Below are 57,671 nucleotides of genomic sequence, written 5' to 3' on the forward strand. Positions count from 1 at the left end.
GCAATTTAATTAACAAGTCTCTATGTCTTGCTAATTCCATACACTTGGTGATTTGCATCACACTCCGTGTCGGTGGATGCGCATTATAGGGAGCTCTCGAGATTGCACAAGCCTTTTTTTGAATATTTTTTTCAACCGCGCAATTATTAAACAAACAGCATATTTATTGGGCAAAAACATCTATATAAAGCATAAAATTAGGCTTAGGCCGTGATATCAATTGCCTTTTCATCTGTTCAAATAGACCTCTCACAACAACTTATCTGATTTGATATTGCCTAATCAGGCTGATCATTAGACTCTTGCATCGACTCATGTACTTTACCTTTAAAACATTAAAATTGCACACAATATAATTGATTGCAATTTTATTTAAGCATTGTTAGAGTAAATACATATCCCATTATTAAAAGGTCAGCTAATGATTACTCTACACCACCTCAATAAATCACGTTCAAAACGCATTATATGGTTACTGGAAGAGCTACAGGTTCCTTATCAGGTTAAGGCTTATCAAAGAGTCCCGGAGACTAATCTGGCTCCACCAGAATTAAAGGAAATTCACCCATTAGGTAAATCTCCGGTTATAGAAGAAGGTGGGAATGTATTAGCAGAGTCAGGAGCTATCACAGAGTACCTTGCAGATAGATTTGCATCGGAATCTCTGGTTCCGGCGAAAGACTCAGATCAGTATCAGCTTTACTTGCAGTGGCTACACTTTGCTGAAAGCTCAGCAGCGCTTCCTCTTTTATTGCATTACTTCCTGAAAATAGACGGCAGTGAAACACGTTTTCTGGATGGTTACAGCAAGCAGGAATTGGCCCTGATTTTAGGTTACCTGAATAACCACTTAGCGGAAAACAAATGGCTTGTTGGCGAACAGTTTACTGCGGCGGATATTCTTCTTTCCTTCATTATTGAAATGTCAGCAGCACTTGGCTTGCTTGAAGAGTACCCGGCACTTCAGTCCTACTTGAAGGCACTAAACGAAAGGCCAGCAGCACAAAAAGCGGCTGAACTTGAAGCTGAGTATGACAAATCAACTAGCTAAGAAAGCTATTCAGTTAAAAATCAATGTGAATAGGGGCTCAATGTGGAAGTGCATTGCGCCCTGAGCACTAGAAGTTACCTTCAATCTCTATGACTTTTGCTTCAACAAGAGCAAATGGATAAGCTTCTAACTTACTGAATCCTTCCATTTTACTGGCTTTTAACTTTGTACTAAGTGGTGTTGCAATACCACATAGATAACGAGTAATTGCTTTTGACGATAGTTCTAAGTCACTTGCCTGCTTGTAAGGCCGAACCCATTGCACCAACAGTTCATTATTTATAGTTGGCAGCTCTATATCTGTGAGACTGGCAATCCTTCCCTTACAGACAGAGCAGTGACCACACTGCTGAGGCGCTTGGTTATCTGAAAAATAATTCGCAAGTGAATAACTAAGGCATTGCTTGCTCTGGAAGAAATCAACCATCGCATGAATTCGGTTTATCTCGTTTCGCTCCTTCTGTGAGAAAAGCTGATAAATAGAATCCACCAGTTGCTGCTTTTCTATAGTTCTGTTTACTACCTTATAGACATCCGTAATCTGCTTGCTTTCTAACTCAATCCAACCTTTTTCGTTAAAGTAGTCGATAGCTGCAACTACTCTTTTTCTATCTGCACCGTAAGTCATCCAAAGTGCATCGAAATCCAAACTGTACCAGGTTCTCGCCTTTTTGGAACACTGAAAGATGGCTTCAACAAAAGAACGTCTCTCATCAGAAAAACGACTTACGATTTCCTGCTCACTACTAATAAGCTTAAATCGATAGTCTGCGAAGTAGCTGTACTGGGATTGAATAATGTTATGCAGTTCGAGATACACCAGCAAAGTTTTTAACGGTAGCTGCCGTATGTTGCTATCACGGGAAAGCTTACTGAGCATCACCTCCCAGTCACTCTCGCATGCATAGATCTGTTCGATAACATAAGCTATTGCCGATTTGTCTGGAGTATCTCCATAAATAAAGTTTTCCAGCGTGTTTAATCCATTGGTATTCGCCAGAATCGTGCACTCAGAATGCAATCCATCACGACCTGCCCGTCCGATTTCCTGGGAATAGTTTTCTATCGATTTAGGTAAATCAAAATGGATAACTCGGCGAATATCAGACTTATCAATCCCCATTCCAAATGCGATGGTTGCTACAATGCACGGCGTGTTGCCCTGCATAAATTGTTGTTGTATTGATTCTCGAATATCACTGGAAAGCCCGGCATGATAAGCCGATGCGTTTATCCCTGACCTTTGTAGTGATTGAGCAACCTGTTCTGCCGTTTTTTGCAAAGTCACGTAGACAACCGTTGGAGCCAAAGGGTCATGCTGAATCAATTCAAGTAGTTTAGATGCTTTCTGTTCTTCACTGCTTGGAATCACTTTTAATTCCAGATTACTGCGATAAAAGCCTGTAACTGTCACCGCATCCCGATCGATATTAAACTTGCTCGACATATCAGATATGACTTCTGGCGTAGCAGTAGCAGTGAGTAAAAGCACCTGAGGAATGTTCAGACTTTGACGGTAAAAAGGCAGCTTAAGATAGTCTGGGCGAAAATTATGTCCCCACTCAGAAATACAGTGTGCTTCATCGACCACCAGCAGAGAGATAGGTACTTGTGAGATAAACTGCCGGAAACGCTCATTCTTGAGGCGCTCTACTGAGATCATCAATATCTTAAGCTCACCATTTCTGGCTTGTTGCATGATTCTTTGAGTTGTTTCCCTGTCCTGAGAGGAATCAATACTGGCGGCAGCAATTCCTTTGCTCTGCAGAAAGTCCACCTGATCTTTTATCAAAGCCAGAAGTGGAGATATAACCAGTGTCAGATGCGGCAATTGTAAGGCGGGTAGCTGATAGCATAAGGACTTCCCTGAACCTGTTGGAAAGATAGCCGCAGCAGAGCGTCCATTCAGAACATCAGTGATCACCTTTTCCTGTCCGGTTCTTAGCGTATCAAATCCAAAATACTGCTTTAATGTCTGCTCTATCATAACCTTATGTGCCTCAATACCTTAGTCAACGACCAGAAGCCTATATTAATACAGATCGCTCAGGAGCTTTAGCTTATTAGGCGTATTACTTTTTGGAGATGTGCAGCTTTACTAGCATTTGGATCATGATGATCCAAATGCTAGTAAAGCTGCACATCGTGAGAAAATATCTTTGACGCAGCCCAGTCAAAAAAGCCTGTGTGATAAGCACAGGCTTTGATTAGTTATCTGGGTTCTCCAACTTCGACCGGGTTAGCGTCATCCATACTCCATTCATACCAGCCACCATCGAATACGCTGACGCTTTTCCATCCCATTACATGGGCGTAGAAAAATGCTTCTGATGCACGCCATCCTGTTCCGCAGAAAAAGGCAACATTCTGGCTTTCGTGAATCCCCCATTCCGACCAGTTCTTGCTGATCAGATCAGCACTTAACATTGTACCGTCCGGATTATGGAAGTCTTCCATATGATAAGGATCCGAACCTGCGTGCCCCCAGCGTGAACCTTTAATACGGCCAGCTTTTTCGATATAGCTATAACCGCTGGTTGTTCCGGTAAACTCATCCCAGCTGCGAATGCTCACAAGTGAAGATTTTTCTGGGTCAACTAAAAGCTGCTTAGCTTCTGGAATATCAATCGCGTATTCCGGTTTAGCTGGTACATCGATACCAAAATCAACAGGCGAAGCCTCATCATTCATCAGGGGTTCTGTAGGATTACCATTTTGATTCCAGGCACTCCATCCACCATCAAGGACACGCACATCCTTAACGCCAGCATACATAAACAGATTTGCAGCACGAAAAGCCGCTATAGTATTTCTGTCGTAAAGAATAACCGTTGTGTCGTGGCGAATACCCATCTCTTCAAGAAGGCTCTTAAGCTTATCCGCTGATACCCTGTTCCAGTTATTCTCTTCGGTTTCAAGCAAGTTCGTATTCAGGTAAAGTGCTCCAGGAACATGGGAAACCAAATGCTTGGTAGGCGGTCCCCAGGCAACCGCCACCACTTTAAAACCACCAGCAGGTTGAGCGACGACATCTTTTCCACTAATGAGGTTAGCTAACCAGCTCGCAGAGACAAGTTGCTCATAGTTATCAAGTGCTACCAACTTTTTGGAGTATTCAGAGACAGGTTGTTCAATGGTCTGTACATTTTTAAAACCTAACTGAGCCAGCTTATTTTTGAGTTCATTCTGAGATTCCGGGCAACCATACAGATACGTCACTTTATCTGCTATCAGGCCACGCATATTCAGCTGATGAGAGATTGCTTCATCTGATAACATAGGTAACCAGCTTGCTGAAAAATTAGCAGCTCCGGGAATATGCCCACCTACTTTTTCACCCTGCTCTGGCCATCCGTTGTAAAATTCACTAGCACGGCAATCAATCACCTGAGGATTCGATTTGTCCATTGCAAGCTGTTCAAAACTCGCAGCCATGGTCGAAAAAGGGATATTTAAAACAGTAGCCATCAATAGTAATAAACGCTTATTCATAACTTATGGCTTAACGCCCCACTCTACTACATTCCATTTTTCATCCTCAGTTTTTTCAATTACAACTACGCCGCCGGTAGGCACTTTTAGTTCCAGTTCGGAATAGTCGCAATCAATTACAAATGGAAGAAAACGGAGTAGCCCGTTACTGGTTACCACCAGCACGTCTTCACCACTATGGTTTGCACTTACTTCCTGAAGAAATGTATGCCAGTCGTTTTTAATCTGCTCTACATCGACATCCCATGCAGTGGGTACTGTCGCATCTTTATCCCAGGCCGCTAACGCGTCTTTTCCGACAGCTTCAACAATGTCTGCTTCAGGCATTCCATCGTGCTCACCATAATCGAGCTCGTTAAATCGCCCATCGATGGTAATCCTGGTTTTATCGACATTCAGAACATTGTTGATTAAGTCTGTACTCTGAATGTGTCTTTTTAGTGGGCCACTGAATATGTGGGAAACCTGGTAGCCATGATCTTTGATGTACTGACCTGCTCTGGTGCCTTTTTCAGTCTCGACAAGGTCAAGATCTGTACGTTTACCTACGCGAAGTAACGTATCGCCTTTTTTAAAGGTGTTGCCATGTCTGACTGCTATCACTCGTGTTGAAGTTAAGCTCATGTTGTGAATAAACCTTAATAGTAAAATGCTGTTGATACTTGTTTAGCATGCTCTGCAGCAACTTATAGCGTTGCTCAATATACTCGGGTGGCGTGTATCTCTCTCCATCCCGTTTCATGTTTTCTGTTTGTGCTCTGTTTAATGCAGTCTCGAGAGAGCAATCAATAAAAATAAACTCTATCTGATAGCCATATGCTTTCTGTATTAAGAGATACAGGTCTAAGTGCTGTGAGGGAGTTGAACTATGCTCAAGAACTACGTTCACACCTTTATCTGCTGCGCGATTTAGCAACTCATATCCAATAACCCTAGCAAGCAACTCACACTTTTCGAAGGCTCGCCTGGGATCGCTTTGGGCTATACGATGATAAAAGCTCATTCGCTGCATGATGTTATCAAAGGCGATATCAAGACTGTCGACAAAGAGATGGCTATGCGCCTTAAAAAAGGTACTTTTTCCTGAGTATGGAATACCAGAAATAACAGTCAACTTTGGTGACTTAACTGGCTTAACCCCACTTAATTCCCGGTCGATAAGTTGATTGAATTCATGCTTGGCCTCCCTCAAAGACCAGTCCGAATCAGCGATATTAAGAGAATAAAACAGGCTATCCAATTCAGAAAAATGATAGCCTGCAACACTCTTAGTTATCTCTGAGAACTTATCCGGCAAGGAACTCAAACTCCCCGCACTGTTCAATGATTGCCTCAGCTCTTGCTATGTCTTCAGGACTATCGACACCACTCATGCCAACTCGCCCTTGATAGCCTACTTCTACCATTTTTATTGGTGTTTCATTTTCAATAAAGCGCATCTGCTCAAGACCTTCGCAAGCTTCATATACACCTTCGTCCCAGGTGAAGAAGTTTTCCAAAGCTTCATATGTGTAAGCATATAAACCTATATGTCTTTTAACCGGCGACAGAGTCATTTTATCGCGTAGAGATTCTTCTTTACGCAACACCGGAAGAATACTTTTACTGAAGGTAAGCGCATAACCACTGCGATCGATCTGAACCGTTGTACCGCTGTAAGGTGTAACCTTTTTCACTTCACGAAGCTTATCCAGCTCTTCCCAGTTTAGAGGAACATAAGCGGTATAAACGCCTGTAGTTTTACTCTCTAACCATTCATCAATCAGCGCTGTAATAAACCATGGAGGACAAAGTGGGTTATCGCCCTGAAGATTGATAACAAACTCTGGCTTTTGCTCTAGATGCTTAACCGCATCCCAGCTGCGATCAGTACCGCTTTTACAGCTTTCTGAAGTCATTACAGAAGCAATGCCATTTTCGTGACAGAAGCTTTCAATTCGAGCGTCATCTGTCGCTACTACATAACTACAGCTCTCATATTGGCTGCTGACATAATTCGCAATAGCTGCTACCCGCTTAATCATCTCAATACCGCCAATCTTCAGCAAAGGTTTGCCCGGTAATCTTGTACTACCGTATCTGGCTGGAATTACTATTAAAATCTGGCTCATTTCGGTGCCGCTCTGTCTATTTGAATGAGCGCTATATTATCACAGCTCATCACTCATGTAGCCGTTGAAAGGTATTTGCATAAAGAAGGACTAAATCCTGCTTAGTTACTCAGATATTGCGCACAACCAAAGTTTAATTATTTGACTATACTGACAATAGCATCTGCGAAAGTGGAAGCTACTGTCTTTTAATCAAATTGCTCTGGAAGACTCATCATGAAACAAGATCTAAACCATGAAAGACGCCAGTTTTACAGGTTACGTTATCCTAAGGCAGAGAGACCTTCTATAGAGCTATCAGGTCAAATATTCCAGGTGTGTGAGATTTCAGAGCTTGGAATGCGCTTACTATTCCGTAGTGAAGACCCTGTCCCATTGGGCGTGAAGATCAATGGAGTGATCCATTTTTCAGACAGTAAAGACGTAGAAATAGAAGGCATTGCCCTAAGGCAACATAGTGGTGAGGTTGCCGTAAAACTCTCCAAAGGTATCTCATTGAAAAGAATGACCGACGAGCAATTAAGGCTTCTCAGAGAAGATCCCGGTTATTACTCTGGTCTTCAGATGCACACTCATAAAATAAACTAGCCTGGTTGTCCTGGACCATCAACACACTTCCGTCATCTGATTTAGTTCATTGGTTTTCTCTATTGAATTAATAATTCAATTTTCTCTTTACTTAATGAGAATAATTATCAATACTATTTGCATCAAGTAAACGAAATAGAGAACACCGTTATGATCAAGACAATTACTTTTGCAGCTATCCACTTCACTATAGCAACTGCTGTCGCTTATATCTTAACTGGTGACATACTAATTGGCAGCTTGATAGCGATGATAGAGCCATCAATCAACACTGTTGCTTTCTACTTCCATGAAAAAGTTTGGCAAAAAGTTCCTTTCTTGAAACGCAATGAAAGAAACACTCAGGTAAAAACAGCAAGCTTTGCCGTAATCCATTTTAGCGTAGCTTTTACGGTGACTTATTTATTAACTGGTGATGCATTTATCGGTGGTGTAATGGCTACGATTGAACCTACTATCAACTCATTCGCTTACTACTTTCATGAGAAAGTCTGGATGCGCAGCAAAGCAGTACCAGCACATGGTGCCATTGCTTAGTACCGGCCGCTCTCTTGACTTCGGTGCCAGCCAGGACTAACTTGGTTGGCATCACCCAATGCAAGAGATAACAATGGATTCCATCTCCCCTTCCAATCTAACCATTCGCCCAATAGAACGCTCTGACAATGCTGCTGTTGCTTCTGTGATAAGAGAAGTTTCTGCAGAATATGGATTGACCGCAGACAAAGGATACAGCGTTTCTGATCCAACTCTGGATTCTCTTTATGAGGTCTACAATCAACCAGATTCTCGCTACTGGGTAATAGAGTTCTCAGGTAAGGTAGTTGGTGGGGCAGGTATCGCACCACTAGCAGGTGAAGATGGTGTATGTGAATTGCAGAAAATGTACTTTCTTCCAGAGGCCAGAGGAAAAGGCATAGCAAGTAAATTAGCTGAATTATGCTTTGAGTTTGCTCGCGGCTCCGGTTTCACACAGTGTTATCTTGAAACAACCAATGAGCTAACAGAGGCAATAATGCTCTATCGCAAGCTTGGCTTTCAACTAGTTTCAAAGCCCATGGGCAATACCGGTCATACAGACTGTGAAATACGCATGCTTAAACAACTCTAAAGGGATTAAACCGGATAGTGACTGACGCTCTTTTCTGGATTCAGTTCGACCTGAAGAGTTCGCTTCTCTCCATCTAACTCAACTTCAAGAAAATAGAAATTACTTTCCTCTTTATCACTTCCTGTTATTGGAGCTTCTACCTGAAAAAGTGCACTACATTGATTTGATCTGATATCCATCGGGATCTGTAACGTCATACCATTAAAAGTCACCGATGCAGAAACAAGCCCAGCGTTGTATACCTGATAAAACAGGTCGACTTTAAATTCACAGCCACCGCCGTGATGCCAGATCTGTTCAGTTGCAATATGATCCAGCCTTACATTACGAACAAACTGGAGGTAAGGCGCTTCCCATATTCCCATTCGACGATCTCGTTTATCTGGAATAGCCGCACCTAACGGACAGGCAAGATCTTCTTCTAACAGTAAATCGTCCTCTTGCTCCAGAAACAAGATTTCAAATCGATTTCTTCCCGGATTCAGATATCGCTTGATCTCTTTTTTGTAGATCAACTGAGTACCATCACAATCCAACACCGCCTCACCGTTTACTCTCACTTCACTGAAATAGTCAATCCCCCCCACTAAAAGATCAATGGCAGGAAAATTCAGCATGGCATCATCCACCTCAATATCGTGCATTAAATGCCATTCCTGCTGAGTAATTTGATCTTCATTCATTGATGCCGGTAAAACAGAGCTCAAAGGTGCTGGAACAAATATGTCATCTTGAGGAATAGAAAGGTCGGTAAGAGGTGAAAGTTGCCAGTAACCGGCAAGAGATAACTGCATATTAGATTGATCTGAATCAAATTTGTTTAATTATACGGGCAATTATACAAATTGATCCAGATCATTTTTGTTTTCTGGCTAAAGACTTTTAGCTTACAAGTCAGAGTTTAAATTGCGATACCAACTCCGATTGTTCCGTTGATAACTTATTCAGAGATTCACTGTTACGAGCAACTTCCTGCGAGTCTCTGGAAATATTTGTCGCCATATCAGATATACCAACAATATTCTGTGCAACGTCTTTCGCTACCGCGCTTTGCTCTTCTGATGCAGTTGCGATTGAACGGCTCATATCATTGATAACACTTAGTTTTGCGACCATATCCTGTAGCGTATCAAAAGTCTGGTTTGTCTGCTCTACAGACTGCTCAGCATGACTCATATTGGACTCAACAATGGTTACGGCTTGCTTCGACTTCTCTTGCAAGCTCACAATCATGGTGTTGATTTCATCAGCTGACTGCTGGGTACGAGTCGCCAGAGATCGTACTTCATCCGCAACAACAGCAAATCCTCGGCCATGCTCTCCTGCCCTCGCCGCTTCAATAGCCGCATTCAATGCCAGTAAGTTAGTTTGCTCAGAGATAGCCTGAATCACTGTCAGAATCTCACCTATCTGAACAGATTCACTAGATAAACCCTGAATAACTGTTGTCGCTTCAGACAGAGATGACTGAAGTTCGTTCACAAACTCCTGGTTTTTCTGCATGTTTTGCATATTCCCATTGGCAAGCTGAACAACATTGTCTACTTCGGAACTGGTCTCTACAGCATGTGAAGCAACTTCATGTACCACATGCTCCATTTCCGTCACCGCGGTAGCAATTGAATCAGTCTGTTTTTGTTGCTGATCCACATCGTTACTGGTTTGCTCACTCATTGTCTGACTTTCGCTAGCAACATCACTTAAGGTGTTAGCCGACTGTTGAATCTGGGCGATTAAAGTACTTAACTGGTCGGCAAGTTGATTAACATGCAAACCTATCTTGCCTAACTCAGATCGGAAATCGATATCAATTCGGTGGGTAAGATCGCCGTTTTCTAACTGTTTCAGGTTTTTAATAATTTCGATAAGAGGCTTGCGAACCGCAAGTACTACAGTATATGCAACACCAATTGCGATGAATGCCGATACCAAAACTAATACAGCATTAAGAGTCAAAGAATCAGAAGAGTCTTGTTTTGCCGAACTTACCGCGTTCTGCGCGATACTTCTTATCTCTGCAATCAAAGCTGTTGAGTCAGCAATCACTTCATCCAACTCAAGAGCGATATGAGAAAGTCGTTCATGGCTTTCATCATTCATAGCAATATATTTCAAATGCAGCTGTAACAACCCGTCAGGCTCAACGACAGCTTTTTCGAGTAGAGACTCGTAAAAGCCCACAGTTTCTTTACTAAATGGCAGCTCCTTTATAATTCGGGCTGACTTCTCTTTGAATCTCTCCAAATATGCGTTGAGTTCTTTTTGAATCGCGATTGCTTGCTCTTGGTTCGAAGCTGCTAGAACTTTCTGGATATAGCTTTCCGCCCCTTTACCCTGAGTCTGAATAAACTCAATATCCCAGCTAGCCTGCTGGTTACCTTCGGCATCGAATAGCAGATCTTTCATATCTTGTTGGAAAAATAGGAATTCTTCCTCAAACTTATAAAGCTCTTCAGTGGACAGTCGACGGGCTTCGATACGTTGGTCATGCAAAGAGAGGTGCGCTTCTGCATCATTTAAAATATTTACCGCGACATCCTGAATCTCCATCAGAACACCTTGCAATTCCTGATAGCCTGCAAGGCTCTCTGTCAGCTCCGTTATAACCTGATAATAAGAGAGAGATGCTTGTTCAAACGCATTACGTAACTCACTTCTTCTCTCTTCAGATTGGCTGTTAGCATGCACTAACATCGCACGATTGGCATTTTGGATGTGCTGAACCAGCACATTGGACTCATCAAGAATCTCAGTCAAAGTAGAGGCAGTTAAGTCAAGCTGTTTTGCCATCTTAGATTGGGAGTAATAGGAAGAAACACCTATGGTGATAACAAAGACAATAACAACTGAGAATCCTAAGATTATTCTCTGTATTAAAGATAGGTACATAGTTACCTCAACGCAGCGCGAAAAATAAGCTAATAATTTATAAGGTTATTTTATAACTCTTAGTGAACATATACAGTATAGCATCTATGTCTGACACTACTGTTTCGGCATCTGTTCACTTTACTTTAGCGCACTGACGTTAAGGTTAATTGATATTTAGATTTGTTATAATTTTAACGTTAACCGAAGATTACTCTTCTTCATCTTCGTCTTCTTCATTATAGATGGCATCCTCACCTTCGTAGTAAGTACCCCAACCATCATAAATAATGTCGTATTTTTCAGCCAGGTGAACCAGCTTTTCAACCTGAGCATCTATCACTTCTGCATCCAGAGCAGATTCCATTGTGGCATCACAACACAGAAGTTTATTGCCATCTTCATCTTCAGTTTCTTCTGCTTCAAGAACCTCGAAGCCCATCTTAAACGCTTCCACAACCGCTTTCTCGAGTTGTTCAAAGCTTTCAGCAAACAGATGATGCTCTATCTCATAAAGCGAATCCGGCTCACTACCATCTTCAAGAAGCGCCGCAATAATATCGCGAGTTTCTTCTTTCTGGATTTCAATTAATTCTTCAACCGTTAGGTACTCATCTTGCTGAGACATACTATGCTCCGGAGTTCTGCAAAATTGTTAGAGGAAAGTCGCGGTGAAATATCGCATGTATTGCACCAAATTTCCACCAGCAATGAGCTTATCGCTTATCTGATTTCTATGACTTCGAGGATTTACGTTGCTCGATTGAAACAACTAACGAGAGAGCAAGCTAACTTTAGAACAATATCGTTTTTGAGCCTTTGTATAAGTAGATAGCAAAAATGACAGAATATCCCTTGTTGATGAATAGAATTTGAGCTTTCAATTCGGTCTGTTAGCTTTTATTTACGGCAAATCATTTGGTTAGCCCTTAATAATCTCCATAAAACAAAAAAACTCTCAAAAGCATAAAAACTCAGTTCACCTATATTCACTCACGAACGTCACATCGAAGTAAAAACCAAATAAAGAAAATAAATTAGAACAATTAACGAAATAACACAATATATGCAGATAAAAATATCACCAGGTGCGCTTGATAAATAGTTTCATACTTGCCATAAAGTAGAAAAGGAAACGTTGTAAGGAAACATAATGAGTAAATTGTACGTAGGCTCAGAAGTCGGCCAGCTTAGGCGCGTTCTGCTTAATAGGCCAGAAAGAGCACTAACCCACCTGACCCCCTCTAACTGCCAGGAACTGCTATTTGATGATGTTCTCGCAGTTGAAGCGGCGGGAGAGGAGCACGATAAATTTGCTCAGACCCTCCGGGATCAGGATGTCGAAGTTTTTTTGCTTCATGACTTACTTGTTGAAACACTAGCAGTCCCTGATGCAAAAGAGTGGTTATTGATTAATCAGATATCTGACTTCAGATACGGCCCTACTTTCGCAAGAGACCTACGCAACTATCTTTCGGAAATGGATAACGAGCATCTCGCTACTGTGTTGTTAGGTGGCCTGGCATATTCCGAGTTAAAACTAGAGTCTTCCTCGATGCTGCCCAAAATGCATCGACCTCTGGATTTCGTTATCGAACCACTTCCAAATCACCTGTTTACCCGAGATACGTCATGCTGGGTTTATGGTGGCGTATCATTGAACCCTATGATGAAGCCAGCTCGTCAACGAGAAACCAATCATCTAAGAGCAATCTACCGTTGGCATCCGACATTTGCCGGAAGTGATTTTATTAAGTATTTCGGCGACGAAGACCTTCATTACGACAATGCAAATATCGAAGGTGGTGATGTATTGGTTATCGGTAAAGGTGCTGTACTCATTGGTATGTCAGAAAGAACAACACCACAAGGAGTAGAAAACCTCGCTGCTAGCTTATTCAAAGCAGGTCAGGCATCTCAGGTTATCGCACTAAACCTGCCTAAACATCGATCCTGTATGCACCTGGATACTGTGATGACACACATTGATATTGACACCTTCTCTGTATACCCCGAAATCATGACCAGTGAGCTGGACACATGGAGGCTCACTCCTGATAAAGAGGGTGGTATCAACGCAAAACAGCTACCAAACTACGTGAAAGCCATAGAGTCTGCTCTTGATGTCGACCAGCTAAAACTTATTACTACTGGTGGTGATAACTATGAAGCGGAACGCGAGCAATGGAATGATGCAAACAATGTTCTGACTGTTAAACCGGGCGTTGTTATTGGTTATGAGCGCAACGTATATACCAATGAAAAGTATGACAAAGCCGGTATTAAAGTGCTTCCTATCCCAGGGAATGAACTAGGAAGAGGACGAGGTGGAGCTCGTTGCATGAGCTGCCCCATCGAAAGAGATGGTATTTAACAATCTATTTGAAATTTAACAAGCTATTTGATAGTTAAAATACGAATACGCCGCTGGCTCATTGCCGGCGGTTTTCGATCTGGCTCAAAATTTTGATAATTACTACCCGTTTCCATACCAAAGAAAAAATATGCATAGTTTTTCCATTATCTGCATCCCCCCAAAAAGCTTGGTGGTTATTTTTCGCAAATCTCTGCATAACTAAAAATAATCTTTATTTGGATATAACCCAAATCCCTTATGGGGACTGAACTGTTACAACTCAATCCTGAATAACTTGTTAAAAATCATCGCATATAATAAAAAGCATATTCACCCATCTATAACAAAAACAAACCCAAACAAAACCACCATATGAACCAACTGTAAAATTAATATCTAATTTTTATGTGATAAACAGCAAAGTTAACTAATTAATATCTAATTATGATCTTCTCATAGCACCAAAACTTATTTCTTTTAATTCACATTTTTACGCTGATCTAACTGGTTGGCGCGGCGTTTTACACCCTGAATTTTTCCACCCTGAAGAATGTCAAGGTGCAAGGAGATAACGATGACCACACAAGCAATAGATAAACAGGAAAAAGGTGGCTTCCTCGCCAACTTTAAATTCCCTTCCGCTTATACCATTTTATTTTTCTTAATCGCAGTTGTAGCACTGTTAACCTGGATCGTTCCTGCTGGTCAGTACGACAGACAGTTAAACGAAGAGTTGGGAAGAGAAGTTCCAGTAGCTGGAACTTATCAGCCAGTAGAGAGCAACCCTCAGGGGATTGTTGATGTGTTACTCGCACCAATAGATGGCTTTTACGACCACAACTCATATGAAGCAGCGGCAATTGATGTATCGCTATTTATTCTTATCATTGGCGGCTTCCTAGGCCTAGTGACAAAAACCGGAGCGATAGACGCTGGTATAGAAAGAGTTACCCATAAGCTAGAAGGGCGGGAGGAATTAATGATCCCTATTCTTATGGCACTCTTTGCAGCGGGAGGTACTGTCTATGGTATGGCGGAAGAATCGCTACCTTTCTATACGTTACTTGTACCTGTAATGATGGCAGCCAGATTTGACCCGGTGGTCGCAGCTGCAACGGTGTTGTTAGGCGCAGGTATCGGTACGCTGGGCTCTACGATTAACCCATTTGCAACAGTAATAGCAGCAAACGCCGCTGGTATCCCGTTTACTGATGGCATGATTCTACGCGTAATTATCCTTGCTGTAGGCTGGGCTCTTTGTGTCGGTTATGTAATGCGTTATGCCAAAATGGTTCGCGCAGATAAAACTAAATCCATTGTTTACGATAAGTATGAAGAAAACAAAAAACACTTCCTTGGAGATAAGTCAGATGAGGCTCTTGAGTTCACAACAACAAGAAAAGTGATTCTATGCCTGTTTGCTGCTTCATTCGGAATCATGATCTACGGCGTAGCTATTGCTGGTTGGTGGATGGCTGAGATCTCGGCAATGTTCCTTGGTTCAACCATTGTAATTGGACTTGTTGCTCGCATGAGTGAAGAAGAGTTCACTACCAGCTTTATTGATGGCGCTCGCGACCTTCTTGGCGTTGCGTTAATCATTGGTATTGCTCGCGGTATCGTTGTAGTGATGGATAGAGGAATGATCACAGATACTATATTGCACTCCGCAGAGCATATTGTGTCTGGACTGTCTTCAATCATGTTTATCAACGTGATGTACTGGCTTGAAATTCTATTATCATTCCTGGTTCCATCTTCTTCTGGTTTGGCAGTTCTAACTATGCCAATCATGGCACCGCTTGCTGATTTTGCAGGTGTAGGACGTGAGCTTGTTGTTACCGCTTACCAGTCAGCATCCGGCATCGTTAATCTGATGACTCCAACTTCCGCAGTGGTTATGGGAGGGCTAGCTATAGCCCGAGTACCTTATGTTCGCTGGTTAAAATGGGTTGCTCCCCTGTTAGGAATGCTAACTGTATTAATTATGGCACTGCTGAGTGTTGGTGTAATGATGTAAGCAGTTGCAATCCTCCCTTCTGCACAATATTTAATTGCCACCTTCGGGTGGCTTTTTTGCGTCCAGACTCTTCTAATAAAGCCATCATAATTAATTTATTACTAGTGACCTCCGTAAATAACCAGTGAATACATTCGCATTAAATTCAATTAAAAATCTAATTAATTATAAACTTTAAGTTTTAAAAACAAGCACTAAAAAAAACGAAAAATATAAGATCCAGTTCAAACTTTAAAAAATAAACAAGATTGAAAAATCAAATAAAACTCGATATTCAACATAGGAAAACATTAATACTGCATACATTTATACAGATAGAATTCCGGTCGCAAAACCAACAATGAATAATATTCCAAGTATAGTTATTCACACATTAAAAATCAATAACTTAGGAAGCTTCAAATTCTAATAAAGCGCATATAGATGTGTGCAAGCACTATAATAGGAACTGCATAAAAAACCTCGCAACATATTAATAAACAAAGAAATTATAGTGTGACAAAGATCTATTTTACTAACGGATAGATAAGTAAAATTAGTTTTAAAGCTAAGTAGCTAATTATTTAAACCCTACTAGTCGGCAACTAAATATAATCAAACATGCCGATATAATATAGAGAGATAGAAAATGAGCAGATTTTATGTTGGTTCTGAAATAGGTCAGTTACGCCGCGTTTTATTACATCGTCCCGAAAGAGCACTAAATCATTTAACGCCCTCTAACTGCCATGAGCTATTGTTTGATGACGTCCTTGCTGTAGAGCAAGCCGGTAAAGAGCATGATGTATTTGCCAAAACTTTGAGAGATCAAGGCGTAGAAGTTCTGCTTCTGCAGGATCTTTTAGCTGAAACACTGGCTGTTCCAGAAGCAAAAGAATGGTTACTACATACTCAAGTATCGAACTATCGCTTTGGTGAAAGATTTGCCAATGATGTACGTTGCTTCCTTGGAGATCAGACAAATCATGAGCTGGCAGAAATCCTATTAGGCGGCCTTAGCTATGGTGATATGCCTCTGCCTTCTTCTTCGATGATGCGCGGCATGCATGATTCAAATGACTTCATTATCAAACCTCTGCCAAATCACTTATTCACTCGTGATACATCTTGCTGGGTATACGGTGGTGTATCAATTAATCCAATGGCAAAACGAGCTCGCCAACGTGAAACGAACCATCTAAGAGCTATCTATCGATGGCACCCGGAGTTCGCTGGTCAAGACTTTATCAAATACTTCGGCGATGAAGAACGTAACTACGACTATTCAACAATCGAAGGCGGTGATGTTCTGGTTATCGGTAAGGGCTCTGTCCTTATTGGTATGTCCGAACGTACAACGCCTCAGGGTGTAGAGCAGTTGGCTTCAGGCCTATTTAAACATGGTCAGGCAAAACAAGTTATTGCGATGGAGCTGCCTAAACATCGTTCATGTATGCACCTGGATACAGTAATGACACATATGCGTGAAGACACTTTCTCTATCTATCCGGAAGTGATTCGTAAAGATGTTAAATGTTGGAGTCTAACCGGTGATGAAAGTGGCCGGGTAGATGTGAAAGAAGAGGGCTACTTCGTAACGGCTATTGAAAAAGCATTGGGAGTTGGTCAGCTAAATCTGATTACAACTGGTGGTGATAGCTTCGAAGCAGAACGTGAACAATGGAATGACGCTAACAACGTACTAACCGTTAAACCAGGGGTTGTTGTTGGTTACGAACGCAATGTTTATACCAACGAAAAATATGACAAAGCAGGTATCACTGTATTGCCAATCCCAGGGGATGAGTTAGGTCGCGGTCGTGGCGGTGCTCGCTGCATGAGCTGCCCGATTGAACGAGACGGTATTTAAAAAATATGCAAGGTCGTCTATGTAACGGCCTTATATAAAGAGAGATAGAACAATGACAAAACAAACTGTTGTAGTTGCCCTTGGCGGAAACGCCCTACTACGCCGTGGCGAACCATTAGAAGCTGAAACACAGCGTCAGAATATAGCGGTTGCTGCTAAAACAATTGCCGACATAGCTCAGGAATACAATGTCGTACTGGTTCACGGAAATGGACCGCAAGTTGGCCTACTAGCACTTCAGGGGCTTGAATATAAAAAAGTAAATCCATATCCGTTAGACGTACTGGGCTCTGAAACTCAGGGGATGATTGGTTACATGCTGATGCAAGAGCTAAAGAATATTCTTCCTAAGCAAGATGTGACCTGCATGCTTACTCAGATGACGGTTGATCCGGAAGATCCTGCGTTTGCTGACCCAACAAAACCAATTGGTCCAATCTATGAAGAAGCCGAAGCGAAAGCAATGGCAGAAAAACACCACTGGACGGTGAAGCCCGATGGACAACATTACCGCAGAGTGGTGCCAAGCCCATTGCCAACAGGTATTGTCGAACACGATGCAATCACTTCACTGATTGCTCAAAACCACCTGGTGATCTGTACTGGCGGTGGCGGTATACCGGTAAAAATTGAAAATGGCAAACTTGTTGGTGTAGAAGCAGTTATCGACAAAGATATGTCTGCAGCCTTCCTGGCAAAGCAGCTTGGCGCTGACGCACTTCTTATTCTGACAGACGCAGACGCTGTATATCTTGACTGGGGTAAACCAACTCAGGAAGCTATCAGACAAACAACACCTGCAGCACTAAGTAAGATTGAATTTGATGCTGGCTCTATGGGGCCAAAGGTTGACGCATCCTGTGAGTTCATAAAATCAGGAGGAAAATTAGTCGGTATAGGCGCACTTTCCGACGGTCTCAACATCCTGAAAGGTGAGGCTGGCACAAATATTATTTCAAAATAAAAGAATACTTATTCACTTTTAACCAATAATAAGTTAAACATAGGTAATAGCGCTGATCACTTCATCTGATAAATTAAATGAGTGATCAGCCAGACAAGATTAAACAAGGGGATCTTAATATGGCTTTTAACCTTCGCAACCGTAACTTCCTGAAACTACTTGATTTTACTCCACGTGAAATTCAGCACCTCCTTGAGCTGTCTGCTGAGCTGAAAAAAGCGAAGTATAACGGTTACGAGCAACCACGCCTGACCGGCAAAAACATCGCGCTAATCTTTGAGAAAGCATCAACTCGTACGCGTTGTGCATTTGAAGTGGCAGCATTCGATCAGGGCGCTCAGGTATCTTACATCGGTCCTTCTGGCTCTCAGATTGGTCATAAAGAATCCATGAAAGATACGGCACGAGTTCTTGGTCGCATGTACGACGGTATTGAGTATCGTGGTTTTGGGCAGGATATCGTAGAAGAATTGGGTAAATATGCAGGCGTACCTGTATGGAATGGCCTGACTAATGAGTTCCACCCGACACAGATTCTGGCGGACTTCTTAACCATGCTGGAGCACGGCCGTGGAAAGCAACTGCACGAGATTACTTTTGCTTATCTGGGTGATGCTCGCAACAACATGGGTAACTCACTACTTGTAGGTGCAGCGAAGATGGGTATGGATATTCGTCTTGTTGCTCCAAAACAGTTCTGGCCAGAAGAAGAACTAGTAGCAAGCTGTAAAGAGATCGCAGAACAGACTGGTGCGAAGATCACTATGACTGAAGATGTTCAGGAAGGTGTTCAAGGTTGTGATTTCCTATACACCGACGTGTGGGTATCTATGGGTGAATCTCAGGAAGCATGGGACGAGCGCGTTAAGCTAATGACGCCATACCAGGTGAACATGGACACCATCAAAGCAACTGGCAACCCTCATGTGAAATTCATGCACTGTTTACCTGCATTCCACAATGATGAAACAACAGTAGGTGCGGAAGTTGCAGAGAAATACGGAATGTCTGGCCTTGAAGTAACAGAAGATGTATTCGAGTCAGAGCACTCTATCGTTTTCGACGAAGCCGAGAACCGTATGCACACAATCAAAGCGGTGATGGTAGCAACTCTGGGTCACTAATCTCTAGGATCTGTAAGACTTATATTTCACGTCGTATCGCCAGCCCTTAAGGGCTGGCATTTTTATTCATAAGCAGCACAAATACCACCAGTAACCAACTGTTTTACATAAAATTAATACAACCTTCTCCTCAAACAAAAAATGCATAAACTTCCATCTATAGAATAGTTGACGCAATCGCTTGCGTTCACAATAAATGGGCGTATAATCCTCCGCAATTTGTCTGAGAAGAGATAGGAAATGAACCATCAGGTGTTAGAAAAATCTGCACTATGCCGACTACTACTAGCGGCATCCGTTTTATTTTCTATTGTTATTATTTTTAAAAAGAGCCTCCTTAATTAGGGGGCTTTTTTTGGTCTTTTAGCATAAGAGGGAAGAGAGCCATGGCGCATTCGCTATATAATAAGCACATCATTTCTATTCCAGAACTAAGCAGAAGTGAACTAGAACTGATAGTGGAAACAGCAGGTACACTGAAGGCAACTCCAAATCCAGAACTACTAAAAAACAAAGTGGTTGCTAGTTGCTTCTTCGAACCTTCGACCCGTACACGACTGTCATTTGAAACGGCAATTCAACGCCTTGGCGGAACAGTTATCGGGTTTGACAACGGCGGTAACACTTCACTGGCTAAAAAAGGTGAAACACTGGCTGACTCAGTTCAGGTAATTTCATCTTATGTTGACGCATTTGTTATGCGCCATCCACAGGAAGGTGCTGCAAGGCTTGCTTCTGAATTTTCTAAAGGCGTGCCAGTAGTTAATGGTGGCGACGGTGCAAACCAGCATCCAACACAAACACTATTGGATCTATTCTCTATCTACGAGACTCAAGGACGTCTGGATAATCTGAATGTTGCTCTTGTAGGTGATTTAAAGTATGGCCGTACCGTTCACTCTCTGACACAAGCTCTTGCGAAGTTCGATAACAACCGTTTCTTCTTTATCGCCCCTGACGCACTAGCAATGCCAGACTACATCTGCGAAGAGCTGGATGACGCTGGTATTCCTTATAGCCTGCACAAAGACATTGAACAGGTTGTACCTGAGCTGGATATCCTTTACATGACTCGTGTACAGAAAGAGAGATTCGACGAGTCTGAGTACGCACACATCAAGTCAGCATTTATTCTGTCTGCGCCTCAGCTAAAAGAAGCTCGTGAAAATATGAAAGTTCTTCACCCTCTTCCACGAGTCGATGAAATCACAACAGATGTTGATAAAACTCAGCACGCATACTACTTCGAGCAGGCTGAAAACGGCGTGTATGCCCGTGAAGCACTGTTGGCACTTGTTTTGAACGAAGAACTATAAGCAGGAGAGAAAAATGGCTAAGACAAAACTACAAGTAGAAGCAATTCGCAATGGTACTGTTATCGACCATATCCCTGCTAACGTGGGCATTAAAGTACTGCGTTTGTTCAGCGAAGATCAGCGTAATCAGCGTATCACCATCGGTCTGAACCTTCCTTCTTCAGAATTAGGTGGCAAGGATCTGATTAAGATTGAGAACGTTTATATCACTGAAGAACAGGCAAACCAGCTAGCATTGTATGCACCAAAGGCGACTGTAAACCAGATCGAAGAGTATGATGTAACTAAGAAGATGAATCTATCTTTGCCGGAAACTATCGAAGCGGTATTCGCTTGTCCAAACTCAAACTGTATCTCTCATGGCGAACCGGTAGACAGCAGCTTCCACGTAATCAAAAAGAACGAAGATGTTCAATTGAAGTGTAAGTACTGCGAAAAAGTATTCTCAAGAGAAATCATGACTGAAACTCGCTGCTAATTCAGCAACATAAGTGTTTAAATAGAGAAACTGCCCGCATTTTTAACGCGGGCTTTTTTTGCTATAAGCTCCCTCTGAAGCATAACAATATCCGCCCTTTCTAACCTCTTCCATCTAACTCACTGTGTTAACTCGCTTTAATTTAGAATTAGAAAAGCATTACGGATAATTACTCCAGCTATACGCATAAATATCGTACTTTTATGCCAGAAATACTTAATTTATTGGTTTTTTATTTGGTGAGCGCCTTCAAACAAATGGTATAGCCAAGATGTTAATATTGCCACCCAGGTAAAAAATAAAAATATAACAATAAGTTACCGGATGAGTCCTAAATATTAATTTTTAAATCGATTGATTAACTAAGGAGCTGGCCGTGAATAATTTTTATGCTTCTGATTCACTGAACACGCATACTGATGAAAACATCACAGCAGCTTGCAAACGTCTGTTGCAACAACAAAGTTTCCACACACAAGATGATATCCGCACCAGCTTAATTGAGTTGGGCTATGAAGATGTCAGCCAGTCTACGGTATCGCGACTCCTTACCCGCCTGGGGGTTGCTAAAGTCCCCAACGCATACGGAAAAAAAGTATATTGCCTGACTATTGAAAATGAAGGTATCGAGGTCGACTCAGCGATTGCTTCTCAAATTGAATTTGTCACTCATAACCAGCTTGTGGTTGTAGTACGCACCCACCCTGGTAGGTGCTCAGCTGGTAGCAAGAATCATCGACATGCAGCCGCATTCTGAAATATTGGGTACAGTGGGAGGCAACGATACAGTTATGATTGCTCCACGAGATATAACAAAAATAGACGAATGCGAAAAAATTGTCAGAACCCGCCTCGGAGTTCATTGAGAGATTGACCTGATACCGAATGGATAGCAAACTGATAGCTGCTTCCGCCGTAATACAGGCAATAATAAAAAAGGTAATCTAATGACTAAAGTGCTTCACACAGAAAATGCTCCTGCTGCTATCGGTCCATACGTTCAAGGTGTCGACCTTGGCAATATGGTAATGACATCTGGTCAGATCCCTGTGATCCCGGCAACTGGTGAGATTGTTTCTGAAGATGTAGCTAAGCAGGCTCGTCAGTCTCTTGATAATGTAAAAGCCGTAGTTGAATCATCTGGTCTTAGCGTTTCTGACATCGTAAAAATGACAGTGTTTGTAAAAGACCTTAATGACTTTGGAACAGTGAACGAGGTTTATGGCAAGTTCTTTGACGAGCATAAAGTTGAAAACTACCCTGCTCGCTCATGTGTTGAGGTAGCTCGCTTACCGAAAGATGTGAAGATTGAAATCGAAGCTATCGCTGTAAGGAAATAGTACAGGTTACGGGTTACGGGTTACGGGTTACGGGTTACGGGTTACGGGTTACGCAAGCAGATAAGAAAAAGCGCGAAGGTTAAACCTATGCGCGCTTTTTATATTATCTGTAGAACGAAGTTCGTCCTGTAACCTTTTACCTACTTTGCTTCGTTCGCCGTTTTTGTTCCAGCATTAAGCGCATCCACTTCAGCGTCTAATTCGGCCAGCTTCTGCTCCATTTGGTCTCGACATACTTTCGCTAGCTCACGAACATTTTCCTTGCCATAACCTTCGGTACTGATCGGTGGAAGCATCTCAATGATAACATGGCCGTTATCCCACTTGTTTAGTTTCAGCTTGTCCTGAGTCGTACTGCAAACGATAGGGATGATTGGTACACCAGCACCAATAGCAGTGTGAAATGCGCCGGTTTTAAACGGCAGCAGACCACGTCCACGAGAGCGCGTGCCTTCAGGGAACATCCAGATTGAAGCATCTCCGGACTTCATTTTTTCAACGACTTGATCGATAGTACCTTTCGCCTTTGTTTTATTAAAGCGATCAATCAGGATGTTACCTGTAATCCAATAAAGCTGACCAAAAAGAGGAATCCATACCAGGCTTTTTTTACCTACGGTCACCGTTTTTGGCGTGATTGCAGCCGAAACAGTAAACAGATCCCAGGTATTCTGATGGTTTGCGATATAAACGTGCTGGCCACGAGTGTAGACATCTTCCGGCACCCTAAGCTCGACTTTATATCCGAATATCTTTGCCATTCGATGGAACGGGCGAGCAACCAGAAATACATTTTTAGGATTGCGTGGGCTCAACAAACTGTAGCCGACACCGAATACGAACATGAAAATAGCAAATACCGCAACGGCAATAATGCGCAGTAAGGCAATCATTGAAATTCCTCTGTAAAACTAAAAAAGCCGAAATCAAAGCTGATTCCGGCTCTCATTTGGGGTGCAATTCTAACTCGACTCTCTGAATCGCTCAATATTTGCACCGAGTGCTGTTAACTTGTCTTCGATTCTGTCATAACCACGGTCGATGTGGTAAATACGATCAACGATAGTTTCGCCATTTGCAATACAACCAGCAATAACAAGGCTGGCAGAAGCTCGAAGATCAGTTGCCATAACCTGAGCACCACTCAAACGCTCAACATCACCACAAATAACCGTGTTACCTTCAATCTCAGCTTTAGCCCCCATACGCTGCAGCTCTGGTACGTGCATAAAGCGGTTTTCGAAGATAGTCTCCGTGATATGACCACCACCTTCAGCAATCATATTAAGAAGGGTAAACTGTGCCTGCATATCCGTTGGGAAACCCGGATGAGGTGCAGTTCTGATGCCTACTGCTTTTAGCTCTCGACCAGTCATATCCAGACTAATCCAGTCGTCACCTGTCTCGATCTTAGCGCCAGCTTCTTCAAGCTTAGCTAATACGGCTTCAAGCAAAGACGACTTGGTATTTCTACAAACAATTTTGCCTTTTGATACTGCTGCTGCGACAAGGAAAGTACCGGTCTCTATACGGTCAGCAACTACACTGTGTTTGCCACCACCCAGACGCTCAACACCTTCAATAGTAATGGTATCTGAACCTGCTCCTGAGATTTTCGCGCCCAACTTATTCAGGAAGTCAGCCGTATCGACAATTTCTGGTTCGCGAGCAGCGTTATCTAGGGTTGTAGTGCCTTCAGCAAGAGCAGCCGCACACATAATTGTGATAGTGGCACCAACACTCACTTTGTCCATTACAATGTGAGCGCCTTGCAGGCGACCTTCAACTTCAGCTTTAACGTAACCTTCATCTAAGGTGATTGTTGCGCCTAATTGCTCTAGACCCGTAATATGCAGGTCTACTGGTCGGGCACCGATTGCACATCCACCAGGAAGAGAAACCTGCCCCTTACCAAAACGAGCAACAAGTGGGCCAAGCGCCCAGATAGATGCACGCATGGTTTTTACAAGGTCATACGGAGCGCAATACTCATTAATCGAGCTACCATCAACATGCACAGAACCATTACGCTCTACTTTTGCACCTAAACGTTTAAGCAGCTCCATCGTAGTATCGATATCACGTAGCTTAGGCACGTTTGCCACTTCTACTGGCTCTTCAGCAAGAATTGAGGCGAAAAGAATTGGCAGAGCCGCGTTTTTAGCACCAGAAATAAATACTTCACCGTTTAAAGGGCTGGTTGACCCTTTAACTCTAAATTTTTCCATTGTTAAACCTTTATAGCGACATTAGTTTTTTGTCGCGAGCCCACTCTTCGGGAGTAAATGTTTTTATAGATACCGCGTGTATATCATTTCTCTGAATGTATTCCATCAGAGGAGCGTAAATTGTTTGTTGTTTTTTTACGCGACCCATCCCTTCGAAGCAGCTATCAATAGCAATCACTTCAAACTGGCTACCTTCACCCTTCACATGAACTTCTTGAAGATCCAGCGCATCTTCTATGATTTTTTTAACGTCGCTACTTTCCACGATTTGTCCCGTTTTAACTTTTAATGTTCTTTGCCAGCATACCGTCAACATTACTGAGTTGAAAAAGTGTATGCAGTTCTTTTGGCACGAAGCTGAGCATTATATGACAGTTTAATTTTTTTGCATGCTCTATTAACTGAATTAATAGTGCCATTCCGGCGGAATCGATACGTCCAGCTTTCGCTAATGATAATTCTAATTCAGATTGTTCTGGTTTCCATTGCAGGATTGTTTTCCAAATATCTGGCACAGTATCACGAGTTAACTCACCTACAAGTTGGTATTGCCCTTCTTCGTGCAACCACTGTGGGTGACTCATTTCTGTTCACCTTCAAAACGAATTGGCTGGGATGCGAGCCTTTGAAGCTCTTCGCTGACCGCTGGAATACCGTCCTTTCTTATCTTGCCATTCCATTCAGACTGCTTGCTTGAAAGTAAACTGATTCCTTCTGCAACCATATCAAATGCCTTCCACTCACCCGATTTCTTGTCCTTTCTTAACTTGAACTCAAGTTTGATATTCGGTCGAGGAGCATCGATTACATCTAGCTTAATCGAAGCTATTCTTTTACCTGCTGGAATTGGCTTTTCAGGTGCAAATTCTATGGTTTGATCTGAGTAAAGTGTCAAAACCTGAGCGTAAGACGTCACTAGGTACTGGTGGAACGCTTCTATAAATGCAGGAATATCTTCTTTCTTAGCCTTCTTCAGGTTAGGCCCCAGAACCTTAAGCGCAGCATAGCGGTAGTTAACGTATGGCATTAACTCTTGTTCAACCACCTCTTTTAAAATATCGGGCTGTTGACGGATCTGCTCTTTCTCTGCTTTTAACCTGGCAAACGTGCTCTCCGAAACTGACTTCATCATCTCATACGGCTTGGTTTTATCAATTTCTTGTGCTAAGGAAACCGATGTAAACAGAGATAATGTCAGAAGTGCCTGAGCACTAACACGGACTAAACGTGAAATATCTTTAACAATGCTCATAACTTACTCCTCTGAGTCTTTAGAGCTATAGAGGAACTGACCTATCAAATCTTCCAGCACCAGTGCCGATTTTGTATCTTCGATAAAATCGCCGTCACCCAACATTTCTATATCATCAAATACAAATCCTGGAACCAGCCCAATATATTGTTCCCCGATAAGACCCGATGTTAGAATCTGAGCACTTGATGTCTCAGGAAAATGTCCGTAGCTCTCATCAATAGAGAGGGTCACTACCGGGATATATTGTTCCTTATCCAGATCAATGGCGCTAACGCGGCCAACAACCACACCACCAATCTTTACCGGTGAACGAACTTTAAGGCTACCTATATTGTCGAACGATGCTTTTAATTCGTAGGTACTACCAGAGCCAAGTCCGGTTACGTTCGCAATTTTAAATATCATGATTAAAATCGCGATAACTCCTGTAAGTATGAAAGCTCCTACCCATAATTCCAATTTACGTGTTTGCTGCATTTTTAGTTCCCGAACATCAAGGCAGTCAGAACAAAATCCAGTCCCAGTACTGCTAAAGAAGAATGAACAACGGTACGCGTCGTTGCTTTGCTGATACCCTCGGAAGTTGGTACCGCGTCGTAACCGTTAAACAACGCTATCCAGGTAACTGTGATAGCGAAAACCATACATTTGATAAAGCTGTTACCAATATCTTTACCAAGTTCTACTGACGACTGCATTGCAGACCAGAAACTGCCATGGTCAATGCCCTTCCAGTCTACACCTACAAGTTGTCCACCCCAGATCCCGACCGCCATAAATATCATCGCAAGCAGAGGCATAGAGATAAGCCCCGCCCACAGCCTTGGGGCAATGACTCGCTTGAGAGGATCTACAGCCATCATTTCCAGACTGGATAACTGCTCAGTCGCTTTCATCAGGCCAATTTCAGCTGTTAACGCCGATCCGGCACGACCAGCAAATAGCAAGGCAGTAACTACAGGCCCTAATTCCCTAAGAAGTGAAAGCGCGACCATCTGGCCAAGGCTTCCTTCTGCGCCGTAATCGACCAGAACCACAAAACCTTGCAGGCTCAGCACCATTCCTATAAACAGGCCAGAAACGACAATAATCGCCAGTGACTGCACACCGACGCTATACAACTGTTTGACAAGAAGCGGAAAGTTCTTAATTGGCTGTGGCTTATTAGCGACAGCTCCAAACAACATAAGACTTGCCCGACCCCATGCGCTAACAAGACGGAAAGTTCTCTGTCCAATACCAGCAACGAAATCTAATAACGTATCAAGCATTGTTGAATAGTCCTTTTGAAATATCTGATGCCGGGAATCGAAAAGGCACCGGACCGTCAGCCTGTCCCTGTAGGAATTGCTGGACCATAGGGTTAGGGTTTTCACGTAGTTCCTGTGGCGTACCGGATGCAATGATGCGTCCATCAGCTAATAGGTATACATGGTCAGCAATACTCATAACCTCCGGTACATCGTGTGAAACAACGATAGATGTTAACCCCAGAGCTTGGTTCAGATTTCGGATTAACTCCACCAACACACCCATGGTTATTGGATCTTGTCCTACGAACGGCTCATCGTACATGATCATTTCAGGGTCAAGTGCAATTGCCCTTGCCAATGCCGCCCTTCTTGCCATACCACCAGAAAGTTCGCTAGGCATTAATCCTTCAGCTCCGCGCAAACCAACCGCTTCCAGCTTTAGTAAAACCATTGTACGAATGATCTCTTCCGGAAGTTCAGTGTGCTCTCGCAATGGAAACGCGACATTATCGAACACGTTTATATCGGTAAAAAGAGCTCCCGACTGAAATAGCATGCTCATTTTCTTTCTGGCTTTATAGAGCTTAGAGCGTGTCAAAGTAGGTATATCCTGGCCATCAAACCAGATTTCGCCCTGTTCTGGCAGAATCTGTCCGCCAATCAACCTCAGCAGGGTTGTCTTGCCGATACCGGAAGGCCCCATAATAGCAGTCACTTTACCTTTAGGGACTTTTAAGCTGACATCATTAAATATCGCCCGATCGCCGCGATAAAAGCTGAGGTTATTTATTGTGACTAGATCCGTTGTCGACATACTTCTACTTATTTGATTATTTCGAAACAATGCTCTTTGAAGAGCCTCAATGATAAGTAATATCAATCGAGTGTAAAGTAAAACTATTTTCAGGTGGAATTTGACATCTTTATCAGCGTATAATTCACAAAATTTTTTGACTGAAGTCGAATTTAGCTTTGGGGAAACAGGTACAAGGCCATTTCATAAGTGGTACCATATGCGAATTCGATACTGATTTTCTTCAAACTTAAACTTCCTTTTTTATACGCTTAACGTCAGAATTAGCGGCCCAATGTTTAATAGTGGAACTTTGTAGGAATCATCATGATTGAAGCAGTAGCCTTGCTGATTTTGGGCTTGATACTTTTAGTGTGGAGCGCAGATAAGCTTGTTTACGGTGCCGCGGCATTAGCTCGAAACTTTGGCGTCTCTCCTCTTGTTATCGGTATGACCATCTTAGCGATGGGATCATCCGCACCAGAAATGATGGTTTCTGCAACCGCAGCGTTAGCGGGAAAAACAGATACCGCCGTAGGTAATGTACTTGGCTCAAATATCGCCAATATTGCCCTAATTCTTGGTATTACAGCTCTCATCAAGCCACTTTCCATCAGTTCAGCGGTTATTCGTCGTGAACTACCTTTGATGATTGTGGTCACTCTATTAGCGGGGTTAATCCTATGGGACAACCATTTAGGTTTCCATGAAGGGGTTCTGCTATTTGTCCTTTTTGCAATTTTTATCATAGCGATGCTAAGAATCAGCCAAAAAGAAAAACAAAAAGGTGACGCATTTATTGATGAGCAAGAATCAGAGATTCCTGACGATGTAAGCACAACCAAAGCATCTGTGTGGGTCATTGTTGGTTTGGTATTACTACCTCTAGCCGCAGATTTACTGGTAGAAAATGCCGTTCATATCGCGAAGTACTTTGGCATGAGTGACCTGGTTATCGGACTGACCATCATTGCTATCGGTACTAGCCTGCCTGAACTCGCCGCTTCACTGGCAGGCGTTCTAAAAGGCGAAGACGATATGGCTGTAGGTAATATTATTGGCTCTAACGTTTTCAATATTCTTGCTGTAATGGGTATTCCAGGAATCCTGAATCCATCAACACTTAGCGCTCATGCTATGGGACGTGACTTCTGGGTAATGCTAGTTGTTTCGTTATTACTGGTACTGTTTGCTCTTGGTAAGTCACGCAGTATAAACCGCATAGAGGCCGGTATATTTTTTATAAGCTTTGTTGCGTACCAAATTTATTTATTTATTAACATGACGGCCTAAAATTCGGGAGCCAATTCAGATGACAGACTTTGACTTTAAAAGTGCAGCTTTAGACGTACTTAATATTGAAATTAAAGGTCTCCAACAACTTTCTCAATATATAAATCAAAGCTTTGTTGATGCTTGTGAACTTATCTTAAATAACAAAGGTAAGGTTATTGTGATGGGTATGGGCAAGTCTGGTCATATTGGCAAGAAGATAGCTGCAACACTTGCGAGCACTGGTACATCCTCGTTTTTTGTTCATCCTGGCGAAGCATCGCACGGTGATCTGGGCATGATTGAACCAGGCGATATTGTTATTGCCATTTCTAACTCCGGTGAATCCTCTGAGATTCTTGGCCTCTACCCTGTTCTGAAGCGATTAAACATCAAAATTATCAGTATGACAGGTAAGCCAATGTCTAGCATGGCTAAACTTTCAGATATTCACTTGCAGATCACCGTTCCGGAAGAAGCATGCTTTCTGGGGCTTGCGCCAACAGCAAGCACTACTGCAACTCTGGTTATGGGTGATGCTCTTGCTGTATCGCTAATGAAAGCTCGTGGCTTTACGTCTGACGACTTCGCACTTTCTCACCCGGGAGGGGCCTTAGGTAGAAAGCTTCTTCTTAAGCTTAACGATATCATGCACTCGGGCGATGCTCTTCCTAAAGTAACGCCAGATGCATCTATCAAGGACGCATTACTGGAGATTTCCAAAAAAGGTTTGGGAATGACTGCTATTGTTGATGATGAAGATGCGGTAATCGGCATATTCACTGATGGTGATCTGCGTAGAATGTTGGATAAGCAAGTTGATATTCATGAAACTGCAATATCTGAAGTAATGACGCATGGCCCGAAAGTAGCTTCTCCGAACTTATTGGCAGTAGAAGGTGTAAACCTTATGCAGGAAAAAAGCATTACAGCATTGTTGCTATGCGAGAATGATAAGCTAGTCGGCGCTGTGCATATGCACGATTTACTGAAAGCTGGTGTCATGTAATGACAATGAATATTGAATCGGTCATAGGTTAATATGAACTTCGCTCGAATAATCTACTCACTGCTGATCATTATTTCTGCATACTCTGCCTATTACCTTTATCTGGGCAGACAGGAGCAGAATATCCAGATCACGCCCGATCTGGAGCTACCCACTTTAAGCGGCAAAAATGTAGAAAACATCAGCTACAACGACAAAGGTATCCGTAGCTATCGAGTTACTGCAAAAAACCTAGATCATTTCGCTAAAAGTGGTGACACCGTTTTTGAATACCCGGTTTTATATGTATTTAAAGAAGGAAAAGTTGAAGAGTGGGAAATAAACGCAGATCGTGGTGTACTAGATAAAAAACACGTATTGCGATTATATGGTAATGTGTTAGCGAAAAACCTGTTACCAGATGCCAGCTTTGATACCATGGCAACAGACGAATTGCTAATTCATCTAGACAACCGGGATTTTTGGGCAGACAACCCTGTGTTACTTGTGGGCCCACAGTTTGAAACAAAAGGGCAGGCGATGAAAGGAAACTTCGGTGAAAACGTCGCAACCCTATATAACAATGTACAAGGTAGATATGAAACTCTCACACCTTAGTCTTATTGCTTGTCTATTCACAGCAACGAATGCGTTCGCACTTTCGAGCGATTCAGAGCAACCTATTTATATTGATTCAGACTCACAACATCTGGATATGAAAAGTAATAAAGTCACCTTTATAGGTGATGTAAAGCTTAAACAAGGCAGTATTAACATCAATGCTGATAAGGTCATTGTTATCCGTAGCCCGGTTGATGACACGCTTAAAGAGATTGAAGGCTACGGCGAACCAGCCACATTTTCTCAGTTGACCGACGAAGGCAAAACATTGAAAGGCAGAGCGAAAGAGCTCTACTACAACGTTGATGACGATCAGCTAACCATGCTCAAAGAGGCGGTTCTTGCCCAAGATGAAAGTACCATCCAGGGCGAAAAGATTACTTATAAGATTACATCTCAGAAGCTGACTGCTGACGGCGGTCAGGGAGAAACGAAGAAGCGAGTATCGACCGTTCTTCAACCAACACAAAAGCAGTGATATGGCAGTACTAAAAGCAGAACATTTAGCTAAGAGCTACAAAAACCGAAAAGTCGTTGCTGATGTAAGCCTGAAAGTTGAGTCAGGCCAGATTGTTGGCCTTCTAGGCCCAAACGGAGCAGGTAAAACCACCTCTTTTTACATGATTGTTGGCCTGGTTGCCCGAGATGAAGGGAAGATCCTTATCGATGATAACGATATCAGTGTTCTTCCTATGCATAGCCGATCCCGAATGGGGATTGGTTATCTTCCTCAGGAAGCATCGATCTTCAGAAAGCTATCGGTTGAAGATAATATCATGGCGGTTCTGCAGACCCGTAGCGAGTTGAGCAGAGAAGATCGTCAGGACAGAATGGAAGACCTGCTGGACGAGTTTAACATTCAACATATTCGTAAAAGTAATGGTATGGCACTTTCTGGTGGTGAGCGACGCCGCGTAGAAATTGCAAGGGCACTGGCAGCAAACCCACAGTTTATCTTGCTGGATGAACCATTTGCAGGTGTTGACCCGATATCCGTTATTGATATAAAAAAGATCATCGAGCACTTAAGAGATCGCGGACTTGGCGTACTGATCACCGACCACAATGTAAGGGAGACCCTGGATGTATGTGAAAGAGCGTACATTGTAAGTCAGGGACATTTGATCGCAGAAGGCACTCCAGAGCAGGTGCTTGCTAACGAGCAGGTGAAACAGGTTTATCTGGGTGAACAGTTCCGACTATGATTCGAAAATGAAACAATACTAAGTTGCTCTCAGTTTGTTAGCTGAAAATGCATAATACGAGAACTTAGTTATATACTTAAAGTGTAAACACGGAAAAAGAAGAACAAGGTAGTACATACTGAATGAAACCTTCATTACAACTCAAGCTAGGTCAACAATTAGCGATGACTCCGCAGTTACAGCAAGCGATACGTCTGCTGCAACTGTCCACACTGGATCTACAACAAGAGATTCAGGAAGCACTTGAGTCAAACCCACTACTTGATGTCGATGAAGGTCAAGAAGACACGCCTGCTGACGAATCTGCAAAATCAAAAGAAGAAACCGCTTCTGCAGAGCAAGCAGATGAACATGCGTCTGAGCCGGATGCGCCTGATAGCTCAGAAGTTATCGAGAAATCTGAATTAAGTGACGACCTGGAAATAGATGCGTCATGGGATGATGTTTATAGCGCTAACACTGGCAATACGGGCATTGCTCTTGATGATGATATGCCTGTTTATCAGGGCGAAACCACCCAAAGCCTGCAAGATTACCTTCTATGGCAACTTGATTTAACACCTTTCTCAGATACCGATCGTACCATCGCCACGGCTATTATCGATGCTGTAGATAACTTTGGTTACCTTACTCTTTCGGCAGAAGATATCCTTGAAAGCCTCAATATAGAAGATGTCGAGCTTGATGAAGTCGAAGCCGTTCTGAAGCGTATTCAGCAGTTTGACCCATTGGGTGTAGCCTCTCGCAACCTGCAAGAGTGCCTGCTATTGCAACTCGCTACGTTCCCGGAAGATACACCATGGCTACAGGAAGCAAAACTGATCCTTGAGAACCATATCGATCAACTGGGTAACCGTGACTACAAGCTAATCATCAAAGAAAGCAAAATTAAAGAAGCAGAGTTAAAAGAAGTGATGACTCTGATTCAGCAGCTTGATCCAAGGCCAGGAAGCAGCATCACACCCGATGAAACCGAGTACGTTATTCCTGACGTTTCCGTATTTAAAGATAAGGGTAAATGGACGGTTGCTATCAACCCAGACAGCGTTCCAAGACTAAAAGTAAATCAGCACTACGCCTCACTCGGAAAAGGAAATAGTGCCGATAGCCAGTTTATTAAGAGCAACCTTCAGGAAGCTAAGTGGCTAATCAAAAGTCTGGAAAGCAGAAATGAGACTTTACTCAAAGTTGCTCGTTGCATTGTTGAACATCAACAGGATTTCTTTGAATATGGTGAGGAAGCGATGAAACCGATGGTGCTCAACGACATCGCTTTGGCAGTAGATATGCACGAGTCGACTATTTCAAGGGTAACGACTCAGAAATTTATGCACACACCAAGAGGTATTTTCGAGCTTAAGTATTTCTTCTCTAGCCATGTAAGCACGGATAATGGCGGGGAATGTTCATCAACAGCAATTCGAGCCTTGATCAAGAAGTTAGTGGCAGCAGAGAACACTGCTAAACCACTTAGTGATAGCAAGATTGCTGCATTATTGGCTGACCAGGGGATAAAGGTCGCACGTCGTACTATTGCGAAATACAGAGAGTCTCTGGGCATTGCCCCTTCCAGCCAGCGTAAACGCCTGCTTTAGGCAGCACAACAAGAAGGAAAGTCTATGCAAATCAATATTAAAGGCCATAACGTTGATCTTACAGATTCAATGCAGGACTACGTTCATTCTAAGTTTCAGAAGCTTGAACGATTTTTTGATCATATCACCAACGTCCATGTGATTTTACGCGTAGAAAAAATGAACCAAATTGCCGAAGCAACGCTTCATGTTAGTCAGGGAGACATCCACGCAACAGCTCAAGACGAGAATATGTATGCATCTATTGATGCACTTGTTGATAAACTCGTACGTCAACTTAGCAAACACAAAGAAAAATTAAATAGTCATTAGTTATGCAAATTAGCGATGTACTGACACTGGACTGCACGAAGAGTGCGGTCCAATGTTCTAGTAAAAAACGTGCTCTGGAAATCATCAGTCAAATAGCTGCAGAGCATAGTGGGCAGAGTTCAACAGAACTGTTTGAATGTATGCTCAACCGTGAAAAAATGGGTAGCACTGGTATTGGCAACGGCATTGCCATTCCCCACGCACGAATGTTCTCATGTGACCAGGCAATCGCCGTTCTACTCCAATGTGAAGAACCAATCGAGTTCGACGCTATCGATAACAAGCCCGTAGACCTACTCTTTGCTCTTCTGGTACCTGATGCTCAATGCAAAGAACACCTGAAAACCCTTTCCTCTATGGCTGAACGCCTTAATGATAAACAGACTCTGAAGATGCTTAGAAAAGCCAAAAGCGACAAAGAGCTGTTCGACATCATGACAAACTAAGATGAGCTAAACAATGCAACTAAGTGAGAAGACCAGGCTTATTATCGTAAGCGGGCAGTCCGGAGCCGGTAAAAGTGTCGCCTTACGCGTACTGGAAGACCTTGGTTACTACTGCGTTGATAATCTTCCAGTAGATTTGCTGCAACAATTTCTTGCTTCGATAAAGGGAAGTAAGCAAAACGTTGCGGTTAGCATTGATATTCGCAACCTCCCAAATAACCCAGATCTGCTTCAAGGCACAATATCACAACTGAAGAACTTGTCTGATTTAACGGTTATCTTTCTGGATGCAAGTCAGGAAACCCTTTTAAAACGGTACAGTGAGACCCGACGCCTTCACCCTTTGTCACAAGGGGACGACAAATTAACCCTTCAACAAGCTATTGAGAAAGAACGGCAACTGCTTGAAGAGTTAAAAGAGCAAGCTGATCTGGTACTGGATAGCAGTAATCAGTCTCTTCACGATCTTAGCGAAACCGTTCGGATGAGAGTTCTGGGAAAAGAAAGCAAAGAGCTGGTTATGGTCTTTGAATCCTTTGGATTTAAATACGGTATTCCAACAGATGCAGACTACGTATTCGACGTGCGTTTTCTACCAAATCCTCACTGGGAGCCATCACTCAGACCTTTAACCGGTCTTGACGGTCCTATAAAAAACTTCCTCTCTTCACATAACTCCGTTGTCGATTTTCAGAGTGATATACAAAAGTTTGTTGAAAAATGGTTACCTCTGTTGGAGAAAAACAATCGTAGCTATCTTACGATAGCGATAGGTTGTACCGGAGGTAAACACCGCTCTGTGTATCTTACTCAGCAGATTGGGCAATACTTCCGGGATAAAGGAAACCAGGTACTTATCAGGCATAAGTCTCTGGAAAAGCACCATAAGTAGTAGGTCTAATCTATGCAACGCAGTAAAAAGGTTCTTATTCAGAACCGGTTGGGTTTACACGCCCGGGCGGCAGTAAAACTTGTTGAACTAGCACAAAGCTTCGATGCAGAAGTCACCGTAAGCAACGAAGAAAATAGAGAAATGGGTGCCGATAGCGTCATGGGTTTAATTATGCTTGAATCAGCCCAGGGGCAGCATGTCACAGTCACAGCCAAGGGTTCGCAGGCAGAAGAAGCATTAGAGGCGGTTTGCCACCTGATTGAAGACAAATTTGAAGAAGCTGAATAGCTTATCTTTGTCCTATTCCTGACTTTATTTAGTATATCGTCATAAGATTTTATTAAACTGGGTATAGAATTAAGATATTATTCAAACCATTAGTGAAATCGTAAAGGTAGGTGGGCATGCTTGATCAGGTACAGGAAATCGAACAAACACCTGAAACCCATCAGATCCTTCAGGAAGTCACTGAAGCGTTAGATAACGGCCGCTTTGTACACGTTAGACGCCAACTTCAGGATATGGAACCTGAAGATATCGCACACCTCCTTGAAGCATCTCCCCGAAAATCACGTGATGTCCTCTGGCAGTTAACCGACCCGGAAGATTACGGTGATATCCTCGATGAACTGAATGAAGACGTAAAAGACAGTCTTGTATCCAAAATGGCTCCGGAAAAGCTGGTCGAAGCTACCGAAGGCATGGATACCGATGACCTGGCGTCTGTCATTCGTAGCCTTCCTGACGATGTTTCTAGAGAAGTCCTTTCACAAATGGACATTGCCGATAGAAACCGCGTAGAGGAAGCCCTGTCTTATCCAGAAGATACCGCTGGCGGAATTATGAATACCGACGTGACCACGATTCGTGGTGACGTCGATGTAGATGTAGTTCTTCGCTATCTAAGAATGAAAGGCGAGCTGCCTGACGTAACGGATGCTCTTTACGTTATCGATGAAGATAGTCGCCTGATTGGTCACCTTTCCCTAACCACTTTGATAACCACTCAGCCGGATGTTCAGGTCAGCGAAGTGATGGACGATGCCGATGAAGCGATTGCGGTTGATACTCCTGAATCAGATGTAGCAAGCCTGTTTGAACGTCGTGACTGGGTATCTGCTCCGGTAGTAGACGAAAACCAACACCTTGTAGGCAGAATAACCATCGACGACGTGGTAGATATCATCCGTGAGGAAGGTGACCACTCGATGATGAGTATGGCGGGTATGGACGATGACGAAGATACCTTTGCGCCTGTATTCAAATCAGCGAGACGAAGAAGTGTCTGGCTTGGCGCGAACGTTCTTGCGGCTCTAGCTGCGGCCTCTGTTTCCAATATGTTTGAAGCAACGCTTGATCAGATGGCAGCGATTGCTGTTTTGATGACTATTGTTCCTTCTATGGGGGGCGTTGCCGGCAACCAGACCGTTGCACTGGTAATACGTGGCCTGGCACTTGGTCAGATTGGTGACAGTAACAAGAGAGAGCTTCTTCTGAAAGAAGCCGGAATCGGCCTTCTGAACGGTATCCTGTGGGCCTGTATTATTGGCGGTATTGTTGTGGTCTGGAAAGGTAACTGGCTTCTGGGTGGCATCATTTCAGCCGCTATGCTGACCAACCTTCTTGTCGCAGGTATTGCTGGCGTTGTTATACCGGTTATGCTTAAGAAGATGAATATCGACCCTGCACTTGCTGGAGGTATGGCGTTAACTACGGTTACTGACGTAATTGGCCTGTCTGTCTTCCTCGGGCTTGCGACGATATTTATCTAAACTCGTTCCAGCTAACACTCATTACCACGCTCCTGCGTGGTAATGCATACAGAAGTTGCATCTTATCCGCTGTTTTTTTTAAAGAAAAATATGCATTCCCACGGGGACCGTGGGAACGAGGTAAGTAGACACTCCCACGGAAAACCTTGGGAGATTCGAAACGAAGTTACTCGCCAGCTACCTTCATTGATTCAAGCAGAATAGAACCTGTCTGAATCTGAGAACGTGTTTCTACATCGTTGCCCACAGCAACAATTTGCTGGAACATATCTTTTAGGTTACCTGCGATAGTTACCTCAGAAACAGGGTATTTAATCTCTCCGTTTTCAACCCAGAAACCAGCCGCGCCGCGAGAATAGTCACCAGTCACGACATTTACACCCTGCCCCATCAACTCAGTTACTAGGAAGCCAGTATTCAACCCTTTCAGCATCTGTTCAAAGCTTTGACCTGTCGACTGTACAAACCAGTTGTGGATGCCACCAGCGTGCCCTGTAGGCGTCATATTCATTTTTCTTGCAGCATAGCTGGTCAGAAGGTAGGTAGAAAGAACACCGCTGTCGATGATCTGGCGGTCCTGAGTGGCTACACCTTCACTATCAAATGGGCTAGATGCTAATCCTCTAAGTACATGGGGCTTTTCTTGAATGTTGAACCAGTCTGGTAGAATTTTTTGTCCCAGATGATCCAGCAAGAAGGATGACTTCCTATATAGATTGCCACCACTGATAGCCATCACCAGGTGTCCCATCAGGCCTGTAGCGACGTCAGCAGCAAACATCACCGGAAGTTGTCCGGTTTTAAGTTTTTGCGCATCAAGACGGCTTACTGTTTTTTCTGCCGCTTTCAAGCCAACTGCTTCCGGAGTCCACAGGTCTTCTACCCGGCGAGAAACGGTGTAGCTGTAATCTCTTTCCATTACACCATTTTCACCTTCACCGATTACACAGCAGCTGACGCTGTGACGGCTGGACGGATAGCTAGCCAGCAAGCCATGACTATTACCGTAAACCTTAACGCCATAGTGACTGTCGTAACTAGCACCGTCGCTCTGTTTAATTTTGTCACTAAACTCTAATGCTGCTTTTTCTGCCGCGATTGCAACTTCTGCAGCATGGTCCGGCTCTGGTTCATCAGGGTGAAACAGATCTAAATCTGGAATATTCTGAACCATCAACTCTTTAGGAGCAGGCCCCGCATAAGGGTCTTCCGACGTATATTTGGCAATGTCCAGCGCGGCTTCAACTGTCTGAGTGATAGCTTTTTCGCTTAAATCAGATGTGGATGCACTGCCCTTTCGGTTTCCACGGTAAACCGTAATACCAAGCGCACCATCACTGTTAAACTCAACGTTTTCCACTTCACACATACGAGTAGAAACACTTAGCCCTGTTGTTTTTGTAATAGCGACTTCTGCTGCATCTGCGCTACCGGTAGCCAACTTAAGTGCTTTTTCGACTGCCGCTTCAAGCTCGACTCTCTGATGAGCAACCTGCTGTTTTACGTCCATAATAACTTCTATTCTTCGATATATTTCCTTTAGGATAACAAGCTTTTCGCATTCTCCCCATAAATCTTGCTAAAATAGTGGAATATCTCTCCACATAAGTTGAAGAAAGAAGATAAATGGCCAGAAAAAACCAAAAAGCCCCTTGGGAAGAGGAAGAAGAGATCATCTGGGTAAGTAAGACCGAGATGAAGAACGATATGGAAGACCTGCAGAAACTAGGTGAAGAGCTGGTAACGCTCAGACCTGCTGCACTTGAAAAGTTTCCGTTGACAGATGATCTGCGAGAAGCGATTGCTGATGCACAGCGCTTTAAGAATGAAGCGAAACGCCGTCAACTTCAGTATATCGGCAAGCTGATGCGTAACATCGATCCAGAACCGATTCAGGCTGCGTTGGACAAGTTCCGCAATAAGCACTCGCAAGCTACTGCTGAGCTACATAAGCTGGAACAGTTACGTGACAAACTAGTTGAAGAGGGTGATTCAGTAATCAATGAGATTCTTGAAACGTACCCTTCAGCAGACAGACAGCGACTACGTCAGCTATATCTGCAAGCGAATCGTGAGAAGAAGGCGAATAAACCACCAAAAGCGTATCGTGAAATCTTCCAGATGCTTAAAGAGTTGAGTGACGAAGAGAGCTAATTGAAGCCTGATATGCATTCCCACGGGGACAGTGGGAACGAATAATGCTCACCTTAATCTAGTTCCCACGCTCCTGCGTGGGAATTCATACTGATCTGAAAAGAATAATCAATAAGACTAACTATTACAGTGAGATAGGCATTCCCACTGGGACCGTGGGAACGAGATATTGATTGCAAACACAATCACTCCGTGCCACCCACGGTAATTGAATCCAGCTTCAGTGTCGGCTGACCAACGCCCACAGGAACACTCTGTCCTGCTTTGCCACAAACACCTACACCACGGTCTATACTAAGGTCATTACCAACCATTGACACCTGCTGCATCGCTTCGATACCAGAGCCAATCAACGTAGCCCCTTTCACCGGACGTGTCACTTTACCATCTTCGATTAAGTAAGCTTCAGAAGTTGAGAACACAAACTTACCGGAAGTGATATCTACCTGACCGCCGCCAAAGTTCGGTGCATACAATCCCTTTTTAACGGTTGAGATTATTTCCTCCGGAGAGTGCTCACCCGGAAGCATATAAGTATTGGTCATGCGAGGCATAGGAAGATGTGCGTATGACTCTCTACGGCCGTTACCGGTAGGATTCACACCCATCAGACGAGCATTCATTTTATCTTGCATGTAGCCTTTCAGAACGCCATTTTCGATAAGCGTATTGTAGTTGCCTTCAACACCCTCATCATCGATGTTCATAGAACCACGGCGATCAGACATAGTGCCATCATCAACAATGGTACATAGTTCAGACGTCACCTTCTCACCGACTTTTCCTGAGAAGACAGAAGATCCTTTGCGGTTAAAATCACCTTCAAGGCCATGCCCTACCGCTTCATGCAATAAAACGCCCGGCCAGCCAGAGCCTAATACCACTGGCATTGCACCTGCCGGAGCAGCATCTGCCTCAAGGTTTACTAAAGCCTGTCTTATTGCTTCATCAGCATAGAAGAATGCGACCTTCTTACCATCCTGCTCTTCAAGGAATCTTTCGTAGGTGTATCGGCCACCACCACCAGAACTTCCTCGTTCACGTCGTTCACCTTTTGTTGCAAGCACAGTGATCGACAATCTTACTAATGGACGAATATCTGCGGCATAAGTACCATCGGTTGCTGCAACCAGTACCTGTTCGTAAACACCGCTTAAGCTGACGGAAACTTCCTGCACTAACGGCTCTTTGGTACGAATGTACACATCAAGCTCTTTAAGAAGGTCTATTTTTTGTTGCTTCTCCAGGCTCTCAAGTGGGTTGTCTGCACTGTAGATAGTCTGATTTGAATTACGAGAAAACGCCTTAACCTGAGCATTTTGTCCTGCCTTCGCAATACCTCTGGCTGCTACGGCACTTTGCATCAGACTCTCTGACTCAATCTGATCTGAGTAAGCAAAACCTGTTTTTTCTCCGGCAACAGCTCGTACACCAACGCCCTGGTCAATGTTGAAAGAGCCATCTTTGATGATGCTATCTTCAAGAACCAGAGACTCGTGCCAGCTAGACTGAAAATAGATATCTGCGTAATCAATCTGGCGGGTAGCAATAGCAGAAAGTGTATCCGCAACATTTTGCTCCGTTAAGCCAGTTGGTGAAAGAAGTGCCTGTTCTACACGAGTTATGGTCATTGTATACCTTATTAACTTTTTAGAATTGAGGTGAAACGAGCGTGCTCTGCTAATGGCATATTGGCACGAACAGTCTTTGTTATATTGTGATCAATGTCAGCTACGAGAACTCCTGACTTCTGATCAAGTTTCATTACTACATTTCCCCACGGGTCGATAATCATCGAATGCCCCCAGGTTTCTCTATTGCATGGGTGAACACCACCTTGTCCGCTGGCAATAATCCAGCATTGGGTTTCTATCGCTCTTGATCTTAGTAGGGTTTCCCAATGTGCTTTTCCTGTAGTCGCGGTAAAAGCAGCAGGAACCAGAATAACATTGGCTCCCTGTTTACGTAGCTCAGAGTACATATGTGGAAAACGGACATCATAGCAAATAGATAGTCCTACCCGGCCAATATCAGTGTCTACCAGCGAAAGACGATTCCCAGCGGCAAATGTTTCGGACTCACGATACCTTGAATGATTATCCGCCACATCTACATCAAACATATGCAGCTTATCGTAATAATCGACGAGCTCACCGTCCGGACTGTAAACCAGTGTAGTCGTGGTGACTCTTTGCTCCTGACGAATTGGCATACTTCCTATAACTAACCAGAGCTGATACTTTTTTGCCAGTTGAGATAAAGAGCGTTGGATGACTCCCTCACCGAAAATTTCAGCATGCTTATGGTAGTCAATTTTGTTTCCAAAAACGATAGAGTTCTCAGGAGTGAGTACTAACTTAACACCCGACTTAGAAAGCACATCGAGCTGTTTATCAATATAGGCAAGGTTGTCCTTGGGGTCAGGCCCCGAAGTCATCTGAATAATTCCGACTTTACTCATAGGGCTCCCTCCCTAATTTCTCTTTTTTTCATCGAGTCAGGTACTTTGTACTCACCCGTCAATCTGGAAACCTCTTTAACAACCGGAGAGTCCAGGGGACCTTTTACTTCGTACTGAACTTTAGTAAATACGTCAACCACTGGTGACAATACCGTAGAAATCGCGAAGACCAGCACGGCGGTCTGTGGTGTTACCGCAAAAGCCGTTAAAACAGGAATACCGGAAGTCAGATCAGGAATAAATTCCACTTTTGCATCAACGGTCTGTTGATTCAAGTCAGCAATGCCTTTGATTGTCATGTTCCCGGCAATGGCATCCATCTCAATATCATCAGTCTTAAAGACACCAGCGTCAATCTTACCTGTACCGGTAATTGAGTTAAACGCTAACCCTTTGTCGAATACATCTGTAAAGTCTAGCTGCATTCGGCGAATGATGGAATCAAGACTAAATAAGCCCAATAGCTTAGCCGCTCCACTCACATCACTGATTATTCCTTTACCGAACCTGGTACTGACATCGCCATTCATAGTGTCAATCTGTGCCGCCCAGGGAGAGCCTTGCCAGTTCACGTTGCTAGATAACTCAAATGGTGCTCTCTGAATGCCAGAACTAATACCAAACCTCTCCATAAGCTCGGTATTATCATCACCTTGAACAAATAAGGTTAGATCTGTTTTGCTCGTATCCTCAGTAAGTTCCCACCAACCTTTGATCTTTACCTGGTTGCTGCCGCTGTTGAATTCAAGATTATTCCAAACCAGCCTGTCTTTCTTCCTCTGCAGATCCATATTCGCCTGGCCGACCTTATATCCCTGAAGCCAGAAGTCATCGATGGTTAACGTTAAGTTTGGCATCTGTTGATGGAAGGCTCGATCAAATTCAGAAATCAAAGGCTGAGCACTATCAGCTTCCATGATTGGTCTGTCTGGGGACTTATCATCTAATCCAGGAATAAAGATATGGAGTCGATTTAACGCTACGCTCAAGTCATAAGGTTCAAGATAAGTGGCCTTACCTTCTACTTCAGAACTATTTATATCCATCAGCCAGGAGACTCCTTTCTTTCTGGCTGAAAAGTTCACACTATTCCAGTCAATTGAAGCGAGCTTCAAACTATCTACTGCAATGTTTACACGTTCAGGAGATGGTAGCTCAGGCGTGTTCATCTGGCTCAGAACAGCGCTACTCTCAACCCCGTTAGCCTGATTTAGAAATGAAAACCACTGATCCAGGTTCAGCTCATCTGTTCTTACCATCAGCTGATGCCCCACTACCGGACTCACCTTAAAGCTGCCTTTTCCAAGTAACAGGTAAGTGGCATCTAGAACAGGGCGATTTCCTGTTATATCGATTTCTGTCTGGTACTTAGCATTGGGTAACTGTAGCCTTGCAGAAATGCTTTCCTGATTACCAGAAGCCTGCATACTGGCCGTCCATTTTTCGCCTAGCGCTTTTGATAAAGGATTAGGATACTGGCTGGACAAGAACTCTAGATTCGCCCTGGTGTCTATCTGGTAAGTGAACCCGACATCATCAAGTTGAAGATCAATGTCCATTGCCCAAAGCGCATGTCCACCAATAGGATCAAGCCACTGCTTACCCAAATACGGTGCCAGCGGTTTAGCATCCCAGTCTCCAACTAATTCGATATCGACACCGTAACCCCTGTTCTGGTTCTCTCCCTTGAAATCTACAGAAATAGGCTGGTCAAGCAGCACAGCAGAAAGGCCGGATGTGCTTACAGCATCGTTATCGAAACGAATCCTGCCAGTCGCCTCGCTTAGCTTCATCGCGGGCGTCTTAATATCAATGATATTTTTATTTAGGTCCGCATAACCCCAGGCTCGGGTTTCTTTATCTGATGAGAATGGGATGTGCAACTGGAATTCTGAATGAACATCGCCTTTTACCTGAACCGCGGTCAGAGCTGCACCAACTGAATCCACTAATGGTGTAGCCATCATATAGTCGCGGACAGCGTTACCCTTTGCTGATGCAGATGCTTCAATTTCGATATGACCACTCGGCCCAAGGTGTGGAATTCGCCCTGTTATTTTGTCAGCTTTTACATTCATCAGGGTTGCTTGATTAGAGCTTAAATACATGGATTCATTTTCAAATAGCAGATCCAATTTTAAGTCTTCAATCGTTGGCCAGCTGGTAAGGAAACTAAAACGTGCGTCTCTCAGGCCAACTTTTGCCTGAAATACACCTTCATTCTTTTCGTATGGAAAATCGTTGACCTCACCATGCCAGAGAATTTGAGCGGTTTTGGCCTTACCACCCTGAATAGCTGCTGATAGATAGTCCGTTAAATCCTGTCCTAATGCTAGTGTCGGTAAATAGCGCCATGTTTGACCAGCATTGTATACATCAGCCTCAGCATAAATTGACAAGAAGGGAGAAGCGCCAATAGGGAAATCTAGCCGAAACTCACCGACAGCCTGTATATCAGGAGTGGCAACCGTCACCCTGTCAGACCACAACTTCCAGCCATCTTCATCACGCTCCCAGACAATATCGACAGCGCCTTGTTTAATCGCCATAGGTGCCTGGAACACATCGCCGAATGGTAAAATATCGTCGATTAGATTCAGATTTGCCTGAAGCTTATCCTTATTGCCGGAAATTGTTGCAGACAGCTCATGCACTTCAGGTAGAAGGTACCATTGCTTCATTCCCCCTCGGTTCAGAGATGCCGAATACAACAGATCGCCATTAGCAATACTGTTAGAAACCCGGATATCTTCTATCAAACCGCTTGGGCCTAATTTGTTGATCCATTCTGAAGCCGCTTCTGAGTCTGGAGCTAAATGCACCAGAGGTAACAGCGAACTGATGTCCAATTGAGATATATTGAGTAACCAGTTATCTTTTTCCCACTCAAAAGCCACATCAAACTCGGGCCATGGTTCATCATCAGTTCTCGCCAGAAGCGAGTGACCACTTACCTTCCAGCCATACTCTGTATCTGAAGGTGTTAACCTGAAAACCCCTTCCTCCAGAAATAGAGTGTGTTTGTTTTGCTCCTGAGCCCAATTAAGCTCCGAAGGTAACAGCTCAACATACGCATCGACCGGATTATTATGCTCAAGAGTCAGCCAACTCCTGAAACTCACGTTACCACTGCTAATACCAGTTTCGTTTTTCAGGTATTTCGTTAGCCAGGGAACAACTCTGATTTGCTCAGCTTCAGCATAGAAATCACCGGAAATATCGTAGATCGAACCGTGGTCGTAAAAATCAGCAACAACCGAAAGGCTATTAATATGGCTATCCGTGATACTTACAACACCATCAAGCCGATGACGATTTTTTGAATTACTCCAAACCAGATTTTCTATATCCAGCTTGCGAATTTCTCCAGTGAAGGACTGATATCGGATATGAGAATCAACCAGATTAAAGTCTCGCAGTTGCCGAAACAGTAGCTTTTCTATCTGATCAATGATGGGCTTAGTATCTGTAGAGTCGGCTTGCGTCTCCGGAGCCGATTCCGAATTACCTAGCAAATTGTATTTACTGATATCCAGCTCAAGCCCGTGACCGGTCAGCACTGCAATTTGTGGTCTGAGGGTACGAATAGATTCGATTAAATCGATTTCTAGCTGAACCTCATTAACGGAAAAGGAAATTTCACTCTCACCTTCAAATTCTGCTTCTAGGTTCTGCAGGGCAAGCGATGGGTGAGTATTGCGCCAATAGCCTTTTACACTACTAACTTTAAAGGGGATACCCGTTTGGGTATTAACCCAGGACTGAATTTCATCCTGAAAAGAATCTAGACGAGGCAGTGCGACACGCAATGCGGTAACTGCAATGGCAAGGGCGACCAATGACATTACAATTATCCACAATACAAATCGCCCGAGGCGAGTCATCCAGTTGGCCACAAAGGCTCCATTACATCATGACGACGTCAAACTGTTCCTGCATATACAGAGGTTCAGCCTGAATCTTAACTTGCTTACCAATAAACACTTCCAGTTCTGCCAGTGCATGTGACTCTTCACCTTCCAGCGTTTCCGCCACAAATGGGGAAGCATACACAACGAACTTATCAGCATCGTAGGCTCGGTTTACACGGGTAATCTCTCGAAGAATCTCATAACAGACAGACTCCACGGTTTTTACTGTTCCCCGGCCTTCACAAGTTGGACACTCATTACATAGAACATGTTCAATACTTTCACGGGTTCTTTTGCGGGTCATTTCAACCAAGCCTAGCTGGGTAAAGCCGTTGATATTGGTTTTCACCCTATCTGCCGCTAACGCTTGCTCCAGAGAAGCAAGCACACGGCTGCGATGATCTTCCGACGCCATATCGATAAAGTCGATAATAATAATACCGCCCAGATTTCTCAGACGGAGCTGGCTCGCAATTGCCTGCGTTGCTTCAACATTGGTATTAAATATGGTTTCTTCGAGATTGCGACGGCCGACAAATGCACCGGTATTAATATCAATGGTGGTCATCGCTTCTGTCTGATCGATGATCAGATAACCGCCAGATTTAAGCTCAACTTTTCTGTCCAGAGAGCGCTGAATCTCGTTTTCAGCATCAAACATATCAAAGATAGGCTTGTCACCTTCGTACAGCTCCAGTTTGTCTGTTAGCTCCGGTACAAACTCTGAAGTGAACTCTTTCAGGGTCTCAAATGCCAAACGCGAGTCAACCTGAATTCTTTTTAATTCGATACCAACAAAATCTCTCAGAATGCGCTGAGCTAGACCTAGCTCACCATAAAGTGTTGAGCGAGTTTTGTATTTGGCTCTTCGTTCCTGAACTTTTTGCCACAGCCTTTTCAGATAGCGAGCATCCTGAGACAGCTCGACATCATCCGCACCTTCTGCTGCAGTCCGGATAATAAAGCCGCCATTCTCGTCACAGTAATCAACGACGTTCTTTTTCAGCCTTTCCCGCTCTTTTTCACTATCAATTCGCTGAGAAACACCAACATGGCTAGCCCCCGGCATAAACACCAGGTAACGGGATGGAAGGGTAATATCAGTAGTCAGGCGAGCGCCTTTGGTACCCAAAGGATCTTTAACTACCTGAACAACAATGTCTTGCCCTTGACGAACAAGCTCTGAAATATCTCGAACCTGAAACTGTTGTTTCTCGTTTTCAGCGACACATTCTGTATGAGGAACAATATCAGAGGCGTGCAGAAAAGCGGCCTTCTCCAGACCGATATCAACAAAGGCCGCCTGCATGCCGGGCAAAACCCTAGACACGCGTCCTTTATAAATGTTACCAACAATTCCCCGGCGAGCTTCACGTTCAATGTGAACTTCTTTAAGGATCCCACCTTCAATCATCGCAACCCGAGTTTCACTCGGGGTTACGTTTATCAATAACTCTGCACTCATGAGCGCCTCTCATTAAACTAGATGAATTCGTGCAAGAGCTGGTCGGTTTCCATTAAGGGCAGGCCGACTACCGCGTGGTAGCTTCCTTCTATTCTCGAGACAAAACGCCCGCCAATTCCCTGGATTCCATAACTACCAGCCTTGTCGCATGGCTCACCAGACGCCCAGTAGGCTCTGATTTCTTGTTCTGTTATTTCTCTGAACCATACGTCTGTAATAACCAGGCATGTCTTGGCTTTATTTCTATTTGTGACAGTCACTGCTGTCATCACCTGATGCTGACTACCTGAAAGAGAAGAGAGCATCCGAATCGAGTCTTCTATCTTCTCTGGTTTTTCTAAAACCAGTCCATCATGAACCACAATAGTATCGGAACCGATGACGACACAATCAGCTTCAGAAACCAGCTCAATTCCTGCTTGCGCTTTTTCTAACGAAAGCCTTCTCACATACTCTTCAGGCGTTTCTTCTTCCAGCTTACACTCAGGAATATCTGGTTTTACAATACTGAACTCATTCCCTAGAAGAGCTAACAACTCTTTTCTTCTTGGCGAACCAGAAGCCAGATAAAGTACTCGATTCTTATCTTTGTCTGACATGCTTTTACCTTATATGCCAGTGACGACGAACTCTTCTAAGTAGTAAGAATAACCAAGGCCATAAGATACAGTTTACTAAACCAGCCCAGTATGACATCGGGTTAAAGGTCACATCCTGAATAAGATATTCGCCACCAAACTCTAAAAGTTTTGCTGCTATGGTAAAACAGCCCACCAGAATGGCCTGCTGCCATAACGCCATGTTACGCAGTACCAGAAAATTACTCGCCACAATGTAAGTGACAACGGACATAACAATGCCACGAATACCAAGGGTTGAACCTAATAAAAGGTCCCACAACAAGCCCAGAAGAAATGCCGTACCAACATTAACTCGGTGAGGTAATGCCAAAACCCAGTAGAATGTCACCAACAATAGCCATGAAGGACGAAATAGATCCATTTCTCCCGGCCATGGGATTGTCTGAAATACGAGAGCGATCAGGAAGGTCACCCATATGACACCTCTGCCCCCTAAACTATTACTCTTCACCAGACGCTCCAACCTGTTGATTTTCAATAGTGTCCTGAGACTCTATTACTTGCTCTTGTCTGTCTCCGTTAGGCCAAATCAGAAGAAGGTACCTTAGTCGATCGAACTGCACTGCAGGCTTTGCCTTAATATATGCAAACTGACGACTATTGTCGTTATTCACTTCTTCAACGTAACCAACCGGATACCCTTCTGGATAAATGCCTCCCAGGCCAGAAGAGATCAACATATCGCCGACCTGTATATCTGTACTTAACGGAATGTGTTCCAGGTATATAGAGCCAATATCTCCGTTGCCCGAAGCAATTACCCGAATATCATTTCGAACAACCTGAACAGGTATTGAGTTATTTGAGTCCACCAGCAACAGAACACGAGCATTATGTGCGGCAACAAACGTCACCTGACCTACAATACCGCTCTCATTGATAACAGGCTGACCAATGTAAACACCATCAACGTGCCCCTTATCAATAACTACCTGGTGACGATATGGTGAAGAGTCAACCGCCATTACTTCAGTAACGACTTTCTTCTCGTCTCTGACAAACGAAGAACCAAGTAGCTTTCTTAGCCGCTTATTTTCTTCTTTGTATTGCTGCAGCAGAGAAACATCACTTTTCAGGCGCAACATTTCACGCTTCATTGCGTTATTGCTTTCCAATAGTGATTGCCTGTCATTCAATCTTTGGTAGAGACCATCGAACATGGTTCTTGGTAAGTCTGCCAGGTATTGAATAGGCGACACAGCACTGTTAAGCACATAACGAACATTATGGAAAGCATCAAGACGACTATCAGCCAGCATAAGGCTGGCTGATAAGACTACTGAGATTAGCAGACGTAATTCGAGGGAAGGGCCCCGGCCGAATATTGGTTTCATTCCTCTTCACCCCAAACTGGATTGTGAATGGAATTACTCTTCACTGAACAGATCACCACCGTGCATGTCGATCATTTCCAGAGCCTTACCGCCGCCTCTCGCAACACAGGTCAGAGGATCTTCAGCGATAACAACAGGAATGCCTGTTTCTTCCATTAGCAGACGATCCAGATCTTTTAGTAGTGCACCACCACCAGTCAGAACCATACCGTTTTCGGAGATATCTGCTGCCAGTTCTGGTGGACACTGTTCTAGTGCAACCATTACTGCAGAAACGATACCAGTCAGAGGCTCCTGAAGTGCTTCAAGAATCTCATTTGAGTTCAGAGTAAAGCTGCGTGGCACACCTTCAGCAAGGTTACGACCGCGAACTTCAATCTCTTCAACTTCATCACCAGGGTAAGCAGAACCGATCTCGTGTTTGATCTTTTCAGCTGTCGCTTCACCAATAAGGCTTCCGTAGTTACGGCGAACGTAGTTGATGATCGCTTCATCAAAACGGTCACCACCGATACGAACCGATGATGAGTAAACAACATCGTTTAGTGAGATAACAGCAACTTCTGTTGTACCACCACCGATATCGATCACCATTGAGCCTGTTGGCTCTGATACACGCAGGCCTGCACCAATAGCCGCTGCCATTGGCTCATCAATGAGGTAAACCTCACGAGCACCAGCACCTAGTGCTGATTCTTTAATTGCACGACGTTCTACCTGCGTTGAACCGCATGGAACACAAACGAGAACGCGTGGGCTTGGTTTCAGAACACTATTGTCATGCACTTGTTTGATAAAGTGCTGAAGCATTTTTTCAGTCACATAAAAGTCAGCAATTACACCATCTTTCATTGGACGGATTGCTGAGATAGAGCCTGGAGTACGGCCCAGCATCTGCTTAGCTTCATGACCAACAGCAGCTACGCTTTTCTGGCCACCAGCTCGTTTTTGGCTAATTGCTACAACAGATGGTTCGTCAAGGACAATTCCCTGACCTTTCACATAAATAAGGGTGTTGGCTGTACCTAAGTCGATTGACAGGTCATTTGAGAACATGCCACGAAGTTTCTTAAACATACTCTTCGCTCATTGGATAATATTAGAAGACAAAATTGCACTAAATGTACCAATGCCTTGCCATTACAGCAAGGCATTCAAGCATAAACATGGGCTTAATCTCGCTTTTTTTTCATTATCCTTTCAGAAAGCGGTTTTATTAAAGTTTTCTTAAAAAGCGAATAGATATGCCTCAGTTATCAGTTAACCTAGGTTCGCCACGGAAAATAATTCTGTCATTGCCCCGATAGATACCAAAAACAACAACTGCGGAAGGATCTTCGTCCCCTACCCCACGCCAGTTATAACGGAGCCAGGGTTGTTCGGTAATACTTCCAGAGCTAAAGCAATCTGACGAGCTTAAGCCATCTGGTTCAGTGCTTTGCTGACGAAGCCATAACCGTATTTGTTCTCTACTGTCTCCACCATGGGTTGCAACAAGCGAGTCAAATGCTCCTTCATCGACTATCTCAGTTTCTGAAGTACTCAATCTTGCGGAAGATGTTCCTGTTTCATCACGCCATATAGTCTGACGGCAATAATCGTCGACATCGAATTCACTTCCATCATCATCTGGGTTGGTGATAAAAGCATCGGCCGTCCAGTATTCGGTTGTCAGTGGAACGGTTATCTCGGTGTCAATATTGCCCCCAACATCAGATAGCTTCATTCTTCCATATCGGAAATCAGGTTGATTACCAAACACAGATATATCCGCATGATTGACCCTATCACTACTGAAAGAGACAACATCCTCAGTTCTGTCAGTTATTTCTATTCCAAATTCAGAGTTACTAGAATCATATGGGCCGTCGGGAACCGTTGTATAATTGGTGGCACCAGCGTCAGGGTTTTTCACAAAAGTGAAGTCTGAAGAGTTGATGTTCATCTGTGCTAACTCTGTGCCATCGGTATCCGTTACCAACTCCCAGTCGGAACTTCCCCCCCAGGTCGCTTTGATACTGTTGTTATTTTGATCTGTTCCATCTATCCGGCCAATTAAATCGGTAACCCCTTGAACAGAGTAGTACCTCATATCAACAATCAGGCTATCGGAGAATAATCGATAGTTGGCAACAGGCTCACCACCGGCATTCATCGCTTCCACAGTAAAGCTGTGTTCTATCGGTTGGCTCATATAGGCAAAGCCATCATGCCCGCTTGCGTATGTCCAGCTATGATCTTCTACTGATAGGTGATTTGGATAGAACCTTCCGACCTCACGATATCCGCGGTTAATATCCATTCCAAAATAGTTAGCGACCGTATCTGCACCGATTTCCAGACTACCAACTTCATCCCAGCTAAGATTGGTATATTGATACTGTTCACTATTGTGATCTGTATTAACTTTGTCATAACCGACTGTAACGAGTGCACTCTCTCCAGCCAAGCCCCCGGATGGTGTACTAAGTCCCCCTAAGAGGTTAATTGTGGCGGTTGGAGAGTAGCTATTGAAAAAGTTCTTTGTTACATAGGAAGAGTCACAGTAACTGTCATCTACAAGAATATCCCCAGACGTGCTTCCCCCTGATAACGAATTGGTAGCACGTTCAAAGTGAAGTTTTCGCCAGCAGCAACAAAACCGCCACCACTACTAGCTGTACCATTCATCGAATGGCTATTAGGCTCACAGATAGCAAAAGTCCATGGTCGGGCATTGACATTCACGACGCCTTGTAGCGAATCCCAACTCTCACCATCATCGGTTTCACAATCAAAGCCTGTCGGGCAGCTAAATGTAGAATCAGATAGGATAAAGCTGATGGCGCCAGATTCATCATAATTCAGGCTAGAAGAGGCCGCACCATTGTTAAAATCAAATGATATTGAAGTGGAAGAGGTTCCTGCTACGGTCAAATTCCCTGTAACCCCTCCTTGAGCGCTAGTAGGCTGTTCAAGTGTTATATCACTTCGAGCCAGTGTCTTAGAACCATCATAATCACTAACTTTGGTCGCAGAGCCATCGTTACAGGCAAGAACTGTTAACGAAAAAGCAGTGTCATTACCAGCGATTGCAGACACAGTATCCGAATCGAATTTATATGGCGCAACATAAAGCTCACTAGAGTCATCTTTTGACGAATCGGTACTTAACTCACCTTCAATAGTATAAGTACCATACGATGACGCACTAAGACTTAATATTAACTCGCCATCTACCGGAGTATACGAACCGTTACTACCTGAGCCTTTTACAACCGAATCGACAGATATACCCGAAGGTAGAGTAACTTCTATAGAGCCAGCATAATCAGTATCGATTTCATTATTATTTCCAGCATCACGAACGGTAAAGGTAAACTCAGGGTTCTCACACAACAGAGCAAACTCTTTCTCTTCTGTTATTTCTAGATAAAGATCTTCCTCATTACCTGCACTAAAGCAATCACTTGTCCCAACCACAGTACCAGTATTAGTCGTTAAACCGTTTGTGGTTAAAGCACCGTGGAGCGTAAAACTCGGATTAGTCATAGTATCTACCAAGACATGAGCATATAGTGGTGGTTGTGCGGGTCCGGCTGTAAAATACGCCCCATTATTAGGCGCGTAAATAGTAAAGTTGTTGGGATTCGGTACAGAGCCGCTAGGAGTGGTATGGGTAACCGCTCCACTAAGTGTAATACCACTGTTAACTTGCCAAACAATGTTCCCTGAAGTAACCAAGTTTTGAGGGTTTGAAAAAGTGATTGTATTGAAGGTATAGGTTCCGGTATTAAGGAACTCAGTGCTAACATCCGCCGTCGCTTGATAACTTCCAATTAACCGTCCGTATTGACCTGAACCAGCTTCAAAACGGAGTTTCAACGTTCGATTTGAGAGACCTTGTGCTGTCAGGCTTTGTAAATCACTTTTTATTGTAACAGTATCGTTTCCTTCATAACGACAGTAGCTACCAGAATCATCTTCAGGACATAAGACAAGTAAGTCACCTGATTCTCCATTACCAAAATTACTAAACGAAAGATCCAAGCTTCCACTCGTTGGAAAAGTGGGCGAGATAGTTGGAGGTTTAAAAAATAGCTTGTCCGCTCCAGCAATACAGCCACCAACGTCACAACTCTGGTAATTAGGATCATTGTTACCCCAGCCAGTAACGCTATCGAACCCTACAGCAAGCTTGTTGAGTATTGTAGTATTCCCAGGGTAGTCGGGGTGATTGACCTGACTTAAGTTGTTGTCAATATATTCCTGAGACCAGCCTCCAAAGTGATACCCATCTGTTCCCGCCTTTGAATTACTCACATGCAACGATGTTCCACTGTCTTCCCATGATTGAATCGGTTGAGGAAAATAAGGGCAAAAATCGGTAATAATAGGCTCTTCTGGTTCTATCTCATCATCAGAACACGTTAACGTGTCGTCTATCAACCCATCGTTATTATCTCCAGTAGCATCATGTTCGCCAGAAAATGACGCTACAGCCCAATCACTTTCCCACTCAGAGTAAGCAGGAGCAATAGTTCTTATTTTGTAGGTAATTAAGTCTGAATTAGCTGATTTTTCATTGTAGAGCAGGATTTCATAAGTGACTCCGTCAACAAGCGTTTCTTCAAAAATAAACGGCTCGAATAAAGAGGAGTTATCACTTTTCGCAGCCCAAAGATTAACGTAGTGCTGGCTGTTTTTAGTCAGAATTAAATACTGATCATTATTCCCGCCTTTTACCTGAAAATTGATAGAGAAGTTCTGGCTAAAATTTAACTTAGAACAATCTGAATACGCCAATGAAGAAAAAAACAAACTTAACGGGAGAATCAGATAAATCCACGGCATATTATTTAACCCCTTTCGCCCATACTTCTTGCATTCGCTGAACCTGAAAAATAGTTGAATCACCACAAACTGCTGTTGTCGTTACATTATAGTACTGAAGCTCTGCGGGAATTGAGCCATCATCCAACGGCGCTGTACAAGTTATCGTTGGAGCAGCGCAAGGCATATCGGCAGCCAAAGCCGTCGCCGCATCTATTCCTGTTTGTCCGTTGATCGCTGTACACCTACTGGCTAAATCAGCTGTTGAATCCGTTTCATTGATAGGAAACAGAGTGGTAAGTGCCCATTCATTTCCTGAGTGCGCCAAAAACCAGGCCTGAGCACCAAGATATTCTCTTGTTAACGTATCCTGATTTGACCAGCCAATTCTGGACATATTGGCAGCCAACATTCCCATCACCACCAGAACAAACACGACCACTATAATCATGTTTCCTCGCTGTTTTTTCTTAGGCGAAATCAGTCTACGGAACATTAAGCACCTGCACATCATGTTTATAGTTACTCACTTCACCGTCATTGGTAAAAGTTAAGCTCATATGAATTAAGCCGCCTCGTTGCAGGGATGCGGGCTCATAACCAAAACTAGACTCTGTATCATCCAGGCTATCAGCAACCGTAAATGTTGTTCCATTTTGCTCACGCGTTACCACACCAGAACTAACACAGTAGGTAACCTGGTTATTCGAATTATAAATATAATGTCGATTAGCAATAGAGTAGCTAGGGAAGTCATCGTCAATGGTATACACCCCAGCAGAGGTAACACTACAACTGGTAGCACAGTCTTCCACCGATGAAGAAGCATCACTAGTGACAGATAAATCTGCACTCTGACTCGGGTTTATCACTATTCTATCACCCGCACTGAAAGTAACTGTGTTTCCCTGATTGTCTGCAATAAACTGAACTGTACCGTTAAGTTCATCCTGGGTATAAAAGCCCGAGTACTTAATAGGATAAAACGAGAGACATTTATCGCCACTGGATAATGCAAAGCTATTCGGAACCCCATGACGCACTTCCCGTGACATTTTCTCTATAGTAAAGCGTGCCTGGTTCTGTACATATTGCCTGTCTATGGTATCGGTATAACCGCGAAAGCCCAACTCAATATAACCCGTAATCCCCAGCACAATAATCCCGGTGATAATAATGGTCATCACCATTTCAACAAGAGTAAAACCACGACTGTTCATCAGTAGTTCCCCCTGTATGCAGAAAAGGTGTAATTGCCATATTTTCCCGCAGTAATCACGATCTGGATTCGCTTAATTACGTTACTTATACCGTTGGTTAAATCGTTGTCATCATCGTATTCAACCGTAATATTCGCAGTAAAATTGGCGTAATCTGAGGATATATCATTACCAAAGATATCACTTAGGTTTCCGGCCTGGTTTTCGGTGCAATAGGTTGTACTGTGACTATTGGTAATCCAGCAACCAATATAGTCATCTACGTCATTATAACTGCCTGCACCGTTTGTCACCTCACTACCATCAGGACCAAAGCTACTTTCCAACGTACAAACTCTTGCGCCTTCTCCACAGCGCTCAACACCGCCATCATGATCGCTATTCTCATCAAACGCTTTTGAAAGCACTTCGGTCATCAGGCTTTGTGCCAATGCTGATGCTCTGACTTCATAGTGTGGCCGTGCAGAATCCTCGACCTGAGGGAAAAAGAAAGTAACCAGTGAGAGCATGGCAAACGCCATCACTACAATAGCGATAATGCTTTCAATCAGGGTAAATCCCCGGCTTATCTTAGCAGCCATAAACATACCCTTGTGGATTTATGCACACCCGGTTAGATTCAGAGCCATTACTGATAGTGATTGTCACAGGTGCACTCAGTAACTCACCAGCCGCACTTAAAGGGTTACCTAATAGATCAAAGGTGACCGGAGATAGTGTCGAGGAGAATGAAAGGTTACCGTCATCGACCGTTAAACGATTACTACTATCACTTGCGCCAGATGCACAACTGCTTACCGACCCCAAACAATCTGAAGAGACGCTTAAACGATAATTACTCTCTGATACAGCTGTTGCATCTGAAACATTGGAATACATTCTGCCAAGCTGAATCTGACGGATAATAGAGATGGCTTGCTCTTGAGCAGCAAAGGTAGAAAAGCTGGATTTACCGATATAACGGCTGGCGGCGTAGGTAGAAATAATTCCCAGTAGAATTATCACTACTACGAGTTCGATTAGTGTGAAACCAGACTGTCGGTATGAAGCTTTCATCTGGCGGAACACCTCATCAATCGTGAGAGAATAAGACTAGTTGCCCTACACTAACTTCAGGCTTCAGGTAGACAACACACCTAAGTATCTTCATTCCCGCACTAGCCTTACGCTTTGGCGGGAATCTAGAAAATAAGAGCTTTAGATCCCTGCCTTCGCAGGGATGACGAACTATCTTAATATGTTAACAGCCGCTTGTTTCCGTTACGGACGCTGTTGCTTCTTCACCAGCATCAGTTCCTTCGGCTGCAGTATAAGTAACATAACAATTGGTAGCGATTACATCGTCAGCATCATCTAAGTCATCCGCAGCAAAAGTTGCTACTAATGTACCAGCAGTGTCGTCTGCGTCTGCGTCGTCAGAGTACGCTACCCATTGGTCTGTATCATCCAAACCAGTAACCGCAGCTACTATGCCATCTTCATCTGAAGTAGGGTAACCATAATGTGTAGTAACACCACCAGCACTCTTATTTGCTGTTACACTATCAGTTTCTACACCATCTATAGCAGCTTTACCATAAACAATTCCCGCCGCTCCTTGCATAGCACCTACTAATCCCTGCAATGACGCTTCACGAGCATCAGATTGCAAATTCAAAAACCTCGGCGCAGCTGTTACCGCTAAAATACCAAGGATAACAATCACTACCACCAGCTCAATAAGGGTGAAACCACCTTGTCTTCTCATAATGTTACTCTCTTAATTATTGACTCTATGAATATGAATGCACAACCACCGATGGCGATTAATTAACTATTTGTATATTCAGCAATTATAATGAAATTCATTATAAAAAGATGAATATATTTAGCAATAAGTCTTAACAATAATTTTAATAAACTTATCAGCTAAATTTTTACTAATTTTACTGCAGCGAAACCGTTACCCTTCCAGTCGTAATATCGTAAGTAAAGTAGTGTCCCGTTGTTCCTTCTAACTGGGTATATTGACATTCACCACTGCCAGTTGCTTCAGCGGAATAACTGGTATCACTTGTTGTACTGCCCGATACTTCCACCTGAGGTGGATTCTGCAATAGCTCATCCATTAAATCCCGGCAATCAGTACTAGTTACAGAGGAGTCTGAAGCGGTTCCATCATCCAACGCTATAGGGTAACCATCCCTGAAACCAGAGTTCGAAGAGCTTGTCAGCAAGAAGTCAGTTCCATCATAATCAACAGAATTGTCACCACTTACATTCGTTGGCCTTGCCTCAGCCTCCCACTGTGCCCTTGCAGAAAGAACTGCAGTAGCAAAGCCCCCCGCAACACCTTCTATACTGGCTTTTTTTGCCTCATCCGTAACATCTAAA

At 43.5% G+C, this 57,671-nt stretch carries 57 protein-coding genes and 1 pseudogene (1 of these 58 running past the window's edge); 25 read left to right on the forward strand and 33 right to left on the reverse strand.

Features of this window, described 5'->3' with window-relative positions:
• The first annotated feature begins 421 nt into the window (after nt 1-421).
• On the forward strand, nt 422-1,051 hold the full coding sequence (locus P7F88_RS00985) for a glutathione S-transferase family protein (protein WP_277821499.1): 630 nt from the start codon (nt 422-424) through the stop codon (nt 1,049-1,051).
• 67 nt (nt 1,052-1,118) lie between these two features.
• Here the strand turns inward: P7F88_RS00985 and P7F88_RS00990 are convergent, their stop codons facing one another.
• The 5 genes from P7F88_RS00990 to P7F88_RS01010 form a co-directional block, all read right to left on the reverse strand.
• Nucleotides 1,119-3,038 (reverse strand): RecQ family ATP-dependent DNA helicase, encoded by a 1,920-nt coding sequence (locus P7F88_RS00990; protein ID WP_277821500.1) that lies wholly within the window; start codon nt 3,036-3,038, stop codon nt 1,119-1,121.
• Nucleotides 3,039-3,262: 224 nt separating this feature from the next.
• Nucleotides 3,263-4,543, reverse strand: coding sequence for a rhodanese-like domain-containing protein (locus P7F88_RS00995; RefSeq protein WP_277821501.1), 1,281 nt, complete (start codon nt 4,541-4,543; stop codon nt 3,263-3,265).
• A gap of 3 nt (nt 4,544-4,546) precedes the next feature.
• Entirely contained in the window at nt 4,547-5,167 is a 621-nt protein-coding gene (locus tag P7F88_RS01000; protein ID WP_277821502.1) for a histidine phosphatase family protein, read from the reverse strand.
• A complete protein-coding gene (locus P7F88_RS01005; protein WP_277821503.1) occupies nt 5,115-5,840 on the reverse strand; it encodes a zeta toxin family protein in 726 nt (241 codons plus the stop codon). The genes P7F88_RS01000 and P7F88_RS01005 overlap by 53 nt, the downstream gene beginning before the upstream one ends.
• A complete protein-coding gene (locus P7F88_RS01010; RefSeq protein WP_277821504.1) occupies nt 5,830-6,654 on the reverse strand; it encodes a 3-deoxy-manno-octulosonate cytidylyltransferase family protein in 825 nt (274 codons plus the stop codon). Before P7F88_RS01010 ends, P7F88_RS01005 begins: the two co-directional genes overlap by 11 nt.
• 216 nt (nt 6,655-6,870) lie before the next feature.
• On the opposite strand from P7F88_RS01010, the gene P7F88_RS01015 reads away from it, so the two are divergent.
• The 3 genes from P7F88_RS01015 (at nt 6,871) to P7F88_RS01025 (ending at nt 8,353) form a co-directional block, all read left to right on the forward strand.
• A complete protein-coding gene (locus tag P7F88_RS01015) occupies nt 6,871-7,242 on the forward strand; it encodes a PilZ domain-containing protein (protein WP_277821505.1) in 372 nt (123 codons plus the stop codon).
• A 150-nt stretch (nt 7,243-7,392) separates the two neighbouring features.
• Nucleotides 7,393-7,779 carry a DUF2061 domain-containing protein gene (locus tag P7F88_RS01020; protein ID WP_277821506.1) on the forward strand — a complete coding sequence of 129 codons (387 nt, stop codon included), beginning with the start codon at nt 7,393-7,395 and terminating at the stop codon, nt 7,777-7,779.
• Nucleotides 7,780-7,852: 73 nt separating this feature from the next.
• Nucleotides 7,853-8,353: a GNAT family N-acetyltransferase gene (locus P7F88_RS01025; RefSeq protein WP_277821507.1), complete on the forward strand. Its 501-nt coding sequence runs from the start codon at nt 7,853-7,855 to the stop codon at nt 8,351-8,353.
• A gap of 5 nt (nt 8,354-8,358) precedes the next feature.
• Here P7F88_RS01025 and P7F88_RS01030 read toward each other — a convergent pair whose 3' ends face one another.
• The 3 genes from P7F88_RS01030 to rraB all read right to left on the reverse strand — a co-directional run bounded on the left by P7F88_RS01030 (nt 8,359) and on the right by rraB (nt 11,849).
• On the reverse strand, nt 8,359-9,147 hold the full coding sequence (locus P7F88_RS01030) for a glycosyl hydrolase 2 galactose-binding domain-containing protein (protein ID WP_277821508.1): 789 nt from the start codon (nt 9,145-9,147) through the stop codon (nt 8,359-8,361).
• 100 nt (nt 9,148-9,247) lie between these two features.
• Nucleotides 9,248-11,242 carry a methyl-accepting chemotaxis protein gene (locus P7F88_RS01035; RefSeq protein ID WP_277821509.1) on the reverse strand — a complete coding sequence of 665 codons (1,995 nt, stop codon included), beginning with the start codon at nt 11,240-11,242 and terminating at the stop codon, nt 9,248-9,250.
• A gap of 190 nt (nt 11,243-11,432) precedes the next feature.
• Entirely contained in the window at nt 11,433-11,849 is a 417-nt protein-coding gene (gene rraB / locus P7F88_RS01040) for a ribonuclease E inhibitor RraB (protein ID WP_277821510.1), read from the reverse strand.
• A 525-nt stretch (nt 11,850-12,374) separates the two neighbouring features.
• On the opposite strand from rraB, the gene arcA (P7F88_RS01045) reads away from it, so the two are divergent.
• The 9 genes and pseudogenes from arcA (P7F88_RS01045) to P7F88_RS01085 all read left to right on the forward strand — a co-directional run bounded on the left by arcA (P7F88_RS01045) (nt 12,375) and on the right by P7F88_RS01085 (nt 22,668).
• On the forward strand, nt 12,375-13,595 hold the full coding sequence (arcA, locus tag P7F88_RS01045; RefSeq protein WP_277821511.1) for an arginine deiminase: 1,221 nt from the start codon (nt 12,375-12,377) through the stop codon (nt 13,593-13,595).
• A gap of 556 nt (nt 13,596-14,151) precedes the next feature.
• Complete coding sequence (locus P7F88_RS01050) at nt 14,152-15,597, forward strand: YfcC family protein (protein WP_277821512.1); 1,446 nt, start codon at nt 14,152-14,154, stop codon at nt 15,595-15,597.
• A 628-nt stretch (nt 15,598-16,225) separates the two neighbouring features.
• Nucleotides 16,226-17,446: an arginine deiminase gene (gene arcA, locus P7F88_RS01055; RefSeq protein ID WP_277821513.1), complete on the forward strand. Its 1,221-nt coding sequence runs from the start codon at nt 16,226-16,228 to the stop codon at nt 17,444-17,446.
• Nucleotides 17,447-17,498: 52 nt separating this feature from the next.
• The gene (arcC, locus tag P7F88_RS01060; RefSeq protein WP_277821514.1) at nt 17,499-18,410 is read left to right on the forward strand and encodes a carbamate kinase; all 912 of its coding nucleotides are present in this window, start codon (nt 17,499-17,501) and stop codon (nt 18,408-18,410) included.
• A 119-nt stretch (nt 18,411-18,529) separates the two neighbouring features.
• The gene (locus P7F88_RS01065; RefSeq protein WP_277821574.1) at nt 18,530-19,534 is read left to right on the forward strand and encodes an ornithine carbamoyltransferase; all 1,005 of its coding nucleotides are present in this window, start codon (nt 18,530-18,532) and stop codon (nt 19,532-19,534) included.
• Nucleotides 19,535-19,920: 386 nt separating this feature from the next.
• Nucleotides 19,921-20,850, forward strand: a complete 930-nt coding sequence (gene pyrB, locus P7F88_RS01070; protein ID WP_277821515.1) for an aspartate carbamoyltransferase — start codon at nt 19,921-19,923, stop codon at nt 20,848-20,850.
• Nucleotides 20,851-20,863: 13 nt separating this feature from the next.
• Nucleotides 20,864-21,328, forward strand: coding sequence for an aspartate carbamoyltransferase regulatory subunit (pyrI, locus tag P7F88_RS01075; RefSeq protein WP_277821516.1), 465 nt, complete (start codon nt 20,864-20,866; stop codon nt 21,326-21,328).
• 376 nt (nt 21,329-21,704) lie between these two features.
• A pseudogene (locus P7F88_RS01080) lies at nt 21,705-22,194 on the forward strand (arginine repressor).
• Nucleotides 22,195-22,275: 81 nt separating this feature from the next.
• Complete coding sequence (locus P7F88_RS01085; RefSeq protein WP_277821517.1) at nt 22,276-22,668, forward strand: RidA family protein; 393 nt, start codon at nt 22,276-22,278, stop codon at nt 22,666-22,668.
• A gap of 140 nt (nt 22,669-22,808) precedes the next feature.
• On the opposite strand, the gene P7F88_RS01090 is transcribed toward P7F88_RS01085, so the two are convergent.
• The 8 genes from P7F88_RS01090 to mlaF form a co-directional block, all read right to left on the reverse strand.
• The gene (locus P7F88_RS01090) at nt 22,809-23,561 is read right to left on the reverse strand and encodes a 1-acylglycerol-3-phosphate O-acyltransferase (protein WP_277821518.1); all 753 of its coding nucleotides are present in this window, start codon (nt 23,559-23,561) and stop codon (nt 22,809-22,811) included.
• A gap of 69 nt (nt 23,562-23,630) precedes the next feature.
• The gene (gene murA / locus P7F88_RS01095) at nt 23,631-24,896 is read right to left on the reverse strand and encodes a UDP-N-acetylglucosamine 1-carboxyvinyltransferase (protein ID WP_277821519.1); all 1,266 of its coding nucleotides are present in this window, start codon (nt 24,894-24,896) and stop codon (nt 23,631-23,633) included.
• 10 nt (nt 24,897-24,906) lie between these two features.
• On the reverse strand, nt 24,907-25,161 hold the full coding sequence (ibaG, locus tag P7F88_RS01100; protein WP_277821520.1) for a BolA family iron metabolism protein IbaG: 255 nt from the start codon (nt 25,159-25,161) through the stop codon (nt 24,907-24,909).
• Between the two features lie 13 nt (nt 25,162-25,174).
• Nucleotides 25,175-25,480: an STAS domain-containing protein gene (locus P7F88_RS01105; RefSeq protein WP_277821521.1), complete on the reverse strand. Its 306-nt coding sequence runs from the start codon at nt 25,478-25,480 to the stop codon at nt 25,175-25,177.
• Nucleotides 25,477-26,148 (reverse strand): MlaC/ttg2D family ABC transporter substrate-binding protein, encoded by a 672-nt coding sequence (locus P7F88_RS01110; RefSeq protein ID WP_277821522.1) that lies wholly within the window; start codon nt 26,146-26,148, stop codon nt 25,477-25,479. The genes P7F88_RS01105 and P7F88_RS01110 overlap by 4 nt, the downstream gene beginning before the upstream one ends.
• A gap of 3 nt (nt 26,149-26,151) precedes the next feature.
• Entirely contained in the window at nt 26,152-26,628 is a 477-nt protein-coding gene (gene mlaD / locus P7F88_RS01115; RefSeq protein ID WP_277821523.1) for an outer membrane lipid asymmetry maintenance protein MlaD, read from the reverse strand.
• 2 nt (nt 26,629-26,630) lie between these two features.
• On the reverse strand, nt 26,631-27,422 hold the full coding sequence (gene mlaE, locus P7F88_RS01120) for a lipid asymmetry maintenance ABC transporter permease subunit MlaE (RefSeq protein ID WP_277821524.1): 792 nt from the start codon (nt 27,420-27,422) through the stop codon (nt 26,631-26,633).
• Nucleotides 27,415-28,218, reverse strand: coding sequence for a phospholipid ABC transporter ATP-binding protein MlaF (mlaF, locus tag P7F88_RS01125; protein WP_277821525.1), 804 nt, complete (start codon nt 28,216-28,218; stop codon nt 27,415-27,417). The genes mlaE and mlaF overlap by 8 nt, the downstream gene beginning before the upstream one ends.
• 306 nt (nt 28,219-28,524) lie before the next feature.
• Here mlaF and P7F88_RS01130 point away from each other — a divergent pair, with 306 nt between their 5' ends.
• From P7F88_RS01130 to mgtE, 11 genes are all read left to right on the forward strand, one after another.
• Nucleotides 28,525-29,490 carry a calcium/sodium antiporter gene (locus tag P7F88_RS01130; RefSeq protein ID WP_277821526.1) on the forward strand — a complete coding sequence of 322 codons (966 nt, stop codon included), beginning with the start codon at nt 28,525-28,527 and terminating at the stop codon, nt 29,488-29,490.
• A 19-nt stretch (nt 29,491-29,509) separates the two neighbouring features.
• Nucleotides 29,510-30,478, forward strand: coding sequence for an arabinose-5-phosphate isomerase KdsD (gene kdsD / locus P7F88_RS01135; protein ID WP_277821527.1), 969 nt, complete (start codon nt 29,510-29,512; stop codon nt 30,476-30,478).
• 33 nt (nt 30,479-30,511) lie between these two features.
• Nucleotides 30,512-31,075 (forward strand): LPS export ABC transporter periplasmic protein LptC, encoded by a 564-nt coding sequence (gene lptC, locus P7F88_RS01140; RefSeq protein WP_277821528.1) that lies wholly within the window; start codon nt 30,512-30,514, stop codon nt 31,073-31,075.
• Nucleotides 31,056-31,556: a lipopolysaccharide transport periplasmic protein LptA gene (gene lptA, locus P7F88_RS01145; protein ID WP_277821529.1), complete on the forward strand. Its 501-nt coding sequence runs from the start codon at nt 31,056-31,058 to the stop codon at nt 31,554-31,556. Before lptC ends, lptA begins: the two co-directional genes overlap by 20 nt.
• A 1-nt stretch (nt 31,557) precedes the next feature.
• Nucleotides 31,558-32,283, forward strand: coding sequence for an LPS export ABC transporter ATP-binding protein (lptB, locus tag P7F88_RS01150; protein ID WP_277821530.1), 726 nt, complete (start codon nt 31,558-31,560; stop codon nt 32,281-32,283).
• A 122-nt stretch (nt 32,284-32,405) separates the two neighbouring features.
• Nucleotides 32,406-33,878: an RNA polymerase factor sigma-54 gene (locus P7F88_RS01155; RefSeq protein WP_277821531.1), complete on the forward strand. Its 1,473-nt coding sequence runs from the start codon at nt 32,406-32,408 to the stop codon at nt 33,876-33,878.
• Nucleotides 33,879-33,902: 24 nt separating this feature from the next.
• Nucleotides 33,903-34,190, forward strand: a complete 288-nt coding sequence (hpf, locus tag P7F88_RS01160; RefSeq protein ID WP_277821532.1) for a ribosome hibernation promoting factor — start codon at nt 33,903-33,905, stop codon at nt 34,188-34,190.
• 2 nt (nt 34,191-34,192) lie between these two features.
• Complete coding sequence (gene ptsN / locus P7F88_RS01165) at nt 34,193-34,636, forward strand: PTS IIA-like nitrogen regulatory protein PtsN (protein WP_277821533.1); 444 nt, start codon at nt 34,193-34,195, stop codon at nt 34,634-34,636.
• Nucleotides 34,637-34,649: 13 nt separating this feature from the next.
• Nucleotides 34,650-35,528 carry an RNase adapter RapZ gene (rapZ, locus tag P7F88_RS01170; protein ID WP_277821534.1) on the forward strand — a complete coding sequence of 293 codons (879 nt, stop codon included), beginning with the start codon at nt 34,650-34,652 and terminating at the stop codon, nt 35,526-35,528.
• Between the two features lie 12 nt (nt 35,529-35,540).
• Entirely contained in the window at nt 35,541-35,816 is a 276-nt protein-coding gene (locus P7F88_RS01175) for an HPr family phosphocarrier protein (protein WP_277821535.1), read from the forward strand.
• 116 nt (nt 35,817-35,932) lie between these two features.
• Nucleotides 35,933-37,300: a magnesium transporter gene (gene mgtE / locus P7F88_RS01180; protein WP_277821536.1), complete on the forward strand. Its 1,368-nt coding sequence runs from the start codon at nt 35,933-35,935 to the stop codon at nt 37,298-37,300.
• A gap of 166 nt (nt 37,301-37,466) precedes the next feature.
• On the opposite strand, the gene pmbA is transcribed toward mgtE, so the two are convergent.
• The gene (gene pmbA, locus P7F88_RS01185) at nt 37,467-38,810 is read right to left on the reverse strand and encodes a metalloprotease PmbA (protein ID WP_277821537.1); all 1,344 of its coding nucleotides are present in this window, start codon (nt 38,808-38,810) and stop codon (nt 37,467-37,469) included.
• Nucleotides 38,811-38,926: 116 nt separating this feature from the next.
• On the opposite strand from pmbA, the gene yjgA reads away from it, so the two are divergent.
• Nucleotides 38,927-39,454 carry a ribosome biogenesis factor YjgA gene (yjgA, locus tag P7F88_RS01190; RefSeq protein ID WP_277821538.1) on the forward strand — a complete coding sequence of 176 codons (528 nt, stop codon included), beginning with the start codon at nt 38,927-38,929 and terminating at the stop codon, nt 39,452-39,454.
• Between the two features lie 185 nt (nt 39,455-39,639).
• Here yjgA and tldD read toward each other — a convergent pair whose 3' ends face one another.
• From tldD to P7F88_RS01270, 16 genes are all read right to left on the reverse strand, one after another.
• Nucleotides 39,640-41,085, reverse strand: a complete 1,446-nt coding sequence (gene tldD, locus P7F88_RS01195) for a metalloprotease TldD (RefSeq protein ID WP_277821539.1) — start codon at nt 41,083-41,085, stop codon at nt 39,640-39,642.
• Nucleotides 41,086-41,096: 11 nt separating this feature from the next.
• The gene (locus tag P7F88_RS01200) at nt 41,097-41,915 is read right to left on the reverse strand and encodes a carbon-nitrogen hydrolase family protein (protein ID WP_277821540.1); all 819 of its coding nucleotides are present in this window, start codon (nt 41,913-41,915) and stop codon (nt 41,097-41,099) included.
• Complete coding sequence (locus P7F88_RS01205) at nt 41,912-45,799, reverse strand: YhdP family protein (RefSeq protein ID WP_277821575.1); 3,888 nt, start codon at nt 45,797-45,799, stop codon at nt 41,912-41,914. Before P7F88_RS01205 ends, P7F88_RS01200 begins: the two co-directional genes overlap by 4 nt.
• Before the next feature lie 22 nt (nt 45,800-45,821).
• Nucleotides 45,822-47,291, reverse strand: a complete 1,470-nt coding sequence (gene rng / locus P7F88_RS01210; protein WP_277821541.1) for a ribonuclease G — start codon at nt 47,289-47,291, stop codon at nt 45,822-45,824.
• A 17-nt stretch (nt 47,292-47,308) separates the two neighbouring features.
• Nucleotides 47,309-47,890, reverse strand: coding sequence for a Maf family protein (locus tag P7F88_RS01215; protein ID WP_277821542.1), 582 nt, complete (start codon nt 47,888-47,890; stop codon nt 47,309-47,311).
• 4 nt (nt 47,891-47,894) lie between these two features.
• A complete protein-coding gene (mreD, locus tag P7F88_RS01220) occupies nt 47,895-48,383 on the reverse strand; it encodes a rod shape-determining protein MreD (RefSeq protein WP_277821543.1) in 489 nt (162 codons plus the stop codon).
• A complete protein-coding gene (gene mreC, locus P7F88_RS01225) occupies nt 48,373-49,266 on the reverse strand; it encodes a rod shape-determining protein MreC (protein ID WP_277821544.1) in 894 nt (297 codons plus the stop codon). The genes mreD and mreC overlap by 11 nt, the downstream gene beginning before the upstream one ends.
• A gap of 33 nt (nt 49,267-49,299) precedes the next feature.
• Complete coding sequence (locus P7F88_RS01230; RefSeq protein WP_277821545.1) at nt 49,300-50,343, reverse strand: rod shape-determining protein; 1,044 nt, start codon at nt 50,341-50,343, stop codon at nt 49,300-49,302.
• Nucleotides 50,344-50,515: 172 nt separating this feature from the next.
• The gene (locus tag P7F88_RS01235) at nt 50,516-51,832 is read right to left on the reverse strand and encodes a DUF6701 domain-containing protein (protein WP_338405518.1); all 1,317 of its coding nucleotides are present in this window, start codon (nt 51,830-51,832) and stop codon (nt 50,516-50,518) included.
• Nucleotides 51,823-54,099 carry a DUF6701 domain-containing protein gene (locus tag P7F88_RS01240; protein ID WP_277821547.1) on the reverse strand — a complete coding sequence of 759 codons (2,277 nt, stop codon included), beginning with the start codon at nt 54,097-54,099 and terminating at the stop codon, nt 51,823-51,825. The genes P7F88_RS01235 and P7F88_RS01240 overlap by 10 nt, the downstream gene beginning before the upstream one ends.
• Before the next feature lies 1 nt (nt 54,100).
• Complete coding sequence (locus P7F88_RS01245; protein ID WP_277821548.1) at nt 54,101-54,529, reverse strand: hypothetical protein; 429 nt, start codon at nt 54,527-54,529, stop codon at nt 54,101-54,103.
• A gap of 34 nt (nt 54,530-54,563) precedes the next feature.
• Entirely contained in the window at nt 54,564-55,298 is a 735-nt protein-coding gene (locus P7F88_RS01250) for a PilW family protein (protein WP_277821549.1), read from the reverse strand.
• Entirely contained in the window at nt 55,298-55,879 is a 582-nt protein-coding gene (locus P7F88_RS01255; protein ID WP_277821550.1) for a type II secretion system protein, read from the reverse strand. The genes P7F88_RS01250 and P7F88_RS01255 overlap by 1 nt, the downstream gene beginning before the upstream one ends.
• The gene (locus P7F88_RS01260) at nt 55,869-56,354 is read right to left on the reverse strand and encodes a type II secretion system protein (protein WP_277821551.1); all 486 of its coding nucleotides are present in this window, start codon (nt 56,352-56,354) and stop codon (nt 55,869-55,871) included. The genes P7F88_RS01255 and P7F88_RS01260 overlap by 11 nt, the downstream gene beginning before the upstream one ends.
• A gap of 184 nt (nt 56,355-56,538) precedes the next feature.
• Nucleotides 56,539-57,045 carry a type II secretion system protein gene (locus tag P7F88_RS01265; protein WP_277821552.1) on the reverse strand — a complete coding sequence of 169 codons (507 nt, stop codon included), beginning with the start codon at nt 57,043-57,045 and terminating at the stop codon, nt 56,539-56,541.
• Nucleotides 57,046-57,223: 178 nt separating this feature from the next.
• A protein-coding gene (locus P7F88_RS01270) for a prepilin-type N-terminal cleavage/methylation domain-containing protein (protein WP_277821553.1) crosses the window boundary here: on the reverse strand, nt 57,224-57,671 show its 3' portion. It continues 89 nt past the right edge of the window; only the last 448 of its 537 coding nucleotides appear in the window; its start codon lies beyond the right edge, outside the window — the gene reads right to left on this strand; its stop codon occupies nt 57,224-57,226.

Source organism: Vibrio hannami, assembly GCF_029589055.1.
In the GTDB taxonomy this organism is placed as follows: Bacteria; Pseudomonadota; Gammaproteobacteria; order Enterobacterales; family Vibrionaceae; genus Vibrio; species Vibrio hannami.

What these genes read in the sequence shown, in the direction of transcription:
- mlaD (WP_277821523.1), bottom strand. Translation starts at nt 26,628, where the DNA reads ATGCAGCAAACACGTAAATTGGAATTATGGGTAGGAGCTTTCATACTT.
- P7F88_RS00995 (WP_277821501.1), bottom strand. Translation starts at nt 4,543, where the DNA reads ATGAATAAGCGTTTATTACTATTGATGGCTACTGTTTTAAATATCCCT.
- P7F88_RS01260 (WP_277821551.1), bottom strand. Translation starts at nt 56,354, where the DNA reads ATGAAAGCTTCATACCGACAGTCTGGTTTCACACTAATCGAACTCGTA.
- P7F88_RS01245 (WP_277821548.1), bottom strand. Translation starts at nt 54,529, where the DNA reads ATGATTATAGTGGTCGTGTTTGTTCTGGTGGTGATGGGAATGTTGGCT.
- kdsD (WP_277821527.1), top strand. Translation starts at nt 29,510, where the DNA reads ATGACAGACTTTGACTTTAAAAGTGCAGCTTTAGACGTACTTAATATT.
- P7F88_RS01105 (WP_277821521.1), bottom strand. Translation starts at nt 25,480, where the DNA reads ATGAGTCACCCACAGTGGTTGCACGAAGAAGGGCAATACCAACTTGTA.
- rng (WP_277821541.1), bottom strand. Translation starts at nt 47,291, where the DNA reads ATGAGTGCAGAGTTATTGATAAACGTAACCCCGAGTGAAACTCGGGTT.
- yjgA (WP_277821538.1), top strand. Translation starts at nt 38,927, where the DNA reads ATGGCCAGAAAAAACCAAAAAGCCCCTTGGGAAGAGGAAGAAGAGATC.
- murA (WP_277821519.1), bottom strand. Translation starts at nt 24,896, where the DNA reads ATGGAAAAATTTAGAGTTAAAGGGTCAACCAGCCCTTTAAACGGTGAA.
- rapZ (WP_277821534.1), top strand. Translation starts at nt 34,650, where the DNA reads ATGCAACTAAGTGAGAAGACCAGGCTTATTATCGTAAGCGGGCAGTCC.
- P7F88_RS01090 (WP_277821518.1), bottom strand. Translation starts at nt 23,561, where the DNA reads ATGATTGCCTTACTGCGCATTATTGCCGTTGCGGTATTTGCTATTTTC.
- mlaF (WP_277821525.1), bottom strand. Translation starts at nt 28,218, where the DNA reads ATGTCGACAACGGATCTAGTCACAATAAATAACCTCAGCTTTTATCGC.
- arcC (WP_277821514.1), top strand. Translation starts at nt 17,499, where the DNA reads ATGACAAAACAAACTGTTGTAGTTGCCCTTGGCGGAAACGCCCTACTA.
- P7F88_RS01205 (WP_277821575.1), bottom strand. Translation starts at nt 45,799, where the DNA reads ATGACTCGCCTCGGGCGATTTGTATTGTGGATAATTGTAATGTCATTG.
- hpf (WP_277821532.1), top strand. Translation starts at nt 33,903, where the DNA reads ATGCAAATCAATATTAAAGGCCATAACGTTGATCTTACAGATTCAATG.
- mlaE (WP_277821524.1), bottom strand. Translation starts at nt 27,422, where the DNA reads ATGCTTGATACGTTATTAGATTTCGTTGCTGGTATTGGACAGAGAACT.
- P7F88_RS01265 (WP_277821552.1), bottom strand. Translation starts at nt 57,045, where the DNA reads ATGAGAAGACAAGGTGGTTTCACCCTTATTGAGCTGGTGGTAGTGATT.
- P7F88_RS00990 (WP_277821500.1), bottom strand. Translation starts at nt 3,038, where the DNA reads ATGATAGAGCAGACATTAAAGCAGTATTTTGGATTTGATACGCTAAGA.
- P7F88_RS00985 (WP_277821499.1), top strand. Translation starts at nt 422, where the DNA reads ATGATTACTCTACACCACCTCAATAAATCACGTTCAAAACGCATTATA.
- P7F88_RS01215 (WP_277821542.1), bottom strand. Translation starts at nt 47,890, where the DNA reads ATGTCAGACAAAGATAAGAATCGAGTACTTTATCTGGCTTCTGGTTCG.
- pmbA (WP_277821537.1), bottom strand. Translation starts at nt 38,810, where the DNA reads ATGGACGTAAAACAGCAGGTTGCTCATCAGAGAGTCGAGCTTGAAGCG.
- mgtE (WP_277821536.1), top strand. Translation starts at nt 35,933, where the DNA reads ATGCTTGATCAGGTACAGGAAATCGAACAAACACCTGAAACCCATCAG.
- P7F88_RS01230 (WP_277821545.1), bottom strand. Translation starts at nt 50,343, where the DNA reads ATGTTTAAGAAACTTCGTGGCATGTTCTCAAATGACCTGTCAATCGAC.
- P7F88_RS01035 (WP_277821509.1), bottom strand. Translation starts at nt 11,242, where the DNA reads ATGTACCTATCTTTAATACAGAGAATAATCTTAGGATTCTCAGTTGTT.
- P7F88_RS01200 (WP_277821540.1), bottom strand. Translation starts at nt 41,915, where the DNA reads ATGAGTAAAGTCGGAATTATTCAGATGACTTCGGGGCCTGACCCCAAG.
- P7F88_RS01025 (WP_277821507.1), top strand. Translation starts at nt 7,853, where the DNA reads ATGGATTCCATCTCCCCTTCCAATCTAACCATTCGCCCAATAGAACGC.
- lptA (WP_277821529.1), top strand. Translation starts at nt 31,056, where the DNA reads ATGAAACTCTCACACCTTAGTCTTATTGCTTGTCTATTCACAGCAACG.
- mreC (WP_277821544.1), bottom strand. Translation starts at nt 49,266, where the DNA reads ATGAAACCAATATTCGGCCGGGGCCCTTCCCTCGAATTACGTCTGCTA.
- P7F88_RS01250 (WP_277821549.1), bottom strand. Translation starts at nt 55,298, where the DNA reads ATGAACAGTCGTGGTTTTACTCTTGTTGAAATGGTGATGACCATTATT.
- P7F88_RS01010 (WP_277821504.1), bottom strand. Translation starts at nt 6,654, where the DNA reads ATGAGCCAGATTTTAATAGTAATTCCAGCCAGATACGGTAGTACAAGA.
- P7F88_RS01050 (WP_277821512.1), top strand. Translation starts at nt 14,152, where the DNA reads ATGACCACACAAGCAATAGATAAACAGGAAAAAGGTGGCTTCCTCGCC.
- arcA (WP_277821513.1), top strand. Translation starts at nt 16,226, where the DNA reads ATGAGCAGATTTTATGTTGGTTCTGAAATAGGTCAGTTACGCCGCGTT.
- pyrB (WP_277821515.1), top strand. Translation starts at nt 19,921, where the DNA reads ATGGCGCATTCGCTATATAATAAGCACATCATTTCTATTCCAGAACTA.
- tldD (WP_277821539.1), bottom strand. Translation starts at nt 41,085, where the DNA reads ATGACCATAACTCGTGTAGAACAGGCACTTCTTTCACCAACTGGCTTA.
- P7F88_RS01030 (WP_277821508.1), bottom strand. Translation starts at nt 9,147, where the DNA reads ATGCAGTTATCTCTTGCCGGTTACTGGCAACTTTCACCTCTTACCGAC.
- P7F88_RS01085 (WP_277821517.1), top strand. Translation starts at nt 22,276, where the DNA reads ATGACTAAAGTGCTTCACACAGAAAATGCTCCTGCTGCTATCGGTCCA.
- P7F88_RS01155 (WP_277821531.1), top strand. Translation starts at nt 32,406, where the DNA reads ATGAAACCTTCATTACAACTCAAGCTAGGTCAACAATTAGCGATGACT.
- lptC (WP_277821528.1), top strand. Translation starts at nt 30,512, where the DNA reads ATGAACTTCGCTCGAATAATCTACTCACTGCTGATCATTATTTCTGCA.
- pyrI (WP_277821516.1), top strand. Translation starts at nt 20,864, where the DNA reads ATGGCTAAGACAAAACTACAAGTAGAAGCAATTCGCAATGGTACTGTT.
- P7F88_RS01175 (WP_277821535.1), top strand. Translation starts at nt 35,541, where the DNA reads ATGCAACGCAGTAAAAAGGTTCTTATTCAGAACCGGTTGGGTTTACAC.
- P7F88_RS01015 (WP_277821505.1), top strand. Translation starts at nt 6,871, where the DNA reads ATGAAACAAGATCTAAACCATGAAAGACGCCAGTTTTACAGGTTACGT.
- lptB (WP_277821530.1), top strand. Translation starts at nt 31,558, where the DNA reads ATGGCAGTACTAAAAGCAGAACATTTAGCTAAGAGCTACAAAAACCGA.
- P7F88_RS01255 (WP_277821550.1), bottom strand. Translation starts at nt 55,879, where the DNA reads ATGGCTGCTAAGATAAGCCGGGGATTTACCCTGATTGAAAGCATTATC.
- P7F88_RS01110 (WP_277821522.1), bottom strand. Translation starts at nt 26,148, where the DNA reads ATGAGCATTGTTAAAGATATTTCACGTTTAGTCCGTGTTAGTGCTCAG.
- P7F88_RS01000 (WP_277821502.1), bottom strand. Translation starts at nt 5,167, where the DNA reads ATGAGCTTAACTTCAACACGAGTGATAGCAGTCAGACATGGCAACACC.
- rraB (WP_277821510.1), bottom strand. Translation starts at nt 11,849, where the DNA reads ATGTCTCAGCAAGATGAGTACCTAACGGTTGAAGAATTAATTGAAATC.
- P7F88_RS01020 (WP_277821506.1), top strand. Translation starts at nt 7,393, where the DNA reads ATGATCAAGACAATTACTTTTGCAGCTATCCACTTCACTATAGCAACT.
- P7F88_RS01240 (WP_277821547.1), bottom strand. Translation starts at nt 54,099, where the DNA reads ATGCCGTGGATTTATCTGATTCTCCCGTTAAGTTTGTTTTTTTCTTCA.
- ptsN (WP_277821533.1), top strand. Translation starts at nt 34,193, where the DNA reads ATGCAAATTAGCGATGTACTGACACTGGACTGCACGAAGAGTGCGGTC.
- P7F88_RS01130 (WP_277821526.1), top strand. Translation starts at nt 28,525, where the DNA reads ATGATTGAAGCAGTAGCCTTGCTGATTTTGGGCTTGATACTTTTAGTG.
- arcA (WP_277821511.1), top strand. Translation starts at nt 12,375, where the DNA reads ATGAGTAAATTGTACGTAGGCTCAGAAGTCGGCCAGCTTAGGCGCGTT.
- P7F88_RS01065 (WP_277821574.1), top strand. Translation starts at nt 18,530, where the DNA reads ATGGCTTTTAACCTTCGCAACCGTAACTTCCTGAAACTACTTGATTTT.